General features: G+C 44.1%; 46 protein-coding genes, 2 tRNA genes and 1 rRNA gene (1 of these 49 running past the window's edge). 31 read left to right on the plus strand and 18 right to left on the minus strand.

The genetic code is table 11. The annotated features are described in order from the left end of the window. Positions 1-223 precede the first annotated feature (223 nt). The 4 genes from rrf (at position 224) to IE130_RS12365 (ending at position 3,343) form a co-directional block, all read left to right on the plus strand. Positions 224-338: ribosomal RNA gene (gene rrf, locus IE130_RS12350) — 5S ribosomal RNA — on the plus strand. Between the two features lie 319 nt (positions 339-657). Next, positions 658-1,587 (plus strand): hypothetical protein, encoded by a 930-nt coding sequence (locus IE130_RS12355; protein WP_201574570.1) that lies wholly within the window; start codon positions 658-660, stop codon positions 1,585-1,587. 162 nt (positions 1,588-1,749) lie between these two features. Then, on the plus strand, positions 1,750-2,304 hold the full coding sequence (locus tag IE130_RS12360) for a hypothetical protein (RefSeq protein ID WP_189586395.1): 555 nt from the start codon (positions 1,750-1,752) through the stop codon (positions 2,302-2,304). 118 nt (positions 2,305-2,422) lie between these two features. After that, a complete protein-coding gene (locus IE130_RS12365) occupies positions 2,423-3,343 on the plus strand; it encodes an AbiTii domain-containing protein (RefSeq protein WP_189586400.1) in 921 nt (306 codons plus the stop codon). A 111-nt stretch (positions 3,344-3,454) separates the two neighbouring features. Here IE130_RS12365 and IE130_RS12370 read toward each other — a convergent pair whose 3' ends face one another. Beyond that, positions 3,455-3,724, minus strand: coding sequence for a DUF1289 domain-containing protein (locus IE130_RS12370; RefSeq protein ID WP_308430275.1), 270 nt, complete (start codon positions 3,722-3,724; stop codon positions 3,455-3,457). A 23-nt stretch (positions 3,725-3,747) separates the two neighbouring features. On the opposite strand from IE130_RS12370, the gene IE130_RS12375 reads away from it, so the two are divergent. The 3 genes from IE130_RS12375 (at position 3,748) to IE130_RS12385 (ending at position 5,417) form a co-directional block, all read left to right on the plus strand. Next, entirely contained in the window at positions 3,748-4,161 is a 414-nt protein-coding gene (locus tag IE130_RS12375) for an OsmC family protein (RefSeq protein WP_189586403.1), read from the plus strand. Position 4,162: 1 nt separating this feature from the next. Continuing rightward, positions 4,163-4,627, plus strand: a complete 465-nt coding sequence (locus IE130_RS12380) for a flavodoxin family protein (RefSeq protein WP_189586406.1) — start codon at positions 4,163-4,165, stop codon at positions 4,625-4,627. A gap of 100 nt (positions 4,628-4,727) precedes the next feature. Next, positions 4,728-5,417 carry a DUF938 domain-containing protein gene (locus IE130_RS12385; protein ID WP_189586409.1) on the plus strand — a complete coding sequence of 230 codons (690 nt, stop codon included), beginning with the start codon at positions 4,728-4,730 and terminating at the stop codon, positions 5,415-5,417. Between the two features lie 115 nt (positions 5,418-5,532). Here the strand turns inward: IE130_RS12385 and IE130_RS12390 are convergent, their stop codons facing one another. Beyond that, on the minus strand, positions 5,533-6,324 hold the full coding sequence (locus IE130_RS12390) for a dienelactone hydrolase family protein (RefSeq protein WP_189586412.1): 792 nt from the start codon (positions 6,322-6,324) through the stop codon (positions 5,533-5,535). Between the two features lie 557 nt (positions 6,325-6,881). Between IE130_RS12390 and IE130_RS12395 the strand changes: the two genes are divergently transcribed. Then, positions 6,882-8,969 (plus strand): catalase, encoded by a 2,088-nt coding sequence (locus IE130_RS12395; protein ID WP_189586415.1) that lies wholly within the window; start codon positions 6,882-6,884, stop codon positions 8,967-8,969. A gap of 317 nt (positions 8,970-9,286) precedes the next feature. Beyond that, positions 9,287-10,072 carry an MBL fold metallo-hydrolase gene (locus tag IE130_RS12400; protein ID WP_189586418.1) on the plus strand — a complete coding sequence of 262 codons (786 nt, stop codon included), beginning with the start codon at positions 9,287-9,289 and terminating at the stop codon, positions 10,070-10,072. A gap of 176 nt (positions 10,073-10,248) precedes the next feature. Here IE130_RS12400 and IE130_RS12405 read toward each other — a convergent pair. From IE130_RS12405 to leuS, 7 genes are all read right to left on the minus strand, one after another. Further along, positions 10,249-10,324: transfer RNA gene (locus IE130_RS12405), tRNA-Lys, on the minus strand. 160 nt (positions 10,325-10,484) lie between these two features. Beyond that, positions 10,485-10,560, minus strand: a tRNA-Lys gene (locus IE130_RS12410). Positions 10,561-10,744: 184 nt separating this feature from the next. Beyond that, the gene (locus IE130_RS12415; RefSeq protein ID WP_373299693.1) at positions 10,745-12,694 is read right to left on the minus strand and encodes a MacB family efflux pump subunit; all 1,950 of its coding nucleotides are present in this window, start codon (positions 12,692-12,694) and stop codon (positions 10,745-10,747) included. A gap of 222 nt (positions 12,695-12,916) precedes the next feature. Further along, complete coding sequence (locus IE130_RS12420) at positions 12,917-14,245, minus strand: efflux RND transporter periplasmic adaptor subunit (protein ID WP_189586421.1); 1,329 nt, start codon at positions 14,243-14,245, stop codon at positions 12,917-12,919. A gap of 364 nt (positions 14,246-14,609) precedes the next feature. Continuing rightward, positions 14,610-15,689: a DNA polymerase III subunit delta gene (gene holA / locus IE130_RS12425; protein WP_189586424.1), complete on the minus strand. Its 1,080-nt coding sequence runs from the start codon at positions 15,687-15,689 to the stop codon at positions 14,610-14,612. Between the two features lie 58 nt (positions 15,690-15,747). Continuing rightward, complete coding sequence (locus tag IE130_RS12430; protein ID WP_025653082.1) at positions 15,748-16,410, minus strand: LPS-assembly lipoprotein LptE; 663 nt, start codon at positions 16,408-16,410, stop codon at positions 15,748-15,750. A 122-nt stretch (positions 16,411-16,532) separates the two neighbouring features. After that, on the minus strand, positions 16,533-19,238 hold the full coding sequence (gene leuS, locus IE130_RS12435) for a leucine--tRNA ligase (protein WP_189586427.1): 2,706 nt from the start codon (positions 19,236-19,238) through the stop codon (positions 16,533-16,535). A gap of 211 nt (positions 19,239-19,449) precedes the next feature. Here leuS and IE130_RS12440 point away from each other — a divergent pair, with 211 nt between their 5' ends. Continuing rightward, positions 19,450-19,827: a Spx/MgsR family RNA polymerase-binding regulatory protein gene (locus IE130_RS12440; protein WP_189586430.1), complete on the plus strand. Its 378-nt coding sequence runs from the start codon at positions 19,450-19,452 to the stop codon at positions 19,825-19,827. Between the two features lie 85 nt (positions 19,828-19,912). Beyond that, positions 19,913-20,272: a hypothetical protein gene (locus IE130_RS12445; RefSeq protein ID WP_189586433.1), complete on the plus strand. Its 360-nt coding sequence runs from the start codon at positions 19,913-19,915 to the stop codon at positions 20,270-20,272. A gap of 105 nt (positions 20,273-20,377) precedes the next feature. Here the strand turns inward: IE130_RS12445 and argB are convergent, their stop codons facing one another. The 5 genes from argB to IE130_RS12470 form a co-directional block, all read right to left on the minus strand. After that, on the minus strand, positions 20,378-21,289 hold the full coding sequence (argB, locus tag IE130_RS12450; protein WP_189586436.1) for an acetylglutamate kinase: 912 nt from the start codon (positions 21,287-21,289) through the stop codon (positions 20,378-20,380). A 499-nt stretch (positions 21,290-21,788) separates the two neighbouring features. Beyond that, on the minus strand, positions 21,789-23,693 hold the full coding sequence (locus IE130_RS12455; RefSeq protein WP_189586439.1) for a phosphohexomutase domain-containing protein: 1,905 nt from the start codon (positions 23,691-23,693) through the stop codon (positions 21,789-21,791). Positions 23,694-23,795: 102 nt separating this feature from the next. Continuing rightward, positions 23,796-24,260 carry a dUTP diphosphatase gene (gene dut / locus IE130_RS12460; RefSeq protein WP_010198884.1) on the minus strand — a complete coding sequence of 155 codons (465 nt, stop codon included), beginning with the start codon at positions 24,258-24,260 and terminating at the stop codon, positions 23,796-23,798. A 145-nt stretch (positions 24,261-24,405) separates the two neighbouring features. After that, positions 24,406-25,809 carry a magnesium transporter gene (mgtE, locus tag IE130_RS12465; RefSeq protein ID WP_264997273.1) on the minus strand — a complete coding sequence of 468 codons (1,404 nt, stop codon included), beginning with the start codon at positions 25,807-25,809 and terminating at the stop codon, positions 24,406-24,408. 141 nt (positions 25,810-25,950) lie between these two features. Beyond that, entirely contained in the window at positions 25,951-27,984 is a 2,034-nt protein-coding gene (locus IE130_RS12470; protein ID WP_010198889.1) for a UvrD-helicase domain-containing protein, read from the minus strand. Between the two features lie 800 nt (positions 27,985-28,784). On the opposite strand from IE130_RS12470, the gene ndhC reads away from it, so the two are divergent. From ndhC to IE130_RS12540, 14 genes are all read left to right on the plus strand, one after another. Further along, positions 28,785-29,408, plus strand: a complete 624-nt coding sequence (gene ndhC / locus IE130_RS12475) for an NADH-quinone oxidoreductase subunit A (RefSeq protein ID WP_010198891.1) — start codon at positions 28,785-28,787, stop codon at positions 29,406-29,408. Between the two features lie 175 nt (positions 29,409-29,583). Next, a complete protein-coding gene (locus IE130_RS12480) occupies positions 29,584-30,252 on the plus strand; it encodes a NuoB/complex I 20 kDa subunit family protein (protein ID WP_010198893.1) in 669 nt (222 codons plus the stop codon). Between the two features lie 106 nt (positions 30,253-30,358). Beyond that, positions 30,359-32,134 carry an NADH-quinone oxidoreductase subunit C/D gene (gene nuoC / locus IE130_RS12485; RefSeq protein WP_189586443.1) on the plus strand — a complete coding sequence of 592 codons (1,776 nt, stop codon included), beginning with the start codon at positions 30,359-30,361 and terminating at the stop codon, positions 32,132-32,134. Positions 32,135-32,336: 202 nt separating this feature from the next. Next, positions 32,337-32,846, plus strand: coding sequence for an NADH-quinone oxidoreductase subunit NuoE (gene nuoE / locus IE130_RS12490; protein ID WP_189586446.1), 510 nt, complete (start codon positions 32,337-32,339; stop codon positions 32,844-32,846). After that, complete coding sequence (gene nuoF, locus IE130_RS12495) at positions 32,843-34,267, plus strand: NADH-quinone oxidoreductase subunit NuoF (protein WP_189586449.1); 1,425 nt, start codon at positions 32,843-32,845, stop codon at positions 34,265-34,267. The genes nuoE and nuoF overlap by 4 nt, the downstream gene beginning before the upstream one ends. 10 nt (positions 34,268-34,277) lie before the next feature. Continuing rightward, the gene (gene nuoG / locus IE130_RS12500; RefSeq protein ID WP_189586452.1) at positions 34,278-37,394 is read left to right on the plus strand and encodes an NADH-quinone oxidoreductase subunit NuoG; all 3,117 of its coding nucleotides are present in this window, start codon (positions 34,278-34,280) and stop codon (positions 37,392-37,394) included. A gap of 52 nt (positions 37,395-37,446) precedes the next feature. Next, complete coding sequence (gene nuoH / locus IE130_RS12505; protein WP_189586605.1) at positions 37,447-38,439, plus strand: NADH-quinone oxidoreductase subunit NuoH; 993 nt, start codon at positions 37,447-37,449, stop codon at positions 38,437-38,439. A 55-nt stretch (positions 38,440-38,494) separates the two neighbouring features. Then, positions 38,495-39,043: an NADH-quinone oxidoreductase subunit NuoI gene (gene nuoI, locus IE130_RS12510; protein WP_189586455.1), complete on the plus strand. Its 549-nt coding sequence runs from the start codon at positions 38,495-38,497 to the stop codon at positions 39,041-39,043. Next, a complete protein-coding gene (gene nuoJ, locus IE130_RS12515) occupies positions 39,040-39,771 on the plus strand; it encodes an NADH-quinone oxidoreductase subunit J (RefSeq protein WP_189586458.1) in 732 nt (243 codons plus the stop codon). The genes nuoI and nuoJ overlap by 4 nt, the downstream gene beginning before the upstream one ends. A gap of 98 nt (positions 39,772-39,869) precedes the next feature. Next, positions 39,870-40,178, plus strand: coding sequence for an NADH-quinone oxidoreductase subunit NuoK (gene nuoK / locus IE130_RS12520; protein WP_025653102.1), 309 nt, complete (start codon positions 39,870-39,872; stop codon positions 40,176-40,178). A gap of 4 nt (positions 40,179-40,182) precedes the next feature. Continuing rightward, positions 40,183-42,057 (plus strand): NADH-quinone oxidoreductase subunit L, encoded by a 1,875-nt coding sequence (gene nuoL, locus IE130_RS12525; RefSeq protein ID WP_189586462.1) that lies wholly within the window; start codon positions 40,183-40,185, stop codon positions 42,055-42,057. Between the two features lies 1 nt (position 42,058). After that, entirely contained in the window at positions 42,059-43,687 is a 1,629-nt protein-coding gene (gene nuoM / locus IE130_RS12530; RefSeq protein WP_010198913.1) for an NADH-quinone oxidoreductase subunit M, read from the plus strand. 3 nt (positions 43,688-43,690) lie between these two features. Then, positions 43,691-45,169: an NADH-quinone oxidoreductase subunit N gene (locus IE130_RS12535; RefSeq protein WP_010198916.1), complete on the plus strand. Its 1,479-nt coding sequence runs from the start codon at positions 43,691-43,693 to the stop codon at positions 45,167-45,169. A 165-nt stretch (positions 45,170-45,334) separates the two neighbouring features. Next, on the plus strand, positions 45,335-46,168 hold the full coding sequence (locus IE130_RS12540) for a ferredoxin--NADP reductase (protein WP_373299694.1): 834 nt from the start codon (positions 45,335-45,337) through the stop codon (positions 46,166-46,168). 260 nt (positions 46,169-46,428) lie between these two features. On the opposite strand, the gene IE130_RS12545 is transcribed toward IE130_RS12540, so the two are convergent. Next, entirely contained in the window at positions 46,429-47,208 is a 780-nt protein-coding gene (locus IE130_RS12545; protein WP_010198924.1) for a hypothetical protein, read from the minus strand. Between the two features lie 588 nt (positions 47,209-47,796). On the opposite strand from IE130_RS12545, the gene IE130_RS12550 reads away from it, so the two are divergent. Then, on the plus strand, positions 47,797-48,684 hold the full coding sequence (locus IE130_RS12550) for an energy transducer TonB (RefSeq protein WP_010198926.1): 888 nt from the start codon (positions 47,797-47,799) through the stop codon (positions 48,682-48,684). A gap of 90 nt (positions 48,685-48,774) precedes the next feature. Then, positions 48,775-49,650 carry a mechanosensitive ion channel family protein gene (locus IE130_RS12555; protein ID WP_010198929.1) on the plus strand — a complete coding sequence of 292 codons (876 nt, stop codon included), beginning with the start codon at positions 48,775-48,777 and terminating at the stop codon, positions 49,648-49,650. Between the two features lie 34 nt (positions 49,651-49,684). Here IE130_RS12555 and ybeY read toward each other — a convergent pair whose 3' ends face one another. After that, positions 49,685-50,281: an rRNA maturation RNase YbeY gene (gene ybeY, locus IE130_RS12560; protein WP_227676217.1), complete on the minus strand. Its 597-nt coding sequence runs from the start codon at positions 50,279-50,281 to the stop codon at positions 49,685-49,687. 174 nt (positions 50,282-50,455) lie between these two features. After that, positions 50,456-51,544, minus strand: coding sequence for a PhoH family protein (locus IE130_RS12565; RefSeq protein ID WP_189586611.1), 1,089 nt, complete (start codon positions 51,542-51,544; stop codon positions 50,456-50,458). Between the two features lie 594 nt (positions 51,545-52,138). Here IE130_RS12565 and IE130_RS12570 point away from each other — a divergent pair. The 3 genes from IE130_RS12570 to IE130_RS12580 all read left to right on the plus strand — a co-directional run bounded on the left by IE130_RS12570 (position 52,139) and on the right by IE130_RS12580 (position 56,067). Beyond that, entirely contained in the window at positions 52,139-53,437 is a 1,299-nt protein-coding gene (locus IE130_RS12570; RefSeq protein ID WP_189586613.1) for an FAD-dependent monooxygenase, read from the plus strand. A gap of 73 nt (positions 53,438-53,510) precedes the next feature. Continuing rightward, a complete protein-coding gene (locus IE130_RS12575) occupies positions 53,511-54,779 on the plus strand; it encodes an FAD-dependent monooxygenase (RefSeq protein WP_189586469.1) in 1,269 nt (422 codons plus the stop codon). A gap of 70 nt (positions 54,780-54,849) precedes the next feature. After that, entirely contained in the window at positions 54,850-56,067 is a 1,218-nt protein-coding gene (locus IE130_RS12580; RefSeq protein WP_189586472.1) for a hypothetical protein, read from the plus strand. A gap of 43 nt (positions 56,068-56,110) precedes the next feature. Here IE130_RS12580 and IE130_RS12585 read toward each other — a convergent pair whose 3' ends face one another. Continuing rightward, positions 56,111-57,022 (minus strand): LysO family transporter, encoded by a 912-nt coding sequence (locus IE130_RS12585; RefSeq protein ID WP_189586476.1) that lies wholly within the window; start codon positions 57,020-57,022, stop codon positions 56,111-56,113. A gap of 271 nt (positions 57,023-57,293) precedes the next feature. Here IE130_RS12585 and IE130_RS12590 point away from each other — a divergent pair, with 271 nt between their 5' ends. Continuing rightward, a protein-coding gene (locus IE130_RS12590; RefSeq protein ID WP_189586479.1) for an alpha/beta fold hydrolase crosses the window boundary here: on the plus strand, positions 57,294-57,671 show its 5' portion. It continues 2,445 nt past the right edge of the window; the window shows 378 of its 2,823 coding nt (coding positions 1-378); the start codon lies at positions 57,294-57,296; the stop codon falls past the right edge of the window.

The raw sequence follows: 57,671 nt of genomic DNA on the forward strand, positions 1-57,671 counted from the left end.
GTAGCTAACCTGTACTAATTGCTCGTTTGGCTTGACCATACAACACCCAAGTGGTTTGTATGAAAGCTCTAATTAATCTATCTTGTATAGCCTAGGCTATAGAATAAAGAAAGAATATTTCGATATCACCTTTAACCTTGATTCAGTTAGGTTACAAGTTGGTCGACTAAAAAGTAAAATTTGAAGTCATAATACAACATCAGACTCATATCTAACCCCCTTTGCTGACGACAATAGCGCGATGGCCCCACCTGATCCCTTCCCGAACTCAGAAGTGAAACATCGTAGCGCCAATGGTAGTGTGGATTCGTCCATGTGAGAGTAGGTCATCGTCAGCTCTCTATTCTAAAAGCTAAACCCCCTTAACTTAATTGTTAAGGGGGTTTAGCTTTGTTCGCTTCTTTATTTCTAGTATAGTCATTTCCTAAGCTAGCTCTATCCAATTACTTCCTCTAATTGGGGCTTTTATTTTGCTTTAACTTAACTTTTTGAGCATATCTAAATTTTTAGAAAATTATATTCATAATCTCATTACGTTATCTACATATATAAAACAGTATATAATGTGAATTTTATTGTTATATTACTATTTTTAGATCATAGTATAAAATTTTCAAGATAATAAATTTCTAGAACAACACAAAAGTAGAAAAATATATGGCAATTGAATCACCGTTATTTCAAAGTGCAATGGAACTTTTTGGCCACTCAATATCTCATTATAATGGCAAGAAAGAGCTTGATCGGAAGCTTTTAATATTACATTTGGCTAATGCTGTGGAGCTAATTTTGAAGGATTTAGTTCTAGATTCGGGAGAGTCCATCTATAAAAATGCTAAAGAGACAATTACAATACAGGGATGCTTAAATACACTTAAGGAAAAAAATATATCATTACCATTTTTGAACAAGATAGAACTTCTTATTGATGAGCGCAACGCATTGCAGCATCGTTTCGGTTCTCCTAATGAGCTTACAAGTATTTTTTACATGAATATAGCTCAAGAGTTCTTTAAATCTGTATTAAAGCAGCACTATGGTCAGGATTACGAAGAAATTATTTCTCAATTCACAGATGAGACTGATTTGGTCGCTTTTAAATTAAGTGCACCAGAAAACGATCAAGAATTAGATAAGCTTCAAGAACTTGCAAAAATTCACCCTTTAGGTGCTTTGCTATCTGCGTGGTCATACTTTGAGAAAAACATAGATCAATTTTCTAAAGAAATTGGATTAGATTATCGTCAACGTCCATTCATTATGGAACTTCACTCAAATCGGTTGGAGCGTTTTGGAATAGAAATGCCTGACGAACTTCGTCTTAAAGTTGATAAAATTCGAAAAGTAAGAAACATGGCAGCGCATGGTCGAGCTGAACCTACAAGAGAGGACGTTAAATCTACTATTGAAACAATAGAAGAGTTTGAATTTTTTTTAGCAGGTCTAGATCAAGTAATAATAAAAGATATAGTCAGTTGTGAAAAAGAAAGACAAGAATCCCTCAGGCGTGAAATGATTAAATCTAGAGAGAATGATGAAGGATCTTTAAGAGTAGCTTTAAGCGATAGTTCACGTTTAAATGATTAATAGCATAGCCTTAATATTAACAAATGTTTTTAGTCTAATTGCAACAGCTATACAACCTTTATGTTAGCTGCTGCTTTCGAACAATAATACAAAAATTGCTCCATATTCGGTATAACTGAAATAGGCGCTAGGTTTATAAGACGTTATGGAGTTTTATAGTTTATGGGAAATATTTCATTTTTGACAGGAACTCACGTGATAACAACTCGTTCCATTGATGAAGCTATTTATCAACTGGAAAATACATCAGTTCTTTTTTTAAACTCATGGAATCAAGTACCAAAGGATCTGGGAAAAGCAGCAAGAACTAGTGGCGAAGCTATGGTTTATTTGGATCATATTGTGAATGAAATAATGAGATCTAGAGATCACCTAAAATCAAGTTCAATTTATGAAGGTTCGCTACTTAAAAATTTGTTAGATGTGCATAAGGGAATAGCTTTATCACCAGTTACTCGTATAGAGCAAGCTAATATAAAGGCTATTGGTCCTGGAAACGGCATTCTACCAAATCAAGGTTCTCCAATAACTATGGAAAAATTACTTAATAAAATTAAGCATAGAAGGCATGATTATGCTAATTTTAGAGTTGGGCAAAATAATGAGCATATTTTCATTATTACTGTTGATAAATCAAATCATCGACCTGATTCAATAGTTGAGTTTATTGTCCATGACTTTTGTGCTCATTGTACTAGTATTAGTGCAATTATCTAATAAGTCTAATTATTTTTTTAAAAGAATATAGGTAGCTATTTTTTCTCACTACTAGTCTTAGCAGATAACTTTTGCCAATCGATAAGTCACTATTTTAAGAATAAATAAAGAGAGATCAATGAAACTAGTAGATGAAATTATTGAAATATTAAGCTCTGATAATGGCATTCTGAGTAATGCTCTAATCAAGACGAAGGTTCTTCTTCATAAAATGGGGCACAAAGAACTAGTAATGTGGGTAAATAAAGAGCTTAATGGATATACTGAAAAAGATGAGCTTCCCAATTACCGTATCATCTCAGCTCAAGTGCGTGTTTATGCAACAAATGGAGTTTATGTAGTAAACTCACACCCAGTTCCTATGAAACATCTAAACAAAGAGTTTAAGCATTCGTTAGAAGAAGCTAAAATAGCTTATTCATTGGCTATCATTGAGAAAATGGTGACTGATAGCGATGATGTCATGTTTCATAAACCACTACCAATGGAGCTTAACGGAATACTTGGTGAAGGTTTAGCCAGTTCATACATAGTTCAAAGAGCATGGTCTGAAATACCAGTAGCTAGTGTTTCAAATATTTTAATGCAGGTAAGGTCACGTCTATTAGATTTCGTTCTTGAGTTGAATTCTGAATTCTCTGAAATAGAATCTGACAAAGAATTGAAGGAAGCAGTTGGAAGGTTTGACGCTTCAAACCTTTTTAACAATGCGATATTTGGAGACAATGTAACAATATTATTAGGCTCAGAAAATAATCAAAAAGTAACGAATAGCATTATAAAAAATGATTTTGAAGCTTTATCTAAAATTTTACAGGAAAATGGAGTTGATCGAAGTGATGTCGCATTACTTAAAGATGCCATTAGTGATGACCAGAGTTTTTCTATAGTTGAAAAGGATAAATTTGGTCCTTCAGTCAAATCTTGGATTGAGTCAATGTTATCTAAAGCGATTAATACAAGTTGGCAAATCGAGTTAGGTGTAGCAGGGAGTTTGCTTGCTACAGCTTTAAATAGCTACTACGGATTAATCACATAACAAAGCTTCAATAAAATAATTGACGCTGTGCTAAAAATGGATATTATTGCTTACATCGACCCCTCAAAACAACTCATTAATCTCAACTTCTTCCTCAAAATCAAACTCTAATTACTCACCTTTGTGCTGTTTCATCTTTTTGATACGAAGCTTACGTCCTGCGATCAGCCTTAGCACCTCGCGTTGCTGCTCTGTCGTCATATGATGCCATTGTTGGCGCTCGGCTCGACTACGCAGGCAACCAAAGCAATAGCATTTTTTGCTGATAATGCAGGTACTAGTAATATCAAGCAATTTAATTAGTCTTAAATATGTTATTTTAAATGGTGCATCTAATTTTATAGTCGAAAAACAATATTCTATTGAAAACCAGTAGTGCAATAATAACTACCAAAGAGAAACCCATGACAACCTCAAAAGTAACTTACCAAGGCGACCTTCGTACTACCGCTATTCACTTGCAATCAAATAATGAGATTATCACTGATGCGCCTACTGACAATCATGGCAAGGGTGAGGCGTTTTCACCAACCGATTTGTTAGCGACCAGCTTAGCCAGTTGTATTTTAACGATTATCGGTATTAAAGCTGAAGCGATGGATATCGATATCTCAGGTACGACCGCAGAAGTCACCAAAGTCATGGCTACCAAACCAAGGCGGGTAAGTGAAATACATGTCGTGGTCAATTTTTCAAAAGCATTGCATGAGAGTACCTTAAAGAGATTTTATAAAACCGCATTGACCTGCCCAGTAGGCAATAGCTTGGATCCTGCCATTACTCAAAATCTAGTATTTAACAATGGCACAGAAGCCTAATATGTCTACTAAGACGTTACTCATCGTCGCTCATGCGCCATCGCCCAATACTCAGAAATTGGCGCAGGCAGCTTATGACGGTGCCAATCATCCTGATATAGATATCAACGTCATTTTGAAATCACCGCAGGATACGCAGCCTGAGGATGTGTTGACTGCTGATGCGTTACTGTTAGGTACGACCGAAAATCTAGCGTATATGGCAGGGCTGACCAAGGACTTTTTTGATCGTTGCTATTATCCAGTGTTAGAAGAGAATCAGGGCATGCCATTTGCGGTATATATACGCGCAGGTCATGATGGTACAGGCACCAAGCTTGCGCTCAAAACGATTACAACGGGGCTACGTTGGTCATGGATTCAAGAGGCGCTGATACTACAAGGTGATTGGCAAGATAGCTTTGCTGAGCAAGTAGAAGAGCTTGCTATGACATTGGCCGCTGGGGTAGAGGCAGGGATTTACTAGTAGTCAGTTGTTTGGTAGTCACTAGGTTAGTCTTAGGCAGTGCTTATTAATCTACTGCTATCAATACTGAGAGCACAATAGGCGGTTTGGGAGGATAGTGATGCATGACGATAATCTGGATAGCGATAATCCAAATAGTAAAGCAGATATTTCTGCATTGCCGTTTTCTCAAGCGTGTGAGAATAATAAACAGCCTATTCTAGAAGTACTCCAAACAGAGCTACAAGGCTTTAGTCATGTATTAGAAGTTGGCTCTGGGACGGGTCAGCATAGTGTCTACTTTGCGCCTCATTTGTCACATTTAAAATGGCAAACTAGTGATGTCACTGGTAATCATCGCCATATAATCGCTTGGCACAATGCGTATCCTACGCCCAATTTATATTCGCCATTAGCGTTTGATTTGGCGCATGACTCAGTACCTGTTAGTAGTCATTTAGATAACAGTCATTTAAATAGCAGTGATATAGACAAACCTTATGATGTGATATTTACGGCCAATACGCTGCATATTATTAGCTGGGCTTTGGTTGAGAGGTTATTTGCATTGGCTGGTGACGCACTACCTGTGGACGGTAAGCTGATTGTATATGGCCCTTTTAATGAGCATGGCAAATATACCAGTGAGGGCAATCAGCGATTTGATAGGATGTTGAGAGCAGGTAATCCTGATAGTGGTATTCGCGATAAAGAAGACATAGTCAGTTTAGCAAATGCTCATCATCTACAACTTTCTAAAACTTATGCAATGCCTGCTAATAATCAGCTATTGGTATTTCGAAAGAATTAAATACTTAAGACTGTATAAAAAAAGACACCTCAATGAATCGTTATCAGATCTTAATTGAGGTGTCTTTTTGTTTGGGTTTGCTTATATTATTACTTATTCAACTTGTGCTGCTAGGTTATTTATATTCTTCTGCTAAAAAATCCAAGTAGCGTTTCCAAGAGCGCTCATCGGCGCGGGCATCATATCTATCGCTGCCAAATACGCTAAAGGCATGTGGCGCGCCGCTGTAGGTAACCATTTCGTGAGGTATCTTAGCCGCTTCTAATGTCTTGCCCAAAGTCGCAAAGCTTTCTAGCGAGACAGATTGGTCAGCAGAGCCGTGGAATACTAGGATTTCTCCAGTCGTATTATCATAACTTTGACCCGTTGGGATATCAAAGGCACCGTGGAAGGGGACAAATGCTTTTTGCTCAAAGCCTGAACGTGCTAGTTCTAACGCGACCGTACCGCCGAAACAATATCCCATAGTCGTGCCTTTACGCACATCATTGCCTTGTAGTTGTCCTGCCGTTAATGCCCCTGCCAATATGCGACGCATTTTATTACGATCATCATATAGCTCCCCAGTTAGACGTTTATTTTCTTCGATAGAGGTAGGGCGAACGCCTTGTCCAAACATGTCTGCCGCTAGTACGTTGTAACCTTCAGACGCTAACATATCAGCACGTTTGCGCTCATAATCTGTCAATCCATCCCAATCATGAATGAGCAAAATAAAAGGGGCGTTGGGCTTATCGGCTTTGGCGTAATAGCCTTCGTATGCTTGATCATCAACTGTATAAGTAACGTTTTTGGTCGTGATAGCGGCAGCCGTTTGACTAAAAGTTAATGCCATTAGACCCATTGAAGCGCCTGCTAGCAACGAGTGATAAGGTTTATTAGATGGAAATTTTAAAGTTGGTAGCATAATGGATTGCCTTATAGTTATATAAAATAGTCGCATCGTCAAATCCATATAAACCCGTTACATCGTCATCCTCGCTAACCATACTAATGTATAACTTGCGCTCGGTTTTCTTGTATCGAAATTATTTGAATTCAACGGTATAAAAAAGATAAATATAAAGCTAAAACCATGCCAATTTATTTATCGATAGTCTCTAGTACTTCATAAAAGCATACCTTAAAGAATAACTACATTACAAGATTCTATTGTTAACGTTGATGCTCTTTTAACGCCTTCTAAAATACTGGTTCATAGCGACTGTAAACCTTAACCAAACATCAACAAGGTTTACTATATACGCAACTATATTTGACTTAATTTTTGGGTAGTATAAGTCCTAAGCCTATTATTCCTTTATGAATTTTAGTGCTTTATAAATTTAGCGCTAGGCAATGCTGAAGACACAGACAAATAATTGACAGATGAAGTCATCATTATCTCAAAGGATATCAAACCTGTGTAGGCACTCTTTTAGTGGTTTAAAAAGAGCACTCTCAATCTATTAGCTAGGACTTTTTATGAATAATAATATCGATCATATTGACCCCGCCAAAGACATGAATACTGAACGTGGCAATGGTGGTGAAACCCATCAACGCGCAGGCGATGACACCAAAGTATTGACCACGCAACAAGGTGTGGCTATCGCTGACAACCAAAACTCTCTAAAAGCAGGCTCACGTGGGCCGACGCTATTAGAGGATTTTGTGCTACGTGAAAAAATCAATCATTTCGACCACGAGCGCATCCCTGAGCGCATCGTCCATGCTCGTGGTAGTGCAGCACACGGTTATTTTGAGCTGACAGAGTCACTAGAAGAATATACAACTGCCAAAGTGTTGACCGAAACGGGTAAGCAAACACCATTGTTTACGCGTTTCTCAACGGTAGCGGGTAATAAAGGCTCAAAAGATACGCCACGTGATGTTCGTGGTTTTGCTGTGAAAATATATACAGAAGAAGGCAACTGGGACATCGTTGGTAATAACATGCCAATCTTCTTTATTCAAGACGCGATGAAGTTTCCAGATTTGATTCATGCGGTAAAACCAGAACCAGATCGCGGTTTCCCGCAAGCGGCGTCTGCTCATGATACGTTTTGGGATTTTGTCTCGTTAAGTCCTGAAACGATGCACAATCTAATTTGGCTGATGAGTGATCGCGGTTTGCCGCGTAGCTTACGCATGATGGAAGGCTTTGGTATTCACAGCTATCGCTTAATCAATAAAGAAGGTAAGAGCACTTTTGTACGTTTCCATTGGAAGCCAGTATTGGGCGTACAGTCAACCACATGGGATGAGGCAGTGAAAATCTCAGGTGCTGATCCTGATTATCATCGTCGCGACTTGTTTGAGTCAATCAACAATGGTGACTATCCTGAGTGGGAGTTTGGCGTACAGTTGTTTACCCAAGAAGAAGCTAACGAATTCCCATTCGACCATTTAGATGCAACCAAACTGATTCCAGAAGAGTTGGTGCCAGTAAAAGTCGTGGGTAAGATGGTATTGAACCGCTATCCTGATAATTTCTTTGCAGAGACTGAGCAAGTAGCATTCTGCCCATCGCATCTGCCACCTGGTGTTGATTTTAGTAATGACCCATTATTGCAAGGTCGTCTGTTCAGTTATTTAGACACGCAGCTATCACGTCTAGGATCACCAAACTTTGCCCAGATTCCTATTAATGCACCAAAATGTCCGTTTGCTAACAATCAGCAAGATGGTCATATGCAGATGCAAGTACCTAAGACGCGTGTACTCTATGAGCCACAGAGCCTAGATCCAACTCGTCCGCGTGAAAGCGCTAAACGTGGCTTTAATTCATTCCATGAGCAGTTAGATGATGGTGTAAAAGGTCGCGTACGTGATGAGAGCTTCGCTGATCATTACAGCCAGCCACGTATGTTCTATCGTAGTCAGACGGCTATTGAGCAAGCGCATATTGCTTCTGCTTATGCATTTGAGCTGGGCAAAGTAGATACAGCACATGTACGTACTCGTATGCTGAGTCATTTGATTCATATCGATGAAGATTTGGCCAACCGTGTAGCAACGGCGCTGGGTATGGAACTGCCAGAACCTGCTGACGCGGCTGCACCTGTACAGGATATGGCGACTTCTAAAGCACTACAAACCATTGGTCTGACGCCTGACAGTCTAAAAGGTCGTATGATCGGTATCTTGGTCGCAGAAGGCTCTAATAGTAGCGAAATTAAAAAGTTCGAAGATGCTGCTAAAGCGCAAGGCGCTAGCGTCAAAATCGTCGCCCCTAATAAAGAAGTTGTGTTGGATGATGGTACACGTATCCAAGCTGATGAGCGCCTCGCTGGTGGTCCGTCAGTGATGTTTGATGCCGTGGTTAGTATCATTATGCCAGAGCAGGCTAAGAAGCTAGCAAAAGACAGTGCAGCGCTAGATTGGTTCAATGATGCTTATGCTCATTGCAAAGCCATTGCTTATTGCGGTGCGACCGATGAATTTATCTTAAGTAAGCTGCCCATTGAAAAAGATGAATTTGTGACGCCATTGGCTGAATTAGATACCTTTATTACCAATGCCAAGTCTCGTCTATGGGAACGTGAGCCAAAGGTACGTGACCTTGCATAATCAATAGGTAGGGAATCTAGACTACGATTTATCTTAAATACTAAATGTTTTCTTAAACCCAGCCTAAGCGCTGGGTTTTTGCTTTTTGATAGTAAAGTGAGAGTGACCATGGATAAAACTATGCATGCAGTTGTTAATCGTTATTTATTAATCGTTATTAGCTGCATTGTCTCTGTATACTGCATTGCTTTTGTATATAGTCACGAGCGTTCACTCAAAGTCGTTTTTTTTGGACTGACGGACGTTATACTAAAGATTGTCTATAAAATTGAATAAAAGCCTCGCAATAATAACGATTAATGAGGTAGGGAATACCAATGAGTTTATGTGAAATCGTACGTTTAGAAGGCTATATCCAGAGTACCTACCTTGCGGTATATCCGGATAAAATCATGCTGCTAGACGGTGGCTGCCGTACTGATGTGACGATGGTGCTTGATTATATTAAAACGACGCTAAAGCGACCGATCACTGATCTAAAAGTAGTGGTGGTCACACACATGCACCCTGATCATGCAGGCGGGGCAAATAAATTTCGACAAGAGACTGGCTGTCTTATTGTCTCAGCGGATAAAAAAAAGCAATGGTATAGCGGTATTGGTGGGCGGGCTATGCACTTCGTAGATATAAATCTAGGATATTATGTGGCCAAACGTCAAGGGCGACCATTTAAAAACCTGTATTATTCTGCAAGCTTGAAACCAGATATCACGGTAAAAGATGGTGAGCTTGTGCCAAAGTTTGATGAATGGCAAGTTTTAGAAACGCCGGGACATACGGATCGTGATTTGTCTTTATTTCACCTGCCTAGCCGCCAAGTATACACAGCTGATTTGATCATCAAGCTACGCCATAAATTCGTTGCACCCTTTCCTGTCTATGACCCTAAAACATACATCCAGTCTTTACACAAGATAAGAGATTTGAAACCCTCAATGGTGATGATGGCGCATGGCCGAGAGCTGGCTATGGACACAGCAGATTTTGATCATTTTATTGCCCAAGCACCTAAGCATCCACGTACGATTAAGGATACGATCAAGCATAAATTGCTATGGAGAAAAGGAGGTAACTTTAGACTCTTTAAGCGTAGGCGTGATTGATATAGTCAGAGCACTTTTAAACCGCTACGGTGTTATCCGTCCTAGATGTACTCAGTGTACTATCTGCGGTCGGTTGCCTTGTAGCGATTCTAAAATTCCTTGACTATAGCTATCAACGCTCATAAAAAGACAGTCGAAAAAAAGCCCAGTCACAAAATGACTGGGCTCTCTAAATATGGTGGGCTGTCCGCGACTCGAACGCGGGACCAATTGATTAAAAGTCAACTGCTCTACCAACTGAGCTAACAACCCTGAAGAGTGTATAAAAAGCATTTGCTTTTTAACTCTGCAAAAGAAAATCCTATGTAACGAACTTTCTAAAAACTAAACATCTTAACGATGTCTTTTAAACTTATCTTTATTGGTCTACTACCGGATAGGGCAGAACGATTAATAAAGATCAAACTAAATATGGTGGGCTGTCCGCGACTCGAACGCGGGACCAATTGATTAAAAGTCAACTGCTCTACCAACTGAGCTAACAACCCTAACGTTTAAAGTGTTTGTATCCCTAAACGTGAGAGCACATTATATATATAATTAAGACAATTACAACCCCGTATTAGGAAAAAAGTGTAAATCTCTCGTAAAACTGCATATTTCTTTGATTTTTTATCATCATTTCGATATTTCGTACTGAATATTTGGCCAAAATGCTCAGGTGTCTAGGTATTAATCCCGAGACAGTGCCTCTACAGGATCCAATTTGGCTGCATTGCGCGCGGGCAAGAAACCGAAAATAACACCAATCAGCGTCGAGCAGACAAAAGCGGCAATGATAGAGGTCGGTGAGTAAATGACTTTAAAGTTATCACCGCCAACACGATTGATCAGTTCACCAATAGCAAATGCTAAGCCAATGCCTAGCAAACCACCTAAAATACAAACCAAGATAGCTTCAATCAAAAACTGCTGCATGATGTCGTTTTGACGTGCCCCTACAGCCATACGTACACCAATCTCATTGGTGCGCTCGGTGACAGACACCAGCATGATGTTCATGACCCCAATACCGCCAACTATCAGTGAAATGACAGCAACAGATGATATCAATAGCGTTAAAGCGCCAGTTGTCGATTCGATTGTTTGACGAATAGAGTCTGAGTTGCGAATCTGAAAATCTTCTTCGCCATGACGATTTTGTATCAAGTCGGAGATCGCAGACTCGGCCACACTTGAAGAGATATCGTCACTTATGAGAGCCACAAACCTATCGATATTCGTACTGCCTCTAATCCGTGACATAACGGTGGTATAGGGCATATATATAGTTGGTGTGGTTAAATCTGCACCAAAGCCACCATCGTTTTCTTCCAGCACACCAATGACTCTACCAGGTACACTACCGATGAGTATCACCTCGCCAATAGGGTTATCAAGGTTTGGGAAAAAGGTTTGCTTGGCATTGCTATCAATAATGACATCTTGGCTACGCAAGCTGATGCTTTGTTCATCAAACCCTTGACCCAATGCCAATGTCTCACCAGTGACCTCTAAGTAGTCTTGACCGACTCCATTGACGGTAGATTCCTCTTGTACGCTGCGATAACGAACGCTAGAGTTGGCGTTCACCTGAGGGCTAACGCTGATAATATAAGGCTGATTTCCCACCGCTTGTGCATCTTCAGGCGTCAGATTGTCATCGTTGTAACGGCGTCTAGGGTCGCCTCTAGGATAGCCGTCGCTGACGGTGATGGTGTTTGTACCGAGCGAGCTGATATTAGCCAAAATCTGCTGCTGAGAGCCTTGACCTAAGCCTACAATAGACACGACAGCGGCAATACCAATAATGATACCTAACATGGTCAACAAGGTACGCATTTTATGCGCGCGCATGGCAAGCAAAGACATTTTAAACGCTTCAAGCAGTCGATCAACAAAGCTACCAAATGCGCTTTTACGATGCCCACTGAGGATAGAGGAAGGCTTTTTGTCTGTGTGCTTGTAATGCTCAGTTTGATAGTCGGCAATGATATAGCCATCTTTTAACTCAACAATACGCTCAGCTTGCGCCGCCAAGTTGGGATCATGAGTCACCATAATAATGGTATGACCTTGTGCTTTGAGGTCATGCAAGATCTTCATGACATCTTCACCAGACTTGCTATCAAGCGCGCCAGTCGGCTCATCTGCCAAGATGACATCACCACCATTCATGAGCGCACGAGCGACTGAGACTCTTTGTTGTTGTCCGCCTGACAGCTGATTGGGCCGACTATTGACCTTATCTCCAAGTCCTAAATCAGTTAAGAGCTGTTTGGCACGGTCAATTCGAGTTTCTGTGTCCATGCCAGCATATACGGCAGGAACCGCTACATTGTCTTTGGCACTAATGTCACCAAGCAGATGATAACGCTGAAAAATAAAACCAAAGTGTTCACGGCGTAGCTCAGCGAGCTCGTCAGCATCAAGCTTGCGTGCTGACTTACCATATATTTTATAATCGCCAGCCGTCGCCTGATCGAGGCAGCCCAAGATATTCATCAAAGTCGACTTGCCAGAGCCAGACTGCCCAATGATTGCCACCATTTCGCCTTGATTGATAGTCAAATCGATATCATGCAACACCCGAATCGTTTGCTCACCAGCAGCAAACTCGCGAATAATGCCAGATAGTTGCATGATGGGCTGGCCAGATGCCGATGAAGTACTATGCTCTGGATTTGCTGTAGTGGCAGAGCTATCGGCAGGCATGTATTGCTCTAAGTCTTGAGCCGTATCATCTTTAGGCAACGGTTTAGAAGCTGGAGGTATAGTCATAGCAGTGTCTTCAATCAAGTGTGGTGAGCGTCGTTATGAAAGGGCTGCCGCGCTCAAGCCCCCAGTCGTTATATATAAAGAAAGTTACATTCTTGGCGGACCACCAGATTTACGACTGCTTCCTGAGTTCTCACCACTGTCTTCACTAATGATGACTTCTTCCCCTTCTTTTAGACCACTTAATATTTGTGCGCTTACTCGGTTGTCGATACCGACTGTTACGGCTCGGTCTTCTACGCTGCCGTCATCTTTTAGCACGCGTACAAACTTGTTTGCTTTGACTTGTCCAGCCGTTTTGTTTTTAGCAGGACTTTCTTGTATGACAGCTGATGGTACCAATAAAGCATTTTTGGCTTGGTCGATAACAATATAGATCTGAGCGGTCATATCTATGCGAAAACGCCGATCAGTATTAGGCACTTCGATGTAGCCGACATAGTAGATAGCAGCATCTGTTGAGCTGGTATCACTAATCGTTTCGGGAGCAGGTTCAATGGCTTTTAATATGGCATCAAATTTTTGATCAGGATTGCCGATGACATTGAAATAAACCGGCATGTTTGCTTTGACATTAATGACATCAGCTTCAGAGATTTGTGCGTTGATTCTGACGGTAGACAAATCTGCCAAGGTCACGATAGTCGGTGCTGTTTGATTGGCATTGACAGTCGTGCCTTGCTCAGTGGTCACCGATACGACCGTACCTGATATTGGCGCGCGAATCGTCGTATAGCTAAGATCTTCTTTAGCCGTACTAACATTGGTTCGTGATTTGCGTAACGCGGCTCGTTGACTATTGACGTTGGCTGCGGCAGTGGCAATGGCCGCTCTCGCCGTATCGATAGCTGCTCGAGCATTCGCAACAGCAGCATTCGCGGTTTCCACGCTTGTCGCCTGAGTATCATATTCTTGCTGTGATATAGCATCAATAGCAACAAGACCCTGCAAACGTGAAAAGTCTGATTGCGCTTGTCTCAATTCTGATTGACGACTGGTAAGATCGGCTTGTGCGCTTTTTAGACCTGCTTGACGGCTTAGTACCTCAGCTTCGGCGCTTTCGATAGCAGCGACACTTTGCTCAAGGGTAGCTTGCTCGTTGCTTAGATTATTATTCTGAGTGACTTGATCAATTTGTGCGATTAAATCGCCTTGTTGTACTTGATCGCCTACTTCAACATATAAACGAGTGACTTCGCCAGACACCTGTGCACCAACGTCGACCGTATTAAGCGCTTTAACCTTGCCTGAGGCCATGACGTTGTTTTCAATATCGCCCATTTCAACGGTTGCCGTTAGATAATTCGGAATCTCTTCTTTAGGTTTAAAGGTGTTATAAGCTAAGGCGATGAGTATCAGAACTACTAAGGCGATGATGCCCCATTTGATAGCAGGTTTTCTTTTCATTTTGGGCATAGGGCAATCCAATCACAGTAATAGCAAGTGTAAGTATAGTAGAGGCTTCATGTAAAAAATGAAATGGGAATTAGTTTACGAAAGGTTAAGGTGTTTTGGATAGGAAAAATATGGACGCATCATAGCCAGCAATGGATGCTTATATAATGTTGTATCGACGGTGTTTTTAAAGGGGCATAGAGCTGATGATGAAGAGTGGGATTGCAGAATGGACGATAGTGACTGTAAAACTGTAAAACTGTAAAACTGTAAAACTGTAAAACTGTAAAACTGTAAAACTGTAAAACTGTAAAACTGTAAAACTGTAAAACTGTAAAACTGTAAAACTGTAAAACTGTAAAACCTGGTTGAAATATAATAAAAATTATCGCATGGTAAACAAGCGCTTACCTGACAACTCAAGCGCGGCCTGCAATAACAACTCCCATGCTGGCTGACGAACGAGCCCCTTAATCGCTTGATCACAACGATACAGCAGCGCAGGCCATTCAGCCGTTTGAGATTTTGCTTGGCGGCGGCAGGCTTGTTGATATAATCCTTGCTTGCTACGCCAAATACCCAGTGCTTGCGGATCTTGGCCGTCCATTAATTGTATGATTTGGCGCATGTCTTTGCTGATTGCCCACAGTACTAAGGTCGTCGGCTCATCAGTGGCTTTCAGCTGAAAAATGATTTTTGCCACTTGTGCGCTATTGCCTGCCAGCATCGCATCGGACAGATCAAAGACACTGAATTGGGCGTCGCTGACCAAGGCGGCTTGAAGATCCTTGATATCTAGTGCTACGTTTGGCGCTCTCGTTGTAGACTGATTACTGCCTTCGTGAGTTGCGTCATGACTACTAGCATCCAACTGCGGTGCAAATAAATAAGACAGCCGCCATAAGGTTTGATAGGCGCTTAACAGGTGATGCTCAGTGTGCGACATGAGCAGTTGCCATGCTTCTTGCGACAGTCTGAGTCCAAACTGCTGGGCTTGAATCTGCAACAGCTGCTGGCGTTGCTGTTCATTGTATAAATTGCAGTCAATGATGTGACCGTATTGCGCAAATGGCGCAAACCACTTGCTGCTTTGCGCGCGTTTGTCTTGCTTGGGCGTTAACCATAATAAGCTATGACTGTGCGCCCCTGTTTGTGCCTCGACAGCAAAGCGCTCAAGCTCAGCGATAACGGCTTTATCAGGTTTATGATTACCGGTTACGATCAAGGCGCTGGCATCATCAAATAAAGACTGGCTACCAAGCTCTGAGAGTACTTCTTGCCAGCTCTTAATCGACACCAGCTCTATACGTTTAATCGCGTAATTCTGCGCACGCCAATGCGGACGCAAGGCATCGATCAGCCACTGACTCAATAACGGCTCATCTCCATGTGCCAGCCACAAACCAGCTACGGCCACGGATGACTGTAGTAGTTTGGGATAGGCTTGTATAAAAGACTCTTGCATAGACTAATGAGGACACAGGTTTATGAGAATGGATGGACAGAATACCTTACGCTAACCATTAAGGGGTTGGTGTGCTTGGAACGATAACAGCCGTAGACGCTGAGCCTGTTTGTGCCGTTTTATTGGCATTGGCAGGGGTGACTCTAGGCAATGCAATGGCAACATATTGATCAGTGATACGGCGTGCCAAACTGTCATAGAGCCAGTCACGAATTTGATCGCCTTGTTGGTCATCGGTACTGACCGATGCCTCATTATACTGGTAACTGCGCTCGACTTGGATAGGGTTGGTTAGTGTCACCACTTTGCCATTTTGTAGGGTTTGGTAGCTGACATCTGCTGACAATACCAAGCGGATTTCTGTTAAAACACCGACCAATTCATAACGCTTAAAGCGCATATTTTTGACGCTAATCGCAGCAATGGGTTCCGCCGTCGCGTTTTTATTGTTATTGGTAATATCGACCAAGGTCATATTATCGATAACATCGACGCCCAAGGCTTCTAGGCGTCGTGACAACGGTAACTTTAGTGGAAAGGAGGTGCGATTGTCTTCGATGATGATGGCTGTTTTGGCCACATCAAATAGCATCGGTGTGCCATAACCTCTTAGCTGAAAGCCGCAGCCACTAAGAGCCGCTGTGGCTCCCAGTACAGAAAGCAGTGGCAAGCTTGCGAGTAATGCTGTCGCTAGCTTCTGTGCATTAGACTTTTTTGCCATATTGCATTGTCCACTTGGCTTGCTTAATTTCGTTTGAGATGACTGCACAGCTCGCTGCTTACAAGACATAATCGCTATCCTTATGTTGATAAAAAGGCTTAAAACACTACGTTTAAAAAAGTTTAGCCTGCCACCACGATATTGACCAGTTTATTCGGCACGACGATTTCTTTTTTGATGTCACCCGTTAGGAATTTCGCCACGCTTTCTATCGCACGCGCTTGCGCCTTTAGCTGTTCAGGGTCGCTGTTCGGCGCGACATCCATCTTACCGCGCATTTTGCCGTTGACCTGTACCACCATCGTGATCATGTCTTGTACTAAGGCACTTTCATCGACGGCTGGGTAGCTCAGGGTAAGGGTATCCAGCCCTAACTGCTCAAGTAAGTGCTCGCCCGCGTGTGGCGCGTAGACTGATAGCATAATAAGCAGATCAATCAACGCTTCATGCTGCACTTGTAGGTCTTGCTCACTATTTGCTTTAAAGCCAGTCAGCTCGTTGGCCAGCTCCATCAAACTTGATACGGGCGTGTTTAGCGCCAGACGATCACCCAAGTCACTATCGATCTTGGCAATGGTCTCATGAGTTTTACGGCGTAAATTTTTCGCTTCTTTGCTTAAGGCATCAGTTTTCAAGGCGACATTATTGAGTGTCTCAAGGCTTAGGTTTGCTTCAGTGAGCGCTTGCATATGCTCAGTAGCAATACGCCATACTTTTTTAACAAAATTATAAGGGCCTTTTAGCGCGTCATCTGACCATTCTAGCGTCTGATCGGCAGGCGCGGTAAATAGGGTATAGAGACGAACGGTATCAGCGCCGTATTTATCAATAGTGATCTGTGGATCAACACCGTTGTTTTTGGACTTAGACATTTTTTCGATTTTGCCAATGGTTACTGGCTGTCCATCAGCTTTTAAAATCGCTTTAATCGGTTGACCACGCTCGTTGTAGTCGATATCGATGTCTTCTGCGAAGTAATACGTCGTGCTGCCATCGGCATTAAGACGGTAAAAAGTACCGGCAAGCACCATACCTTGGGTCATAAGATTGGCAAATGGTTCATCGCCTGACACCAGTGACTCATCGCGCATAAGCTTATGGAAGAAGCGTGCATAAAGCAGATGCATGACGGCGTGCTCTACACCGCCAACATATTGATCGACAGGTAGCCATTTATTGGCGGCAGACTTGTTGACCATGTTCTGTGCATCATTCGGACTGGCAAAACGCGCATAGTACCAGCTTGACTCTACAAAGGTATCAAAGGTGTCAGTCTCACGTTCAGCAGGGTTGCCACATTTAGGACAAGTGGTATTGACAAACTCTGGGATGTTTTTGAGTGGATTACCGCGACCATCAGGAACGACGTCAGTCGGCAAGACAACGGGCAAATCTTGCTCTTCAACAGGTACGGTACCGCAATGCTCACAGTTGACCATTGGAATAGGGCAGCCCCAATAACGCTGGCGAGAAACACCCCAATCACGGAGACGGTATTGGATTTTTTTCTTAGCCAGTTCTTGTGGCTCAAGTTTGGCTAACATAGCCTCAAACGCTTGCTCAAAGTCTAAGCCATCAAATTCACCTGAATTGACCAAAATATTGCGCTCAGTATAGGCAAGATTAATCTCAGCATCGTTCGCCTTTGCGTCTGCTTCTAACTCATCAAAATACCCAGCAGGGATATCGATAACTTGTTTAATTGGTAGCTTGTACTTAACGGCAAATTCATAATCGCGCTCGTCATGTGCCGGTACTGCCATAACTGCGCCAGAGCCGTAGCTCATGAGCACATAGTTGGCGACCCATACGGGTACTTCTTCGCCGGTCAGCGGATGCGTCACGGTAAGACCGGTATCCATACCGATTTTTTCAGCTTTGGCTAGATCGGCTTCTGCCACTGAGCCTTTTTTACACAGCGCATTAAACTGGGCAATCGCCTCATCATGCTCAGCGGCGTACTGTGCCAATGGGTGCTCAGCAGCAACCGCCACATAAGTGACGCCCATCAAGGTGTCAGGACGCGTCGTGAATACATCTAGGGTATTGGTTTCGCCAGCAAGCTCATAAGGGAAATGCACTTCCATACCTGCGCTACGACCAATCCAATTGCGCTGCATAGTCAATACTTCTGATGGCCAGTGACCTTCTAATTGATCCAAATCATCAAGCAATTCGTCAGCATAATCAGTGATATTAAAGTAATACATCGGAATGTCGCGCTTTTCGACCGCCGCGCCACTACGCCAACCTTTACCGTCAATGACTTGCTCATTGGCTAAAACCGTATTATCAATCGGATCCCAATTGACCGTCGCCAGCTTCTTATAGACCAAGCCTTTTTTGTATAACTGTAAAAACAACCACTGCTCCCACTGATAATACTCAGGGCTACAAGTGGCAAATTCACGTGACCAATCGATAGACAAACCTAGCAATTTTAGCTGCGCGCGCATGCTGTCGATATTGGCAAACGTCCATTTAGCAGGTGGCGTCTGATTGGCAATCGCAGCGTTTTCAGCGGGCAGGCCAAAGCCGTCCCAGCCCATTGGCTGCATGACTTCATAGCCCTTAAGGCGATAGTAACGGCTCAGCACATCTGAGATAGTATAGTTGCGCACGTGACCCATGTGCAGCTTGCCGCTTGGGTAAGGGAACATCGACAGCATATAACGACTTGGCTTGTCGCTTGGCTCATTGCTGACTTCAAAGCGCTTATCCGTTGCCCATTTGGCTTGTTGTGCGGCTTCAATTAGCTGCGGCTGATAGTAGGTGCTGTCATTGGTATGATTAGTATTAGAAGGTTCTGCTGTCACGGCGTTGCTCATAGTCGGCTCGAAATTGATTAATACGAATAAATTGGGTGAAATTTCACAATGCCATAGCATAGCGTAATTTGGCAAAAATTGCGACGATATGATGGTGCGCTTGCTCGATATGTTTGATGTTTTAAAAACTAACGATGGCTAAGTTTCCGCTCTCATGCTCGGTAGTGTTAGGTATAATAAAGACAATAATGATAATTGACTTGGAGCTTATATGACCATCACTATTTACGGTATCAAATCTTGTAGCACGATGAAAAAAGCTTTTACTAAAATTGATGAGCTGAATGTAGGTTATGATTTTCATGATTATAAAAAACAAGGCATCGATAGAGAGAGCATCCAGCGTTGGGTAGATGAGTTGGGCATCGATAAAGTACTCAACAAGCGCGGCACCACATGGCGCAAACTAACCGATGAGCAAAAGCAGTCAGCTGATGCCAATATAGATAACGCGATTGATTTGTTAGTAACAAATACCAGTATGATTAAACGTCCAATTGTAGAAGGTCAGATCGACGATAAAAATCAAGCTCAGCAAATACTGCTATGCGGCTTTGATGCCACTGAATTTGAGGCAAATTTTCAATAAAAAGCTATCACTTTGGCAAATTATAAACTATGCTACTTATTAGTAGAATTAAGTTTGTTCGTTTGTAATAGTCAAGGATAAGATTATGAAAAATTTATTGTTAATGGCAGCGTTGGCGGTGAGCCCTTTAATGGTGACGAGTGTGCAAGCAGCTGACTCGTCTACCAAAATTACCTTTGCAGATAATAGCTATTGCGGCAGTTTTACCGGTAATATTAAAAATGGTAAAGTGTTTCGCTTGTGGCTCATGCCAGATCAAAATCTGGTCATTCGCAATGTGGGTGACGATCGTATCAATGTTGCTTATGTCACAGGGCCAAATGGTCGCCTCGATGGTGACCGTTACGAAGATGAGACTTCCTATTTTACCGAGCGTAAAGGCAATCACCATATGAAAGTATACGGCAATAGTAGTCATAGCGCCGTAGAGTTCTGCGCTTATTGAACTTGTTTGACTATGATTTCATACCATCCAATCAATAAAGCCCGAACTTAGCATTGTCTAGGTTCGGGCTTTGTTTCTTATACATCTGATTTGGGCGGCTGGTTATTAGATCACCGTAGAATCTATCTCACGACTAATCAGCGTGCCGACACCTTCGTTGGTGAAAATCTCTAACAGCGTCGCATGAGGCACCCGACCATCAACGATAACCGCACTTTTTACGCCACTGCGCACCGCATTTAGCGCACATTGAATTTTCGGAATCATACCACCTGAGATAGTACCGTCTTCAATCAAGCTGTCCACTTTCTTTGGCGTTAGTCCGGTGACGACCTCACCGTCACGACCCAATACCCCTTTGATATTGGTCAACAACATGAGCTTTTCTGCTTGCAAAAATTCAGCAACTTTACCCGCGACCAAATCGGCATTGATATTATAGGTATTGCCTTCGCTGTCGACCCCAAGTGGCGCAATCACAGGAATGAAATCAGAAGCAATTAGCATATTAATCACGTCTTTATTGACGCTGACCACATCACCGACGAACCCTAAATCGATGGGCACAGCGATACCATCTGCGCCAATTTTTTCCATCATTAGTTTTTTGGCTAAGATTAAGTTGGCATCTTTACCCGTCAGACCAATCGCGCGGCCACCGTGTTTATTGATTAAGCTGACGATAGATTTATTGACGCTACCGCCCAATACCATCTCGACGATATCCATGGTACTTTTGTCAGTCACTCGCATACCATCGATACGGTTGGACTGGCGACCGAGCTCTTTTAGTAGATTGTCTACCTGTGGGCCACCGCCATGTACGACGACAGGGTGTATACCAACGGTTTTTAGCAAGACGATATCACGAGCAAATGAGCTCTCAAGCTCAGGGTCGGTCATGGCGTTACCACCGTATTTAACCACAATGAGCTTATCCACAAAGCGCTGGATATAAGGCAGTGCTGTGGTTAATACTTCAGCGGTATTTTTGGCTTCATCCAAATTAAGCGTCATGACAAGCTCCTAAAATTTAGTTCTAAAAGAGATGGGTTTAAAAAGTTGGTTTATTACGGCTGACTATCGTTAGACAGACTTATCTTAGGGCATGTTGAACATTCACAAATAGGCACTGCTGATTGCGAAAACTGTTCTAGACAAGGCGTAAAACGACGGTAATGCTCATGCCTTAACTAGGTTTACAACGAAGCATAGGGCAGTTTTCGCATCAGCTCTAATATCAACAGAGGAAGACAGGTCTATTTTTTGCTATTTCATGGTTAAAAATAGACGCTTAGAATGACTAAACTTACTGTTTTAACGTCGAACTGTCTAAAAAATAGTCTCTGTCAGTGCCATGGTCGAATGTTCAATACGCCCTAATTATTCTCAGATATGCTTGTCTTTATAATGATAAAAAACAATTTATACAAGGATTGGTAGCGAGATTTTATGTCAGCGGCTAGGCAATGATGATAATGAAACAAGTTAATTCAATCAACGCCAGCTCAAAGAGCTATTCAGAGAGAAGTGCTGCAATCTGCTCTGCTAAGTTTTTATCAAATGGGCGACATAGCGCGACGAAGCGGGCTTGTATGTCTTTCAAATCTGTAAGGCTGTCACCAGCAAAGCGCACGGTCAAATGATGACTGGTGTTTGATTGGCGTAACACACCAAAACCATGGGCGAAATCTAAGCGCACGCCGTCAATACAGGTCAGCTGCGTGCCGCTCGGTAATAACTGCTTTGCTTGTGCTAACGTTGTGTGCTTGACGCTCGATGATACACAAGTGCATTGTGATGAGACATAAGCCGCAGTCAGTGCACTGTCGAGGTCGTCAGAAGGTGCGGCAACCAAACACTGCAAATAACAACAAAATTCTGCCAATTGCTGCACGATTGGGCACTGCAAAGGCGCTCTACTGGGTAAAGGTAAATAATGATCTGCTGTACTGACCAACATCGGTAATTGATGGGTAATATCAGTCAAGCGAATAGGGCGTGACTGCTCAATCGGCTCACCCCATAAACCAACAGCAGCCGATGATTTGTCACGATGCGTCGCTGTATAGGCCAACCAATGTAGTAGGCGCAAGCCCGCATACATCGCATCATCATGAGCAGTAAAATAACCATCGTTAAAAATAAAGTGCCCAGACAGTTCGCCTGCGAATAAGATTTGACTGTCATCGGCCTGTAGCTGTTGACGCATTAAACTACTGCCAGTTTTACTCAGGATTGGAGTCGCCCCCAAATCGCTTAAGAGAATAGGCAGATGGTGTGAGCATTTAATATCGAACAGCACTTGCGGGGACGCGGTATGAGTTTGCCATGTCTCTGGACGCTCGCTAATGGCGACTGAGGCGAGTAAATACAGCAAATGATCGGGCATGACTATTTTACCACTGTTATCGACGATCATCAGTCTATCGCCATCACCGTCGAATGCTAGACCAATATCAGCAGTATTAACGATGACATTTTGTTGCAACTCTGCCAATCGATTCGGCTCAGTAGGGTCAGGATTACCCATGGGGAAGTTACCATCAGGGGTGTCATTGATTATGATGACGCGCTGGCAGAAAGTGGTAAATAAGGGCAGGGCAATCCTGCTGGTGGCCCCATGCATACAATCAATAACGATGGTGAGATCAAGCTTTTTAAAGGTTCGTTTGTTACTAGCCGATAGGTTTTGCTCAGGATAAATACTGACAAATACCTCGGCAATGGCATCAATATAAGGCGTTGCCACAGTGTCAGTCGGCAAGCCAATGACCGATAGCATTGAAGTTGCCTGTTTGTCATTACTTTGGCTAGCACTTGGAAGCTTAAGGCTGTCACTATTACTATCGATCTGATTGTGGTGTTGGTTGCTATCAAACGCTATCAAATCTTGATAAAGCATCTGAATATCTTTAGCACTAGGAGAAGTATTACCGACCAGCCATTTGAGACCTAAGATGCCTTTTGCAGAATGACTGGCGGTGACCATGATGCCATGTCCAGCGTATTGCTCGGTCCAAAATGCCATCATCGGTGTCGTAATTAACCCTAAGTTAATCACTTGGAGGCCTTGCTTTTGTAGGATCGATGCCAACGACTGAGCCATACTGTCACTACCACAGCGCACATCATAGCCGATGATGACCGTGGTTTCTTTCGGCTTATGATGCGGTTTAACGTTGCTGTTAGCAATGGGGCTATTAGTAATGGGGCTACTAGTAATGGGGCTACTAGAAATGGGGCTACTAGAAATGGGGCTATTAGAAATAGGTTTGCTACGTTGTTTCGCATTATGGTTTTTATAAAGTCGAACAAATGCAGCGCCCAAAGCCTGTATAAAATCCGGAGTAAAGTACTGCTCGTCGCCGCGAATATCGTAAGCACGAAATAAGGATTGCTGCGTCGCAAAAAACGGCATGGCTTTACTCTCCTTATCGTCGTGGTTGATATTGTCGTGATACATGCAAAATGGCTAGCCAGTGATTATCTATACGGTGATTATCTATACAGATTAATCGTCTTAGTGACGACCCGAATGTCCAAACCCGCCAGCACCGCGTACGCTTTCATCACTGAATTCTGCGACAACTTCAAACTCAGGACGGACAACAGGCACCACGATATATTGCGCCATACGTTCTGCTGGATTGAGCACAAAGTCGTCTCCACTACGATTCCAAATACTAACCATCAGCTCACCTTGATAGTCCGCATCAATCAATCCAACCAAATTACCCAAGACGATACCGTGCTTATGCCCAAGCCCTGAGCGCGGCAAAATCATACCGGCATAGTTGGGGTCTTGAATATACACAGCGAGACCAGTACCGATCAAATGCGTTGCGCCTGCTTTAATGGTCAAAGGCTCGTCAATGCAAGCACGTAAGTCGATACCTGCACTGCCATCGGTGGCGCGAGTAGGCAAAGAAAACGCTTTATCTTCAACGATTTTAGGATTTAACACTTTTACTTGTACAGCTTGCATAACGCACTCACTTAACGATTTGATGGTTTTTAAATTATGATTTTGAACAAAAGTTATTCAAGATTTCTATGTAACAAGATCTCTATGTAAATAGCAGTTCTATATGTTGACTGGGTAATTATTGATTCAGTCACTTAATATTCAATTAAAGTATCAGCACACTCGCCAAGCCCAAGAATGACATAAAGCCGACGATATCGGTTACTGTGGTCAAAATAACGGAAGCAGATAGCGCAGGGTCGATATTCATCCGCTTTAGCATCAGCGGTATACTAATACCTGAAACGTTAGCGGCGGTCATGTTAATCGCAATCGCAAAGCCAATCACGGCGCTGATTTTGATATCATCAAACCATAATTGGGCAATAAATGCCATGATTATCGCCCAAATGATACCGTTTATCGCACCAACCCACAGTTCTTTGTTTAGGAGCCAGACACGGTTAGAACCACCAATTTGACCCATTGCCATACCACGGATGACAACTGTAAGTGTCTGCGAGCCAGCGATACCGCCCATACTGGCGACTACTGGCATGAGGATTGCCAGTGCCACGACTTGTGCCAATACTTCCTCAAACTGTCCAATCACCGCTGCCGCCAAAAGCGCGGTACACAAGTTGATGCCCAGCCAGACACTACGGCTTTTGGCACTGGTTAGGATGGGTGCAAACAACTCTTCATCTTGACTGACACCAGCGAGGTTTTTCATGGTGCTATCGACATCATCTTGGATAATTTCCATGATATCTTCGCCATTTAACTGACCGACCAATTCGCCATAACTGTTAATCACAGGCGCGAAACGAATGTCTTCTGAACGAAAAATCGCAGCGGCATCTTGAATGTCTAAACGATCATTGATCGTAATGGCTGTATCAATCAGCGCTGACACCAACGTGTTTTGCTCATGCTTAATCAAATCGACCAGACTCAGCAGTCCAAGTAATTGCTGGCTTTGATCGACGACCAGTAGCTCTTGGCTTTGGTCATCAAGCAAGTCGTCGTTTTCGCGTAGCCAGTGCTGTACATCAGAAAGGTGGATGTCATCTCTTATCTGGATAATATCAGGATCCATGTAACTACCTACTTCCCAGTCGGCATAAGTATCCAGTTTATTAATTTGGACACGAGTCTCTTCATCCAGCGTGGCCATGACTGAGGTACGCACGCTCTCAGTAACGGTGTCCAAAATTTCTGAGATGTCTTGGGCGTCAAGGTCTTGGGTAAATAACGAGATTTCTTGAGAAGAGATATTCTCCATCAACGGCTGGCGCGTATCGTACTCTAGTTCTGCAAGCACTTCACCTTTGATGTTTTCTGGCACTTGCTCCCAGATTAGTAGACGGTTTTGAGTGGGAAAAGACTCTAGTAGGTTGGCAATTTCATATTCCGACTGCTTCTCTAAAAACTCAGTAATCGCCTCATAAGCTTTATCAGCAACCAAACCCTGCAAGTACAGCAGTTTATATTCGGCGCTATATTCCGCCGGATTATAATCTCCTGATAGCATAGAGGGGCGTTCCTGATTGGGCGTCTGGGTAGGCATAAGGGTTCCAATGTTTTTAGAAGATAGAAATGATATCGTCAAAGTATCTGTAAATGATTACAGCGTTAACTTTGTTTAATGTGCTAATTGATGACACGCCCGAATATTGCTTTGCAGCCATCAATGGTGCTAATGCTGAGGTTAGCGCTTACCCAGTAACGCTCGAATATTGGCCAAATATTCATCAGCGACGGCTTCTGGGTCTTTGGTCGCCTTTTTCTTTTTCGCCTTAGCTGGCCAATCAATATGATCCTCAGGCAGCTCATCCAAAAATCTTGATTCTGAGGTGACGCGCATTTGTCCGCCAGCACGGCGCTGGGTCGCGAGCGTCAGTGTCAGTTCACGGCGTGCACGGGTAATGCCTACGTACATCAGACGGCGCTCTTCTTCGACCGTCTCGCTCATGATAGAGTTGCGATGCGGCAGCATTTCTTCCTCAAGCCCCATGATGTAAACAAAATCAAATTCCAGACCTTTTGCCGCATGCAAGGTCATCAAGTTAACTTTATTAGTGTTTTCTTCTTCTTGCTGCTGCTCAAGCATATCGAGCAACACTAGCTTACGGATAATAGTATCAATCGTCCGATCTTCATCTTCTTCTGCGCGATTGATTAACGACTGAATACTGGTATAAAGCATGTCGATATTATCGATACGGTTCTTTTCTTGTTGCGGCGTTTTGGCATCGCTACGAACAAAGTCAATATAACCGGTCTCATCAATCATTTGGCGCACGATTGGCACGGGGTCAGGATGTTGATCCAACTCGCGGGTATAATGCTCGATGAATTCACCAAACTCTTTTATCGTGCCATAAGCCTTCGATGGCAATACGTGAGCAAGACCAGCGTGCGTGCAAGAGGCCAATAATGAGATGCTATGCTCTTGCGAAAACAAACCAAGCTTTTCGAGGGTCGCAGGTCCCATGCCGCGCTTGGGCGTATTGATAATCCGTAAAAACGCGCTGTCGTCTTCAGGGTTCAAAATCAGACGCAGATAGCCCATGATGTCTTTGATTTCACTACGCGCAAAGAAGGACTGACCGCCGGACAACTTATAAGGCACTTGCAGCTGACGCAATTGCGCTTCCAACATGCGCGCCTGAAAATTACTGCGGTAGAGGACAGCGTACTGTTCCCACTCATTGCCAAAGCGCAGTTTATGGGTGACGATCTCTTTTGCCACGCGCTCGGACTCGTCGTCATCATTACGACAGTTGATAATGCGGATTTTTTCGCCTTGACCTTTATCTGACCAGAGTTTCTTTTCGAATAAATGCTCGTTATTCATAATCACGGCGTTAGCAGAGGTCAAAATACGCGTGGTCGAACGATAATTTTGCTCAAGCATGACGATTTTTAGTTTCGGAAAGTCTTCTTTGAGCAGCGCCATATTTTCAGGCTTAGCACCACGCCATGCATAGATAGATTGGTCATCGTCACCCACGACGGTAAAGCGCCCTTGCGGTCCGACCAGATATTTAATCATTTCATACTGCGCAGTATTGGTGTCTTGATACTCATCGACCAATAGATAGCGAATGCGATTTTGCCATTTATCACGCAGTTCTCTGTTTTCACGCAATATTTTGGTGGGCAGTACAATCAAATCATCAAAATCGACCGCATTATAAGCGCGCAAATTACGCTCATAAAGCGCATACAAGGTCGCAAAAATCATATCTTCTGGATCGTCTAAGGTTTCCATCGCCTTGTCAGGCTCAACCAAGTCGTTTTTCCAATCAGAAATCATTTTAATGGCTTTACCAACCAGCTCGCGACTCTCAGCGCCGCTTAAGTTATCGCGCATCATCAGCTCCATCAACAAACGCTTACTATCGTCGCTGTCCATGATGGAGAAGTTGCCTTTTAGCGGCGTATGAATCAGCTCGTAGCGCAAAAACTGCAAGCCAAACTGGTGAAAAGTTGACACGGTCAGTCCGCGCATTTTTTCACTTGGTAGCAGCTTGCTCACCCGCGCTTTCATCTCACGTGCCGCTTTATTGGTAAAGGTCACCGCCGTGATGCGCTCAGCGGGCATGTTGCATTCTTCGATCAGGTAGGCAATCTTACGCGTAATCACCGACGTCTTACCGGAGCCGGCACCTGCGAGCACAAGTAATGGACCAGATACGTAGAGCATCGCTTCTTGTTGTTTGGGATTAAGTTGACTCATAACGTGACCTGTAAGACAAAAGCAAAAAAGAGGGTAGAGCTGATAGTATCGTGGCTAAACGAACGCGGCGTGTATGATTAAAGTCGATATCGTGGCGATATTTTTAATCAAATTAATCAGGCACTTAAAGTAATAGAGTGTGCTGTTTATTGAAAATGTGCCATTAAAATTGGCTGGGCTATTATAAAGCAAAAACCATAACTTTGGGTAAGGAGTTGGCTGATGACAATGGCATGATAAAGCATGCAATATTTAGCAGCAACGCTACTGATGACGGTTGGTAATAAAAAGTAAGGATTTGGTGTTAATATAAGGTAACGTCTATATCATAATTTATAGATAAAAAAATATGTTTTTTTCGCTTATAAAGTGACCGTCCAATGCAGTTAAAAACTAGCTTTTGAACCATGATATGCGTATAGTACGTAAATAATTTATGCCAGTTGTCACGTCACTATTGACCACGTGTAATGAGCTATTAAATCAATTAAATAAAACATCAAATATGATATTGATTTAATACGTTGATCTTACGTTGTTAGAAGATGCGTTAGGCGACCAGCTTTCTCCGCGCGCGTATCGGGATTCTACAGTTGGGCACGTCTGACACCGTCGTCAATAAGCTTGATAATTGGTTATTACCAGCACAGTACCTATAATCATCATCGAATTACTGATAAAAAGTGACTCGATGACAGTTACTTTGTGTTTTCGTCTGCGTTACGCCTGTCGCAAAATTGCCTTAATGGGTGTATCTGCGCTGCGCTTGACACTCGATTGGGTGAGGAGCACGTATTATCATGTCTGCTTTTAATTGGTCAGCAGTTGCGTTTATTTTAGCCGCTATCGGGCTAGTTGTTTTTATGCTGGTCGTTCCGCGCTTGCTTGGCGGTCGCTCTCAGGGCTCACAAAAAGAAGAAGTATTTGAAGCGGGTGTTGTCGGATCTGGCAACGCCCGTATTCGTTTGTCTGCCAAATTCTACTTGGTCGCCATCTTCTTCGTCATCTTTGACTTAGAGGCGTTGTACTTATACGCCTATGCGGTCTCCGTTCGTGAAACCGGCTGGGCTGGGTTTATTGCGGCGGCAACCTTCATCATTGATTTGTTAATCGGTCTGGTATACGCTTTAAGCTTAGGGGCGCTAAACTGGGCGCCTGCTGACAAACTGCGTAAAAAAGCACGTCTCTATGCTGCGCCTGCGCCCTTTAATTGGGCGGACATTACCAAGTTTGATGGTGTCGATGAGCTGATGGTCGACCCGACGGGTAAGATACCAGCGCAGTCTTCAGGACAGATTAACGTCTCTAACAATATTGAGACCAATCGCCGTCATTTACAGAACATCGATCATATTAATACCACGGGTAACGTTACTTCTGTGGACTTTGCGACGTCTGCACAGCCAGACAAAGCGGGGCGTTAATGCCAGCTGTTGATCTTAGCTTATAGCGTTCGTAAAAAAGATAAGCAGCCAGATATAAAAACGTTTGTTTATATTGATGATCGTTGATGATTAGCCACTTATTAATAATAGAAGTTATGGCGCTAGTGCTGGCAAGATGATTGCCCTGCTGCGCCTAATATAAAGGTTGTATGTTATGAAATACACATTAACAAAAGCCAACCCTGATGCAGATGTCTATCCTGCACAGACCAGTCAAACGGTCAACGATCCTATCGAAGACGAAGTCAATAAAAACGTCTTTATGGGTCGCCTAGAAGACCTCGTTCACTCGACTGCAAACTGGGGGCGCAAGCACTCACTGTGGCCATTTAACTTTGGCACCTCTTGCTGTTATGTCGAATATGCCACTACTCTGACGGCGGTTCATGATTTGTCACGCTTTGGAGCAGAAGTTATTCGCGCCTCACCGCGTCAGGCAGATGTAATGATCGTCGCTGGTACTTGTTTTGTCAAAATGGCACCCGTTATTCAGCGTCTTTATGAGCAAATGCTTGAGCCAAAATGGGTTATCTCGATGGGCGCTTGTGCCAACTCAGGCGGCATGTATGATATCTATTCGGTCGTGCAAGGCGTGGATAAAATCATTCCTGTCGATGTCTATGTACCGGGTTGCCCGCCGCGTCCAGAAGCGCTGATTCAAGGCTTGATGCTGCTACAAGAGTCTATTACCAAAGAGCGTCGTCCGCTGGGGATTCATGTCAATGAGCAGGGTATCTACAAGCCACAAATGACCCCTGAGCGTGACCGTAAGCAGGCGGATCGTATCGCGGTCAAAAACTTGCGTAGCCCAGACAGTATTTAGATTCTAGATAGCATTTAGATTCACAGTAACAACCTCAACGTTTTATACGCTCATCACAGTGTAGTTATGATGAATCAGTTATGATTAATGAAGGAATACATCATTCATGGTCACGGTAGTCGAAAACATAGATCCTAAGATTAAGCCTGTTCCAGCCGTTATCAAAGAGCTGGAGCATAAATACGCCGGTAAGTTTGTAGTACAGCATACTGTTGATGAGATTCCAACGGTTTGGGTAGCGCGTGCTGATTTGCTGGATATTCTCTTATTCCTACGTAAATTGCCTAAGCCTTACGTCATGCTATTTGACTTGTCAGCGATAGATGAGCGCTTGCGCCAACATCGCCAAGGCATGCCTGACAGTGATTTTACGGTGTTTTATCATTTAATGTCGTTTGAGCGTAACAGTGATGTCCGTATCAAGGTCGCGCTGAGCGAAGACGACGTCAATGTACCGAGCGCTACGCAGATTTGGCCAAATGCCAACTGGTACGAGCGTGAAGTTTGGGACATGTTCGGTATTGTCTTTACGGGACATCCGCATTTGACCCGTATTTTATTACCGAAATACTGGGAAGGTCACCCACTGCGCAAAGAGTATCATGCGCGAGCGACTGAATTTACCCCGTATTTCTTGAATACGGCTAAGCAGCAATACGAGCAAGAAAACCTGCGTTTCGTCCCAGAAGAATGGGGCATGAAGCGTTCAGGTCGTGATGAAGACTTTATGTTCTTAAACATCGGTCCTAACCATCCCTCTGCTCACGGTGCCTTCCGTTTAGTACTACAGCTGGATGGTGAAGAAGTCGTCGATTGTATCCCTGATATCGGCTATCACCATCGCGGCGCAGAAAAAATGGCGGAGCGTCAAACGTGGCACTCATACATTCCTTATACCGACCGTATTGATTATCTCGGCGGTGTGATGAACGAGCTACCGTACATTATGTCGGTCGAAAAGCTTGCTGGGATTACGATTCCACCGCGTGCTGAAACCATCCGCGTGATGATGAGCGAGTTTTTCCGTATTACCAATAACTTGCTATTCGTCGGTACTTTCATTCAGGATGCGGGTGGTATGACACCTGTATTCTATATGTTTACCGATCGCCAAAAAGCCTATGACGTCATCGAAGCGGTGACTGGCTATCGTATGCATCCGGCTTGGTTCCGTATTGGCGGTACTGCTGCTGATTTGCCACGTGGCTGGCAGCGTCTGGTTCGTGAGTTCCTAGATTGGATGCCAAAACGCTTGGACGAGTATGTCAAAGCGGCATTGCAAAACAGTGTGCTCAAAGGCCGTACTCAAGGTGTTGCACAATATAATGCCAAGCAAGCACTTGCTTGGGGCGTGACGGGCGCTGGTCTACGTGCCACTGGTGTGGATTTTGATCTACGCAAAGCACGTCCCTATATGGGCTATGAAAACTACGACTTTGAGATACCAGTTGGCTACAACGGCGATGCTTATGATCGCTGTATGGTAAAAGTTGAAGAGATGCGCCAGTCGTTACGCATCATCCGTCAGTGTATGGATAACATGCCACAAGGTCCATACAAGGCAGACCACCCATTAGCCGTGCCACCACCAAAAGACCGTACGCTAAACGATATTGAGACCTTAATTAATCACTTTATCTCCGTATCTTGGGGTCCTGTGATGCCAGCTGGCGAATGTACGACGATTGTAGAAGCGACTAAAGGTCTGAATAGTTATTACATTACCTCAGATAAGGCGACGATGAGCTATCGTACCCGTATTCGTACACCGACATTTGCGCATTTACAGCAAATGCCATCAGTCATTAATGGTTCGCTCGTATCTGATGCCATTATGTACTTGGCATCGATTGATATTGTGATGGCGGATTGTGATCGCTAGTGCTTTAATCTAAACATAGTGCTTTAATCTAAGAATAGTGCTTTGCTCAAAGAATTATAGTTTTGAAAAAAGATAAGTTAATCAATATATTACTGCCAAATGGCACACCAAAATGCTGTAATATTTCAGTGCAATGATAGTCAGTGTTTAGACCGTCAATGTAGTGTGATAAAGCGTGATGAGTGAGGAAAGATAGAAGATTATGAAAATTGTTTCCGACAAAATGCCAAAAGTAGATGTGGCAAGTATCCTCACTGCTGAGGAAATTGCTGCCATTCATGAGTTTATGCATCATTATCCGCAGGCGCGTGCCGCCTCGCTAGATGCGTTGAAAATTGTGCAAAAGCGCAACGGTTGGGTCGATGATGCGCAAGTGAATGCTATCGCTAATATCTTAGATATTCCGATGTCAGATATGGACGGCGTTGCCACGTTTTTCAACCGTATCTATCGTCAGCCTGTCGGTCGCCACGTGATTCTTATTTGTGATTCAGTGGCTTGTTATTTGACAGGTTATGAGGCGTTATCGGCTGAAATCAGATCGCAACTAAACATTGAGTATGGTCAGACGACCACTGATGGTCGCTTTACGCTATTACCGATTTGCTGCTTAGGTAACTGTGATAAAGGGCCTGCGGTGCTGATAGACGAAGATACTTATGGCCCTGTCCAGCCCTCCGAGGTCACGCAATTATTGGAGCTATACGCATGAGTTTAACGATTTCAGAGCAAATTGCTCGTCGCGGTCAAGGCCAAGCGCCAAGCCAGCTAAATGAACAGCGTGTTCCAATCTATGGTGATAAAGAGACAGCTACCAGCGAAACCAAGCCTTTGACTTGGCGTTTGGCGCATCATGATGCCGTGCTTGATTTATCCACTTATGAATCTCTAAAAGGCTTTACTGGTTTAAAAGAAGCCTTATCTAAATCACCCAAAGCAGTCGGTGATATGATTAAAGCTGCCAACGTCAGAGGTCGCGGTGGTGCGGGCTTCAACGCTGGTTTGAAGTGGACATTCATGTCGCCGCCAGACGGTTTACCGCGTTATCTTATCTGTAATGCGGATGAAATGGAGCCGGGCACCTTTAAAGACCGTCTACTGATGGAACGTCTGCCACTTCAGCTTATCGAAGGTATGCTTATCACTGCGCATGCTATCGGGGCGACTGACGGTTATATCTTTATCCGTGGTGAGTACATTTTAGCTGCTCAGCGCTTAGTTACTGCTATCGAAGAATGCTTGGCCAATAATTTAATGGGCGATAACATTCTTGGCTCAGACTTTAGCTTTAATCTGCATGTACATACTGGCGCTGGGCGCTATATATGTGGTGAAGAGACAGCATTGATTAACTGCTTGGAAGGTCGCCGTGCTAACCCGCGTACCAAACCACCTTTTCCGCAAATCTCTGGTGCATGGGGCAGACCAACGGTTGTCAATAATGTTGAGACTTTATGTAATATGCCAGCCATCCTAAATCATGGCGTCGAATGGTATCAGTCGTTGTCTGATGTTAAAGGCAAAAGTAAAACGCCAGGCACGAAACTGTTTGGTTGTTCAGGCTTGGTCAATGACCCCGGTTTGTGGGAGCTACCATTTGGTTATACCGCTCGTGAAATCATCGAAGATTTGGCTGGTGGTATGAAAGACGGCAAAAAGCTTAAAGCATGGTTGCCGGGCGGCGCATCGACTGACTTTTTGACCGCTGATCATTTAGATGTGGTCGTAGACTTTGACACCATTCAAGAAGCGGGTAGCCGTATGGGTACGGGGCTAATTATGGTCGTCGACGAAGCGCAAGATATGGTGCCACTATTACGTAATCTCGAGATTTTCTTTCAGCGCGAATCCTGCGGTTGGTGTACACCATGCCGTGATGGCCTACCGTGGGGCGTTAAACTGCTTACCGCTATCAATGATGGTGAAGGGCAAGTGGGCGATGTCGAAAAACTAGAAGGCCTTACGCGTGACTTATGGATTGGTAAAACATTCTGTGCGCATGCACCGGGCGCGATGGAACCACTGATGAGTGCGATTAAATATTTCCGTCCTGAATTTGATCAAAAAATCGCGCAGGCGGTTGGTGTCGATGTCATTGATGCGGCAGCCAATCAACAGCCAGAAGTGAAATAAGGAGAGCGGCATGGCAGTCATACATATTGATGGAACCACTGTCGAAGTAGATAGCGCAGATAACTTGCTACAAGCCTGCTTATCACTCGGCATTGATGTGCCGTATTTTTGTTATCATCCAGCCCTTGGCTCAGTGGGCTCGTGCCGTCAGTGCGCGGTCAAGCAATTCCAAAATAAAGAAGACATGGAAGCAGGTCGCGGTCGTCTCGTGATGTCATGTATGGTCGCTCCTGGCGATGACATGTACATCTCAGTCACTGACGACGAAGCCAAAGCATTTCGCAAGTCGATGGTTGAGCTACTGATGACTAACCATCCACATGATTGTCCAACTTGTGAAGAGGGCGGCCATTGCCATTTGCAAGACATGACTTATATGTCAGGTCATAGTCGTCGTCGTTATCGCTTTACCAAACGCACGCATCACAACCAAGAGCTTGGTCCATTCATCGCGCATGAGATGAACCGTTGTATCGCTTGCTATCGCTGTGTACGATTTTATAAAGACTACGCAGGCGGCGAAGATTTGGGCGTTTATGGCTCAAACAATCGCGTCTATTTTGGCCGTGATAAAGATGGTCAGTTCGAAAGCGAATTCTCAGGCAACTTAACGGAAGTATGCCCAACCGGTGTATTTACTGACAAAACACATTCAGAGCGTTATAACCGTAAATGGGACATGCAGTATGCGCCAAGCATCTGTCATGGCTGCTCGGCTGGCTGTAATATCTCACCAGGTGAGCGTTATGGTGAATTGCGCCGTATCGAAAACCGCTATAACGGTGAAGTAAACCGCTATTTCTTGTGTGACCGTGGTCGCTTTGGTTATGGCTATGTCAATCGTGAAGATCGTCCAACGCAAGCGCTTGAACGTATCAATGATAAGCATGTCAAAATCAATATTGACTACGCACTCGATGAAACCATTAAGCGTATCAAAGATAAAAAAGTCATCGGTATTGGCTCACCACGTGCCAGTTTAGAGACCAACTTTGCGCTAAAAAATCTCGTTGGCTTTGATAACTTCTCAACAGGTTTGAACCATCAGCAGCAAGCACTGGTCAATAAATGCATCGAAGTGCTCAGCACTGAAGGCATCTATAACCCAAGTATGACAGACATTGAAAGCCATGATGCGGTATTAGTATTGGGTGAAGATATCACGCAAACTTCATCACGTGTTGCGCTGTCAGTACGTCAAGCTGCAAAAAATGAAGGCCTGAAAATGGCAGCGGCGTTGCAAACGCAACCTTGGCTTGCTGAACCAGTCAAGCGTATTGCTCAAGATGCGTTAAGCCCAGTCTATGTCATCGATGTAACGCAAACTAAGCTAGAAGACATCAGTAAAGTAAGCGTAGTGGCGACCCCTGAAGACATCACTAAACTTGGCTTTAAAGTCGCTGATGAGATTGCTAGTTTCGCTGATGATTTAGCAGAAATAGCAGATCCACAAGCGGCTGAACAAGATGCCAATATTGATACCAGTACTGAGACTGACGGTATGCAAGCGTTAGCGAAGCAAATCGCTTATGACTTGATTCAAGCAGACAAGCCACTGGTCATCTCAGGTAGTAGTTTGTCTTCTACCGCATTGATAGAGGCAGCTGCACAGATTACTCAGGCATTAACGAAAAAACGCGCGGCAATCAAAGCGACTGAACAGCATCAAGTTGAAACGCATAACGCCAAAGTAAATGCGGCAACGCAACAAGCACAAACCGATCAGCCTGAAGAAGACCAAGAGCTATCAGCCAAACCAAATAAGCCTGAAACGGGTGTGAATACAGAAGTGCAGGACGATATAGAGCGTGAGCCTGCTGAAAAACTTGAGCTGAAAGAAGTAAACAATAAGTATCAGGCACAAGCAGGTATCTACTTAACGGTTACCGATGCTAATAGCATGGGTGTGTGCATGCTTGGCGGTCAATCAGTAGAAGAGTTGTTAGCGACTGATTTCGATGTGGTTATCGTCGCTGAAAATCAGCTGACTGACGCCATCGATGCCAATAAATTGACGCAGTTATTGTCTGATAAGACGGTCATTGCATTGGATCATCAGCTACTTGATTGGCATAAAGATGTCGATATCGTATTGCCAGCTGCTAGCTTTGCAGAAGCAGACGGCACATTGATATCTGCTGAAGGCCGTGCGCAGCGCTTCTTCCAAGTCTATGATAACGAATATTATCATCCGATGAGCAGTATCAAAGAAGGCTGGCGCTGGTTGCATGCAGTGCATAGCAGCATCGAAGGTCGTGATGTCGATTGGACGCAGCTAGATGATGTTATCAATGCCTTGATTGCCACGCATCCTAAGCTTGCTGGTATCAAAGGCGCTGCGCCTGATGCTGACTATCGTATGACGGGTCTTAAAATTGCTCGTCAGCCACGTCGTTACTCAGGTCGTACTGCTATGCGTGCGCCGATTTCAGTGCACGAGCCAATGCAGCCAAAAGATTTGGATACGGGCTTAACCTTCTCAATGGAAGGCTATAGCGGTAAAGAAACGCCAAGCTCGATGATTCCTTTTGCCAATGCGGCAGGCTGGAACTCACCGCAAGCGTGGAACAAATACCAAGACAAAGTCGGCGGTCATCTGAAAAATGGCGATCCAGGTGTACGCTTATTTGATCAGCTAGCACGTTTAGAAACACGTCAATATGTTGCGCCAGAAGCGATGTCTGCGACGACGACTGATATGCAGCAAGGCCAAGCCAAATTAGTGCCTATCTATAATATCTACGCCAGTTCAATGATGGCCTCACGTAGTCCAATCGTCGCAGAGCAACTGCCTGTTGCCGCATGGCGTATCGGTATGGATGATGCCAATGACTGGAATATTGCTGCTGGTGATTATTTGGCAATTGAGATTGATAAACAACAAATCACCTTGCCAGTACAAATAGTCGGTTATTTAGCAGAAGGTTGTATCGGTTACCCAGTCGGGCAGGTGAGTATCATTCACCCATCGATGCCAGCGTCGGTACGTAAAGTTGATGCGCCAGTGACCATGATGGGTAGTATGGCTGACGATAGGTCTTTGATAAATAATGATGCTGGAAACGGCATGAACGATAATAATGCCGCGCAAGTGAATACAGCGCCGACCATCACACAGGAGGTGTAATATGCAAGTTACCCGTATTATCCCTGATGTGCCAAGCTTTTTGGCGAGTAGCATGAGCTTTGATGCTTGGTCTATTCTTTTTTTGGTCAGCCAATCGCTGGTCATCTTTTTAGTAGTGGTCATCGTTGCCGCTATGATGATTGTCTATGAGCGCCGTATGTTGGCTTTGTGGCAAGACCGTTACGGTCCAAACCGAGTTGGGCCTTTTGGCTCATTGCAGCTGGTCGCAGATATGCTCAAAATCTTCTTTAAAGAAGATTGGACGCCAAATTTCACCGATAAGTTTATGTTTACCTTGGCACCTGCGGTCGCGATGTTTACCGCATTGGCCTCATTTGCCATTATTCCTATCTCACCAACACTTGGTGTGGCTGATTGGGATATCGGTATCCTGTTCTTCTTTGCCATGGCCGGTATTGCTGTCTATGCAGTGATGTTTGGTGGTTGGGCATCTGCTAACAAGTTCTCGTTATTGGGTGGCTTACGTTCAGCGGCGCAAACGATTAGTTATGAAGTCTTCTTAGGTTTGTCGTTGATGGGCGTCGTCGCTTTGACCGGTTCTTTTAATTTACGTGAGATTGTCGAGTCACAAATTGACGGCTGGTATATCATTCCGCAGTTTTTTGGATTTTTGACCTTTGTGGTCGCTGGTGTGGCCGTGACGCATAGGCATCCATTTGATCAACCAGAAGCAGAGCAAGAGCTTGCCGAGGGCTATCATGTCGAATATTCTGGCATGAAGTTCGGGATGTTCTTTATTGGGGAATATGTCAACGTCGTATTGATTTCGGCATTGATGACTTGTCTGTTCTTTGGTGGTTGGCTTGCCCCTTTTAATTTAGATATTCCATTTATTCCACCAGCTTTTTGGTTCATGATTAAGACGCTGTTTTTTATGACCATGTTTATTTTGGCTCGAGGCTCACTCATGCGTCCGCGCTATGATCAGGTGATGAACTTTGGCTGGAAAGTCTGCCTGCCAGTAACGTTGATTAATTTATTAGTTACTGCCGCAGTTATTTTGATCTTTTCGCCAACGTTGTAATCATTACTAGCCATCATTGATGAACTAGGGTAAAGCTGATAAGGATAATAATCCCATGTTTACTAGCATAAAAAAGATCGTCATTGGCCTGTTTACCATTGTCCGCAGCATGTGGATGGTCAATAGCCATGCGATTAGACCGCGTGACACCATTCTTTATCCTGAAGAGCCGGTACCTGTACCGCCACGCTTTCGTGGACGTATCATATTGTCTCGCGACCCTGATGGTGATGAGCGCTGCGTTGCTTGTAACTTATGCGCTGTGGCATGTCCGGTCGGCTGTATCTCATTACAGAAAGCGGAACGTGAAGACGGTCGTTGGTATCCGGAGTTTTTCCGAATTAACTTCTCGCGCTGTATCTTTTGCGGCCTATGTGAAGAAGCCTGTCCGACAACAGCGATTCAAATGACGCCCGACTTTGAGCTGGGTGAATATAAGCGCCAAGATTTGGTCTATGAAAAAGAGCATTTGCTCATTTCAGGACCAGGTAAGTATCCCGATTATAACTATTATCGTGTGACGGGTATGGCAGTCGCGGACAAACCAAAAGGCGCGGCACAAAACGAAGCTGCACCGATTGATCTAAGGAGCTTGCTGCCATGATGAATATCTTGAATAGTCCTGAATTGGCAGGATTTTATGCACTTGCTGCCGTGGCCATCTTTGCCAGTCTACGAGTAGTCACCCATGCCAATCCGGTACATGCAATTTTGTCGATGATTGTGTCTTTACTAGCAGTCGCTGGCATATTTTTCGTGCTTGGTGCGCCATTTGCTGGTGCGCTAGAGATTGTCGTATACGCTGGGGCAATTTTGGTGCTTTTCGTGTTTGTCATCATGATGCTCAACTTGGGCATGCGTAATGATGAGCGTGAAGAGCGCTGGCTCGATGCGGGCACTTGGGCCGTACCGACAGGATTGACCATTATTATCGCGGTTGTGCTCTATGCGATGATTGGTCTTAATCACGACGAAGCTGCTGTTATTGGCGGGGTCAGTGTTTCCTCTAAAGCGGTAGGTACTGCATTATTTAGCAAATATATTATGTTGGTAGAAATCGCTGCTCTACTATTACTAGCGGCGCTAGTGGCTGCTTATCACGTGGGTAAAGAGTCATCTGATGATGAAATTGTCGGTAATGACAGTCAAGACTTTAAGCCCAGTGTGGGCAGTATCCAGCAATACGACAACGAAAGCACTCATACAGAATATGATGCGGTAAAAATGGCTAAACCCTACGAATATAAAGATGTCGATCCGCATGACTACGTTGGTAAGAAGGTAAGTATGCAAGTGGGTATGAAGAAAGTCACGCGCAAGGAGTCAGACTGATGGTACTAGCAGCAAGCGTGGCACAAGATGTGTCGAACGTGCCGTTTGCCCACGAGGTGGCAGGCTTAGTACAGCCGGTTGCTGAGGCGCAGAATGTACTGGGTATGATACCCATGAGCCATGGATTGATTTTGGCGGGTATTTTATTCGCCATTGGTCTGTGCGGTGTCATGGTACGGCGTAACTTTTTATTTATGCTAATGAGCCTTGAGATCATGATGAATGCGGCAGCATTAGCATTTGTGGTTGCAGGCAGTCGCTGGGTCGATCCAGATGGACAAATTATGTTTATCTTTATTTTGACGTTGGCCGCCGCTGAAGCCTCTATTGGTCTGGCAATATTATTGCGTTTTTATCATCAGCGTGGGCATCTCGATGTCGATAGCGCCAATGAGATGAAAGGATGATGTCATGAGTTTATTACCATTAACCTTTATATTCCCGCTCGTTGGCTTTTTAATTTTAGCCTTTATGCGTGACAAATTATCAGAGCAAGTGGCCGCGATGGTTGGTGTTGGCAGTATGCTGCTATCAGCACTATGCACATTGGTGGTCAGTTATACCTTTTTAACCAGCAATCCAGCAGGTACGGTCATTGAGATTCCGCTATGGACATGGTTCCAAGTGGGAGACTTTGCACCAAACTTTGGCTTGAGCTTTGACGGTTTGGCATTGACGATGACGGGTGTTATTACCGGCATTGGTTTTTTAATCCATCTGTTTGCCGCTTGGTATATGAAAGGCGACACTGGCTTTGCCCGTTTCTTTAGCTATATGAACTTGTTCGTCGCCAGCATGCTATTGCTGGTATTGGCGGACAATTTATTTTTGCTTTATCTCGGTTGGGAAGGCGTCGGTATCTGTTCTTACCTTTTGATTGGTTTTTATTATCATGATAGAGCCAATGGTCGCGCAGCGATGAAAGCCTTTACGGTCACGCGTGTTGGTGATGTGTTCTTAGCGTTTGGTTTATTTTTATTGTTCCGTGAATTTGGTACGCTTAATATTCAAGAGATTATTACGCGCGCGCCAGAAGTCTTTGATATTAATAATCCAACGATGATGCTAACCACCATGATGTTGGTCGGCGGCGCGATGGGTAAATCAGCCCAGTTACCATTACATACTTGGCTTGCTGATGCAATGGCAGGTCCGACACCAGTATCAGCGCTGATTCATGCCGCGACAATGGTCACGGCAGGTGTTTATTTAATCGCCCGTTTGCACCCTCTGTTTGAGCTGACACCAGGTATTTTATTGTACTGGGTTGGCGGTGTAGGAGCATTGACGTTAGTCGTTGCTGGATTCTGTGCGCTGGCGCAAACTGATATTAAACGTATTCTTGCTTATTCGACCATGAGCCAAATTGGCTATATGTTCTTAGCGCTCGGCGTGGGTGCTTGGCAAGGTGCGATCTTCCATTTGATGACGCATGCTTTCTTTAAAGCCTTGTTATTCTTGTCATCAGGTGCGGTCATTCTTGCAGTGCACCATGAGCAAAACATCTTTAAGATGGGCGGCTTACGTAAAAAGATACCGTTGGTATTTTGGTGTTATATCATTGGTGGCGGTGCACTTGCAGCGATACCTTGGGTCACCGTTGGTTTTTATTCTAAAGAAGCGATTCTTTGGGAGACCTATGCAACCGGTCACATGGTCTTATTTTATATGGGTGTATTCGGTGCTTTCTTAACGGCACTTTATACGTTCCGTATGATTTGGATTGTGTTTTTTGGCGAAGAAAAAACGCCTGCGCACAAGTTGTCAGGAATATCTTATTGGTTGCCGCTGACTGTATTGCTGGTGTTATCAACTGCGGTTGGCGCATTGATTACGCCACCATTGCAAGGGGTGCTGCCAGAGAGCGTTGGTCATTTATTAGAAGTTGCTGGTCAAGCGCATGCCAAGCACACCGCAGAGTATATCGCGATGGGTGCAATGGCGGCAGGTTTGATATTGGCGGCACTATTATATGTCGTGGATAAAGGTCGTCTACTCACCAGCTTTAAGCGCTCACGTATTGGTGGGGCGCTATATCACTGGTGCTATCACGGTCTAGGCTTTGACGCGCTATACGATATAATTTTTGTAAAACCCTTTTTGTTCATCGGCCGCTTATTTAAAGCCGATCCTGTTGATAAAACGTGGCTTTTATTACCTAAGCTGGCTTCAGCAGGTAATAAGATATTGTCTGCGACGCAAACAGGGTCACTTCGAGGCTACGCTACAAGCTTTGGCTTGGGTATTGCTGTATTGCTGGTGCTGGTAATGATGACGGTGGTATAAGATGATAGAGTTACAACAAACGTGGATGCTACCAGCATTGATTGCGATTCCGTTTATTGCAGGATTGCTATGTTGGTTGGTAGAGCGAGTTAATAAACGTCTACCGCGCTGGATTGCTTTAATCGGTATGACGTTGACCTTTGTATTGTCACTGGTACTGTGGCAATACGGTGATTTTGGCGGTATGAGCAAACAGGTGATTGCACCAGATTCGGCTGTGCCTTGGGTCGCTGAATTTAGTGTGCCGTGGATACCGACTTTTGGTATTAGCTTTCATTTAGCCTTAGATGGCTTGTCGCTAATGATGGTGGCCTTAACCGGTCTACTGGGTATTGCAGCGGTTGCCTGTTCGTGGAATGAGATCCAACGTCGTGTTGGTTTCTTCCATCTGAACTTGCTATGGAGCTTGGGCGGTGTCATCGGTGTTTTCTTAGCCATTGATCTGTTTTTGTTCTTCTTCTTTTGGGAGATGATGCTGGTTCCTATCTATTTCTTGATCGCCATTTGGGGTCATGATGTGGTCGGTGGCAAGACCAAAGAATACGCGGCAACCAAGTTCTTCATCTATACACAAGCGTCTGGGCTTATCATGCTCATTGGCATATTGGTATTGGTCATTATCAGCTACGCGCAAAAAGGCGTGGTCAGCTTTAATTACAATGATTTGCTCGGTACGTCGCTCGGCGGTTGGGAATACCCCATCATGCTATGCTTCTTTATTGGCTTTGCGGTCAAGCTGCCGATTGTTCCTTTTCATGGCTGGCTACCTGACGCGCATGCGCAGGCACCAACGGCTGGTTCGGTTGATTTGGCAGGGGTACTGATTAAGACAGCTGCTTATGGTTTGATTCGTTTTGTCTTACCGTTATTCCCAGCAGCATCACAAGATTTTGCGCCGATTGCGATGACTTTAGGTACGATTGGCATCTTCTATGGTGCTTGGTTGGCCTTTATGCAAACCGATATGAAGCGTTTGCTGGCTTATACCAGTATCTCGCACATGGGTTTTGTGGTCTTGGCAATCTATGCTGGCAGCTTACTCAGCTTGCAAGGTTTGATGATTCAGATGTTAGCGCACGGCTTAAGTTCGGCAGCATTGTTCATCATGGCAGGGCAGTTATACGAGCGTCTACATACTCGTGATTTAACCTTGATGGGCGGCATGTGGGGACAATTCCGCTACTATGCACCCATACTGATGTTCTTCTGTGCCGCCTTATTGGGTATACCAGGTACAGGGAACTTCATCGGTGAGTTCATGATTCTATTAGGTGCATTTGCCCAGTATCCCGTGTTTGTGGTATTAGCCACTTTCAGCTTGGTATTGGCAGGATTGTACTCGCTGATCTTGATCCATCGTGCATTATTTGGTACCAATAATATTGAAGCATTGGCCATGCGCGAGACCAAGTCACACGGTTTGCCGAACCGCAAATTAAAAGATTTAGGCAAACGTGAGCTGTCGTTATTACTGATGTTGGCCGCTGGTTTGGTCTGGCTTGGACTGTATCCACAGCCGTTCCTTGATACCTCAAGCCACGCTATGCAATGGATCAATAATGCCTATATATATAGTCAAGTAACACAAGTAGATGCATCACAGCTGCTTGATGCAATGGAGGCACGTTAAGTCATGAATGAATTTACGATGAATGATTTGATGGGACTGATGCCTTATGCACCGATCATTGCCGTCGTCATTACGGTATTGCTGGTAATGATCGCCATCACCATTAAACGCTCACATATTGTGACGGGTACTATTACGGTCGTCGGCCTAAATATTGCGCTGTTTACTTTAATTGGGCAAATGGCAGGCATAATCACCAGTGGCTCGGAGTTACCAATCGCTGAACAGCTTTTTGTGATTGATAACTTCGCGCAGTTCAACATGGTGGTAATACTGATCTGTGCGCTGGCTTGTTGTACTTTATCTTACGCCTATTTGGCCGATTTTAAAGACAATAAAGACGAGTTGTATTTGCTGATGCTGCTATCGACCACGGGCGCGCTGCTCATGGTGTGTGCTCAGCATATGGCATCGTTCTTTATGAGCTTAGAGCTGCTCTCAGTACCATTGTACGGTCTGCTGTCTTATACTTACATGCGCAACCGCTCGCTGGAGTCAGGACTTAAATATCTGGTACTGTCAGCGACGGCATCGGCCACCTTGCTGATGGGCATGGCCTTTATCTATGCACAAGTTGGCTCATTGGCTTTCAAGCCGATTAGCATTATGCTGGTAGATGTATTTGAATCGCCACTATTAATACTTGGCGCGGCAATGATGATGTTCGGCATTGCCTTTAAACTGTCAGCAGCACCATTTCATATGTGGACACCCGATGTTTACGAAGGCGCACCTGCACCTATCGCGACTTTCTTAGCATCGGTATCCAAAGTTGCTATGATGGCGCTGGCGGTACGATTCTTGATCGATACCTCTTTATTGGCGTTACCGTCGGTACAAATGCTATTGATGGTCATGGCGACCTTATCTATTTTGGCAGGTAACTTGTTGGCGGTTCGTCAAACCAGCCTCAAACGTCTATTGGGTTATTCTTCAATTGCGCATATGGGTTATGTGCTGATCGTGATCGTCAGTATTGGTTCAGCCGCAGATAGTATCTCTAGCATGTATATGGCGGTTTATGCCTTTACCTCTATCGGTGCCTTTGGTGTCGTGACCTTGATGTCGAGCCCTTATCGCTTGGCTGGTGAAGCGGATGAGCTGACCCACTATCAAGGACTGTTTTGGCGTCGTCCAGTGTTGACTGCTGTCATGACGATTATGATGTTGTCATTGGCTGGCATTCCACTAACAGCAGGCTTTATCACGAAGTTATTTGCCATATTAGCTGCTGTACAAGGAGCCAATTGGTTCTTAGCAGCGATGATTATCTTAGGTAGTGCGATTGGCTTATTCTATTACTTACGTGTCTTACTTACACTGTTCAAACGTCCTAAGCAATTCATTGAGTTTGATGTTTCTGGGCAATGGGGCATTCGCACCGGTGGTATTATGGTGATTGCAGTGACTGCGATGATAGTCTTCTTTGGTATCTTGCCGAACACGCTGATTGAATGGGCAAGTCTGGCACGTATATGGTAATACCATTATAAATATAAGATAAGTCGCCGTATTTGTATGGTGCTGCTTATCTGCTGTTACGGTTAGAAAACCCAGATGCGCCAGCTTTATGATAAGCTTGGCGCATCTTTTTTTATTGTTTAAATTCTTATAAAAATAAATTTAATAAAGTATAAGTGACGAATGATTATGAGTGACAATATCCAAACCGTAACTGTTCTGAGTAAGACTACTTGGACACCAAATCTGTTTAGCTTTACGGTCAGCCGTCCTGCCAGCTTTAAATTTACGGCGGGTCAATTTGTACGTTTGGGTGTTAACCCGAGCCAATTACAGTATTATCAGCAGCAAGATGAGGCCTCTAGCGACGTATCTGATGCTGCATTAAATGAAGATATCTTTCGTGCTTATTCGATTATCTCCTCTCCCTTTGACGAGGTGTTAGAATTTTTCTCTATCGTCATTCCTGATGGTGCGTTTACTTCGCAGCTGCAACATTTACAAGTGGGCGATGAGCTATTGCTCAATACCATGCCGTTTGGTTTTTTAACCTTAGCGCGTTATCAAAAACCATTGCCCAAAGATTTATGGCTGCTCGCAACAGGTACTGGCCTCGCACCGTTTTTATCCATGCTACAAGACTTGCAAACGTGGCAGGATTACGAGCACATTGTATTAGCCTATAGCGCGCGGTCGATAGAAGAGCTGGCTTATGTGGATAAGATAGAAAGTCTACAAGAAGACTTTGGCACGTTAGTAGATAATCCAGCCAAATTAATCTTTATCCCCATTGTTACTCGTGAGCCAGTTGAGGGCGCACTGGCAGAGCGTTTACCAAAACTGTTATTAGACGGCACGCTACAAGAGCGAGCAGGTATAGCGTTAGACACTGATAGCACGCATGTCATGCTGTGCGGCAATCCAGACATGGTAGAGGATACCAAAGAGACGCTAAAGTCATTAGGGTTGGTGATGAATCGTCGCGGTGAGGGCAATATTGCGGTCGAAAACTACTGGTAGTCGTCTTATCTCTTTATGCTAATGAAAATTGGCTCGATAAAAACAAAAACGCTGACTCTTAAAAGACCATAGTCTCCAAGAGTCAGCGTTTTTTTGTGAGCTAAAAGTATAGTCAGTGAAAAGTAATATTGATACGTCACGCACTGCTGATATCAATTTTTCTTGCTTGCTTGCTTGCTGTGCCTGTGCAGACAGAGGCGACAAAAAATTGATATCAGCAATACCGTAACTTTTTTAGGATATTTTGACTATAGTGGTTTCTAAACTTGACTTGGTTCGGTGGCATCATCAATCGGGTTGATTGGACCTTGCATAAGTTCAGGCTCATCATCGTCGCCAATGATGTCCTCGTTGCTGCTTGCTGCCAATAGATCGCGATAATTGATTTGCGTTTTCAAAATCATTTGCTCTTCTTCAATTTCGCCATAATTCACTTGTACCTTATGCAAAGCACTCATTATTTTTTTGTTCTTTTTTAGCCAGCGATTGATATCAAGATAAATAACTTCATCTTTTGCGCGCGCGATATTGATATAAGACAAAATAAAACCTAAAGGATCTTTTTTTAGGATGCGATGGTAGAACCAAATGAACAGCTTGACGCCTTGACGTTTGATAAATGACTCACAGCGTAAGTTAAGCACATCGGTATAAGTTTGTTGCCCAAATACAAAGCGCTGTACATTACGATCAAGTTGCACATGAACCAAACTGAAATTACTGGCGATTTCTACATAAATACCGGCTACGTTGATGGTGCAGTATAAGCGAAACCAATCATCATGCATCTCAACACGCAGCTCTAAGATGGCTTTGACATTGTCGGTCACGAACTTTTGCAGAGCATCATTGACATAGCTCTGAGCGACTGGCAGAGACAGCTCATCTTCAAGTTTATCAGTCGTTCTATCGTATAGGTTCTTGATGGTTTGGGTTATGCGATCCCAACCATCGCTGAATGACTCGTCAAAACGATAGCCGATACTATCGAAAAAGTCATCAAAACTGTCTGAATTATTCACGTTATCAAAATCACTCAAACTTATTATCCTTATAAATATAGGGCAGCAACATCAAAGGCGACGCAAAGAATCGTTTATGAAGTATGGATGGTCAATGATGGTTTTTTAGTTGTCAGGCATGCTAATAGTAGTCAAAAAACACGACGCCATGGAACTTGCTTGGTTACAGCATTTCTTACTAAGCTCGCCGAGTGCTAGGTACTGCCTTAGCAAACACAAATGAAAAAGTCATGCTTGATAGGGTAATACCTAATAGTTGATAATGTTGTCATTAGAAACAGTATATAACAAAACAGAAGCATGCAAAATGAACACATGCGTTTTGTCGGTATTCATTTGATAAGCATACTTAATATCAATGAACCAATCACATAATCTTGTGGGGTTATTTTTGCTATGCGACTAGGGTGTGTTGATAACTTTATTACCGCAAAATGATGCATAGGTGGCATAAGGTTGGTCAGCCACGGTTATGCTAGCGACATAATTATATGTCATGTTATGATAGCGCCGACATGTGCCACAGATAACGCGCCTTAATTTTATTCAGCGTATTGTCTGCTGCCTTTATACTTATAAGCTCATATCCAGAAGCTGAGACCAATTGTGGCCTATATCAAAGACTCACAAAGCTACCACTTTTCAGCGCAAGCACCCAAGCGTGATATTAGTTTGCCTGTTGCTATTGCCATTGCGGTAGCCGTCCATGCGTTGATTATTTTTGGTATCAGCTTTTCTATGGGCAAAGATCCTGCAGCGATGATGCAAGACGTGGCTAAGGCGCTAGCCGATAATATGCAGCCGAATGAAGATGCCCACTTTATTGCCAACGCCTCTCAAGAGGGCGGTGGTACGGTACGTGAGCTTTTGAGGCAAGAGACCGATCAGAGCAGTCCATTGTCTGCTGAGCAAATGAGCGAAACCCAAGACGTGATCAGTTTGCAGCGTCAAGTTCGACAGCAACGCTATCAAGAGAGCTATCTGCGTACCACGCTAAGCTGGCGACAGGCTACGGTAGAGTCTGATAATGACAGTAAGCAAGTAAAAGATGATCTGATGGCGCAAGAAGAGCGACTGCGTAAGCAAATTGCCACCCTAGAGGCGCAACTGTCTCAGCGTCAGCAGCTCTATGCAACCAAGTCGAAAGTAGTGACGGTCGATAGTAATTCAACGACGCGTGGTGCAGCCGCTGACTATATCAATACTTTTCGTGAACATGTCGAGCGCGTTGGTAATCTACAATATCCTGCTCAAGCGCGTGCGCAAGGTATCACGGGTGAAGTGCGCCTCATGGTCATTATCAGTCATGATGGAAATATTAAAGCCATTCGCCTGCTTGAAAGCTCAGACTCTACGATATTGGACGAAGCTGCTAAGCAGTCAGTACGGCAAGCAGCGCCCTTTGGTAAGTTCACTAAAGACATGCATGATATAGTCGAGTTGCGTTTGATACGTACCTACCGTTATAGTGACAAAGTAGATGTGACTTATTAGGATAACAAGTTAAGATAACAAGAATCAGTTCGAATCCCTAATAGCAGACACCCAAATTCATAAAATACAGCGATAGAATAAAGAGTCATTATGGAATTTTTAGGTTTTACAATAGATGTGGCCACGCTAACCAGCACTGCAATAGAGTTAGTCATCAAAGTGGCTTTGGCAATACTTATATTCATCATCGGACGCTGGCTGGCCAAAAAGGCGGTCGCTTTCTCCAATCGTCTTATGATGCGTAGCCATCTAGATGAGACAGTCGCTGGATTTTTGAGCCGTCTGTTGTATGGTGTGTTACTGGTCGTGATTACCTTGGCTGCGCTAAGCAAAGTTGGCGTGCAAACCACCTCGGTTGTCGCTATCTTGGGTGGTGCCGCCGTTGCCATTGGTCTGTCACTAAAGGATCAGCTGTCGAACTTTGCCGCTGGTATTATGATTGTGACTTTTCGCCCGTTTGTACGCGGTGACTATGTCCAGATCAGCAGTTATACCGGCACGGTGACTGAGATTAGCTTGGTCAATACCCATTTAACGACCATTAACAATCACGATATCATCATTCCTAATAGCGATATCACCACGTCAGCCGTTGTCAACTATACGGCGCTACCCAATCGCCGCGTCGATATTACGGTTGGTATTGGCTACGATGCCGATATAAAAACGGCCAAAGAGGTGATGCTAAGCCTCGCAAGAAACAATGCATTGGCGTTTACTGATCCTGAGCCTATCGTGCGAGTGACCAATTTGGGTGATAATTCAGTGGATTTAACCCTGAACGTTTGGACGACCAATGCTGACTGGTGGTCGATGCAATGCGAGCTACTAGAGCAGTTCAAACATGCGCTCGATGACGAAAAAATTGAGATTCCATTCCCGCAGCGCAGTGTCCATGTTAAAGGCTTAGATCACATGATTAATCAGATGGGGCAAGCGCAGAAACTGCCATTGGCTAAAGACTAGTCCATAAAGCTCTAGTGAGTAAAAGCGCATATATTTAAATATAGGGATTTGGTAGGTTCAAGCCTGCCAAAATCTTAATCTCAAAGCTTTCCATCTCATCTTGCTCGGCCTGCCCAAGCTCATGATCAAACCCTAATAAGTGCAGTACACCATGTATCAATAGGTGACTAATATGCTGCGCGACGGTTTTGTCTTGCTCGGCGGCCTCATGTACCATGACTTCATGACAAATGATTAACTCACCAAGTGGCAGCGTTGGCATCAGCTCAATGATGGCAGCTGGCATATCGCTTGGGTAGGATAAAATGTTAGTCGCATAATCTTTGCCACGCGCTTCCAGATTCAACTCGCGTCCTTCTGTCTCATCCGTAATATATATATCGAGTGCTTTTGGCTTCTCTTGCCATTGCTCAGAGTCAATATCTGCAAAGTAGGTCAGAGTCATACCATTGTTAATACGTTCATCGATATAATTCAGCGTTGCCATTATGACTGGTAACAGATTATCTGCACTATAAAAGCGATCAATCAAATTATCATCAATACTGTCAATCGCGCTGATATTGAGATCTGCGCTGGTCAGATTAGTTGCAGCTGTTTCAGTCATACTATTATCATTAGCTTGGTTCATTTTTCTATCCTTTTAAAAAATAGCAGACCTTAATAAAAAACCGAACTACTGTCTTTAGTAATCCGGTTTTGATTATTTTGAAAGCTAATATTTTGAAACCTAATGTTTTAAAGCTCAACGTTTTAAAGCTTAACGTTTCATTACGGCTACAATTTATCAACCATAGCTTCTCGCCTATAACTTAGCAGCCGCGTTGCTGATCGCTTGTCTACGCTCTTGCTCAGCTAAGCGTTCTTGTTTGCGCTTTTCTTCTAGGATCAACTGCTCAGTGTCAAATACTTCATAAGCTTCAACGATTTGTTGTACCAATTGATGGCGTACCACATCTTTTGAATCGAATTTAGTGATATGAATCTCTTCGATACCGCTTAAAATTTCGAGTGCTTGGGTCAGCCCTGACTTGGTACCGCGTGGCAAATCGACCTGAGTAATGTCACCAGTGATGACCGCACGTGAGCCAAAGCCTAAGCGTGTCAAAAACATTTTCATCTGCTCAGGTGTGGTGTTCTGTGCTTCATCCAAAATAACAAAAGAATTGTTCAAGGTACGACCACGCATATAAGCAAGTGGTGCAACTTCAATGATTTGCTTTTCAATCATTTTACCGACTTTTTCAAAGCCAAGCATCTCGTATAACGCATCGTATAACGGGCGTAAGTAGGGATCGATTTTTTGTGACAAGTCACCCGGTAAAAAGCCTAGCTTTTCGCCTGCTTCTACCGCAGGGCGCACCAATAAAATACGCTCAATCTCATTACGCTCTATCATATCGACCGCACAGGCAACAGCAAGATACGTCTTACCCGTACCCGCAGGACCAATACCAAACGAGACATCAGAGCTTAAGACGTTTTTCACATAACTTTGTTGGTTGCCACCGCGCGGAATGATTTTACCTTTGCGCGTGCGCAAGCTGATCGGGGTAAACTCACTAGCGGTTTCTAAATTATTCTCATTTTCTTCAGCAGTAGCTTGCTCATTTGCCTCGTTATCTTGATCGCGCGCGATGCTTGACTGGATAATGAGGTGCAGCTCTTCTGCGCTAATATCTTTTGAGTTTTGAGCTTCATCGACCATTTTGTAAATGATGCGTTCGCCACGCTCAACGCCAGTGATATCACCACTCAGGCAAAAATCCCCTTGGCGTTGGCTGATTTTGATATCGAGGCGTTCTTGGATATATTTCATGTGGTTGTTGTATTCACCAAGCACGGTCTTGAGCTGTGCTGGGGTCAATGATTCGAACTTTATACGGCGGCTCATGGAATCAGTCAATCGATTATCCTTATATTGGTAGCCCGATGCTATTCTTATTTATTGATAGAAGCATGGGTGTAATAGATAAAATAGTCAGTAATACTTTTAGAGAGTAGAGACAACAACAATGACGGTAAAATTATTATGTAATTTATCGATAGTAACAAGTGAATGGCCTTCCTTTATTATGGTAGATAGATTTTAAAATTCAAGCCATAGATGGCATGGACAGCCTTGTTTTTGTATGGCGATTGCAACCGTTATGCCAATATTTTGCAAGCACTGCCGTTTAAGCTGAGTAACTTTGTGCCTTAAGTAAGCTGGCGCTGTTATTTTAGATATTCGATGCTTTTTGTACACGCTGTCTGTACCGTCAAGAGCACTGAATGATGGACAATTTGTGGTAATCTATCAGCCATATCATCACTATTTACATCGCTGTCTAAATAGTAAACTTAATACTGAGCTTCACCTCTCAATAGAACGATGGCGTTTTTATATAGAGTAATATAACTTCTATAATAATAAAGTTTTTGCTGATGACGGATAGCCAGCCAGCATACCAAACAGATCACAATAGGAATAATCATGATGCAAAATATGGATTCAAATTTATCGAATGCCAAAAACAAATTTGGCAATTCAAGGGCAGTCACTGACCAGAACGTTCTTATCGTTGGCGGTGGGCACGTGGGTTTGTCTTTTGCGTTGCTACTAGCGCATCATGGTATCGCCAGTACTTTGCTCGAAAAAATGGGCTATCCAACCATTAGTCCAAATGATGACAGTAATCGAAGCCATTATTTAGACAGCCGCAATACGGCACTATCACGGCGTACGGTACAGATTTACCAAGAGATTGGTCTATGGGATGAGCTGCAAAGTCATGCTTGTCGCATTGATGCAGTTCAAATCAGTGAACAAGGTAGTTTTGGACGCGCGCAGCTGAATAAAGACGAAGAAAAAGTAGAGTCATTTGGTCAAGTCATGGAGAATGCTTGGCTGGGACGTAAGCTATTGCTTGCCGCTCAGCAAGAGCCGCTCATTGCCTTAATTGATCATGCGAATGTCACGGCAGTTGCGCAGCAAAACGACATGGTGACGTTGAGCTTTAGCTACTATGGTAAAGAGGAGCATGTGCAGCAGTTGCAAGCTAGCGTATTGGTCGCTTGTGATGGTCGCGATTCTACGGTGCGTCAGCTATTGAATATCGGCACGACGACTTATGATTATCAGCAAACCGCTATCGTCGGCGTGGTAGAGACTGACAAACCACACGAGCATGTGGCGATTGAGCGTTTTAGCCCAGCAGGGCCACTGGCGGTATTGCCATTGACAGATCCAGACGGCGATGGCAATGATGAGTATCAAACAGGTTATAGACGCTCGGTGGTTTGGGTCTGCCCAACAGGTGAAGAAACCAAGTATCTAGAGGATGACGCACACTTTTTACAGACCTTACAGCAAGCTTTCGGTGAGCGTGCTGGCACGTTTGTCACAGCTGGTCGTCGCGGTGCTTATCCACTAACACGAGTATTGACAGACAAACAAGTCGATGGTCGCTGTGTGGTTATGGGCAATGCGGCGCATACGTTGCATCCTGTCGCCGGTCAGGGATTTAATCTCTGTATGCGTGATGCTCATGTGCTGGCGCAGATGATGAGTACGCAAGTGCTTAAAGGCGCAGACATTGGCGATACGCAATTATTAAAACGCTATGAGAAGGCACGTCAAACCGATCAAAAACGCGTCATTCGCTTTTGTGATGCCGTTGTACATGGCTTTACGCATCCTAACCCCGCCATTAAACTGGCACGGAATGTGGCTTTGGTTGCCTTTGATAAACTGCCCAATATTAAGCCACTAATCGCCAATTATGCGATGGGACTAAAGTCGTAGTTTGTCACATTACGTTATATCAACGGTCTATACCAATGTTCTATACGATGGCACTTAAATGTAGGAATAACTTATGAAAAATAATCATACGCTGATTATCGGTAGCGGTATTGTTGGGGCGACATTAGCGTTAAAATTGGCGCAAGCAAAAATGCCCGTGACGTTGATTGATGCACGCCCTGAACGTGATGAGTCAGAGTGGCAAGACATATTGAAGCAACGCGACGCTCGCGTTTATGCACTGAGCGTGGCCAGTATTAATTTACTCAGTGATGTCGGCGCGTGGCAAAAAATTGCTGCCTCTGAGCGTAAAGCGGACTACTCACAAATGCAGGTATGGCAACTGAACGGCATGGGCGAGCTATTATTTGGCGACAGTGGTGATAATCATTCTAATACTACGCTACCGCAAATGCTTGGCAGCATGGTCGAGCCTGCCGTCATTGAACATGCGTTATGGCAGCGTTTATCTGAGGATGATGTCCGTGACTATCTAACCGTTATCGCTGGACATAAAGTTATCAATATGGATTGGTTGGGTACGCAGCAAGGCTACCGTGTGACGTTAGACGATCATACTAATATCGATGCAATGCTGCTGGTCGGTGCTGATGGTCGCGGCTCATTTGTGCGTCAGCAAGCAGCGATTGGGCTAGATACACTTGATTATAATCAAACCGCTATTTGCTGTGCGATTCACACCGAAAAGCCGCATCAAGCAACCGCTCGTCAGGCGATGCTGCCCACAGGTACGCTGGCACTATTACCATTAGCGGATATTACTGATGAAGACAAAGCCAACCCGCAACACTGGCAGTCGATCGTATGGACATTGCCTCGCAATCAAGCATTGGCATTGATAGAGGAGGACGCGCGCGTCATTGCTGATAAATTGGCTGCTGCCAGTAACTATGAGCTAGGTGCTATCACTCAGATTGAGTCAATCGCCAGTTTTCCATTGACCGCGCAACAAGCGAAAAGCTACGTCGCGGACAACTTAGTCTTGATCGGTGATGCGGCGCATGGTGTCCATCCGCTGGCAGGTCAAGGGTTGAATTTAGGCATGCTCGATGTACAGACTCTAAGCGAGCAATTGTCACACGACTTTGCCCGTAGTGGTGGAACCAGTTGGGGCAGTAATCAAACGTTGCGTAGCTACGAGCGTTTGCGCCGTCCGCATAACAGTCTAATGATGCATAGCTTTTCCGCGCTTAACTGGCTATTCGCAGGGTCGCTTGCACAGATGCGTCCTATTCAACAAATCCGCAGCGAAGGTATGTATCGAGTTGGCAAAATTAAGCCATTGATGAGACTGTTTGCTAAGCAGGCGAGTGGGGTTTAGGGTTTTGACTTAGAGATATTGAGCACTTATCCATTATCTATCTTAAATGACTTATCCAAAGGCAAACCCCATGCTTATCCCCAAATACTGGGCGCAATACAAACAGCGCTTTGATTTATCAGAAACGGCTGATGACACGTCTGATACTTTTAATTCTAAACAAGCCACTATTAAACGTTATGGTTGGTCAGATGTCAGTCAAACAGAGGCGCTAAGCCATGCTAAATCAAGAGTCAATGAGGCGCATCATCGCTGGCTGACAGGTGAAGATATCTTACGCCGTGAGCGCAGGGAAGAGTATAACGCAAGTAATGGTATTCCCATTCGTGAAGAGATTATCTCCGAGCATGGTTTTTCGGAGAATGGCTTAATAGAAGGCAATTTAGAGAATAGATTGTCTGATACTCAGCTCATTGTGACGCGTAACAGTTACGGTGCGAAGGTTGCCAACGTCGATAACATCGCAATCATTGATGTCGATAATAAAGACTTATTAGGTCATTTATATCCCGAACATTACAGCCCTAATGGTTTTATGCCTGCTATACCCACTTATCAAAGTAAACCATCAAGCAAATTAAAAGTTTGGGTTTTTATCCTTGTGTTTATACTTATCGCCAGTGTCATCGCTTGGCTAGGATTGTCTTGGTTGTGGCTATTGGCAGTTATGTTTGGCGTGACTGCATATCTATGGCAACAGGCCAGCCAAAGAGACAAAGCACACGCACAAAAATATACCGATGATATCGCCTCATTACTGCCTTACATGATGGATGTAATCAAAAAACGTGTTGTCAATCATCCTACCGAACGCTTTCGTTTATATCAAACGCCAGCAGGATTTCGCATTATTGCCACACACGATACCATTTCGCCAAGTGATGAGTTGGTCGCGGAGTGGTTTGAGTATTTCCATGCGGATGCTAATTATGTACGTCTTTGTCAGGCGCAGCAGTGTTTTCGAGCGCGGCTCACTGCCAAGCCGTGGCGTATGGGTGAGGTTGAAAACAATAAGTTGGCTAAAGATATCCCTGCTAAAAACTTTTGGTTTGGCTCTGATAATACTGATGTGGAGAATAGCATTGAGCAACGTCAAGATGAGTTAAAAGCACGTAAACAGTGGATTGTTTACTATGATCGTTTTGCCCAAGGCTACCGTGCCTGTCGTTATATTGAGAGTTTTGCTGGCAAGGAAGCCAGTCATCAATTAGAGTCTGTAGCGATAAAGGCTTTTGTTGAGTGGCATGATAGGGCTTGTCGAGTGGATAAAGATATTGAAGTGGCTTGATAATGAAAGGACTCTCACCCTATTTGAATCAAAATTTTTGCTATCATCCCAACGCCGAAAATACCACCATCAACACAGGCGAGACAATATTAATAATAAAGCCAAAGCTAATTGCCAGTGGCACAACTTTTAGACCGCCAGACTGCTGAATAATGGGTAAGGTAAAGTCCAAGCTCGTCGCGCCGCCAAGTCCTACCGCTGCTGATGGGTATTTACGCATAAACACAGGGATAAATATCAGCGCAAAAAATTCACGTACCAAGTCGTTAAAGAGTGCCACACTGCCCCAAACCGCGCCATAAGCATCGGTCATGACGATTGCTGATAGCGAGTACCAACCAAATCCTGATGCCAATGCCAAGCCTTTCGTCCACGATACCTCACTGAACATCAGCGCAAAGAATAAACCACCAACCAATACCGCTAGCGTAAAGATGACACTCATCTCAACGCCGCGTTTATTCAGCAGCACTTCTTTTAAAGTAATACCCGAGCCTTTTAAGCCAATACCGACCAGCAAAATTAATATCATTAACATCACCGTCATGGTGTTTTCAGGCGGCATATAATTATCTGGTAGGAAATATCCAATCACCATACCAATCACCACACAAATCACCTGAGCGAGGCTGCCACGAATACTGACGCGATGTTCTTTAGACTTTACGCTGGGTTTTTTGGCGTGCCATGGTCGCAAATGATCGAACAACATCAGGGAAAATAAGCCCGTACCAATCGTCAATATCGACAATATAGTGACATATAGCGCAATCTCGCCTATCTGACTGCCAAGCCCTTCCACTTGCGACAGCTCAATACCAATCAGCGCTAAGATGATAAATACCAAATAAGACAAGCCTTTATCCGCAAGCTTGGTCATTTTAGGATTAGAAGGAATGGCAAAACCAATAAACATTGGCATTAATACCAGAACAAGGGTAATCAGGCTTTGCATGGTGGCAGGCTCGTAGCATTTTTAAAGGTGTTTTTGAGAAGGTATTTCTAAGAAGCTGAGGATTGTAGCATATCAAGCGATTAATACTGACATGAGCAACTAAGATTCCTTATGAAAACTGACTGTTTAACCATTAAATGTTGACTGATAAGATAAGCACCTTTGTAGCGAGATGGTAGGATAGGGTTTTATGCATGATAATCCGGCTAACAGCCATACTTAAGTATTTACCTAATCAACTTTTGTTGTTACATTAAAGGACTGAATATATTTGGCTCGCCTTATGTCGCTCTATCAGCTCAAATCTCAGTTTCAAGATCAATTGCGCCCAATTAGCGATGCATTGGTCGAGCAAAAGGTTACTGCTAACCAAGTGACGGTGTCAGCCATCTTATTGAGCCTTGGTACGGCTTATTTGATTGCCAAGCCCGCAACTGAGAAGCAGGAATTATGGCTTTTATTGCCTTCATCATTGTTTGTACGCATGGCGCTCAATGCTATCGATGGCATGATGGCGCGCGAGCACGGGCAAGCCTCTAAACTTGGTGAAGTGCTCAATGAAGTGGGTGATATCGTGGCTGATACGGCGCTTATCGCAAGTCTTGCTCCGCATGTTGCTAATGATAATTGGCAAGCGTCGGCAGTCAAT

The organism is Psychrobacter glaciei, assembly GCF_014652895.1.
GTDB classification, from domain to species: Bacteria; Pseudomonadota; Gammaproteobacteria; order Pseudomonadales; family Moraxellaceae; genus Psychrobacter; species Psychrobacter glaciei.

What these genes read in the sequence shown, in the direction of transcription:
- IE130_RS12470 (WP_010198889.1), bottom strand. Translation starts at nt 27,984, where the DNA reads ATGAGTCAACTTAATCCCAAACAACAAGAAGCGATGCTCTACGTATCT.
- nuoF (WP_189586449.1), top strand. Translation starts at nt 32,843, where the DNA reads ATGAGTTTAACGATTTCAGAGCAAATTGCTCGTCGCGGTCAAGGCCAA.
- IE130_RS12365 (WP_189586400.1), top strand. Translation starts at nt 2,423, where the DNA reads ATGAAACTAGTAGATGAAATTATTGAAATATTAAGCTCTGATAATGGC.
- IE130_RS12420 (WP_189586421.1), bottom strand. Translation starts at nt 14,245, where the DNA reads ATGCCCAAAATGAAAAGAAAACCTGCTATCAAATGGGGCATCATCGCC.
- IE130_RS12480 (WP_010198893.1), top strand. Translation starts at nt 29,584, where the DNA reads ATGAAATACACATTAACAAAAGCCAACCCTGATGCAGATGTCTATCCT.
- nuoL (WP_189586462.1), top strand. Translation starts at nt 40,183, where the DNA reads ATGAGTTTATTACCATTAACCTTTATATTCCCGCTCGTTGGCTTTTTA.
- IE130_RS12440 (WP_189586430.1), top strand. Translation starts at nt 19,450, where the DNA reads ATGACCATCACTATTTACGGTATCAAATCTTGTAGCACGATGAAAAAA.
- ybeY (WP_227676217.1), bottom strand. Translation starts at nt 50,281, where the DNA reads ATGAACCAAGCTAATGATAATAGTATGACTGAAACAGCTGCAACTAAT.
- nuoI (WP_189586455.1), top strand. Translation starts at nt 38,495, where the DNA reads ATGTTTACTAGCATAAAAAAGATCGTCATTGGCCTGTTTACCATTGTC.
- IE130_RS12390 (WP_189586412.1), bottom strand. Translation starts at nt 6,324, where the DNA reads ATGCTACCAACTTTAAAATTTCCATCTAATAAACCTTATCACTCGTTG.
- IE130_RS12570 (WP_189586613.1), top strand. Translation starts at nt 52,139, where the DNA reads ATGGATTCAAATTTATCGAATGCCAAAAACAAATTTGGCAATTCAAGG.
- nuoC (WP_189586443.1), top strand. Translation starts at nt 30,359, where the DNA reads ATGGTCACGGTAGTCGAAAACATAGATCCTAAGATTAAGCCTGTTCCA.
- IE130_RS12445 (WP_189586433.1), top strand. Translation starts at nt 19,913, where the DNA reads ATGAAAAATTTATTGTTAATGGCAGCGTTGGCGGTGAGCCCTTTAATG.
- holA (WP_189586424.1), bottom strand. Translation starts at nt 15,689, where the DNA reads ATGCAAGAGTCTTTTATACAAGCCTATCCCAAACTACTACAGTCATCC.
- leuS (WP_189586427.1), bottom strand. Translation starts at nt 19,238, where the DNA reads ATGAGCAACGCCGTGACAGCAGAACCTTCTAATACTAATCATACCAAT.
- nuoH (WP_189586605.1), top strand. Translation starts at nt 37,447, where the DNA reads ATGAGCTTTGATGCTTGGTCTATTCTTTTTTTGGTCAGCCAATCGCTG.
- IE130_RS12360 (WP_189586395.1), top strand. Translation starts at nt 1,750, where the DNA reads ATGGGAAATATTTCATTTTTGACAGGAACTCACGTGATAACAACTCGT.
- dut (WP_010198884.1), bottom strand. Translation starts at nt 24,260, where the DNA reads ATGCAAGCTGTACAAGTAAAAGTGTTAAATCCTAAAATCGTTGAAGAT.
- nuoE (WP_189586446.1), top strand. Translation starts at nt 32,337, where the DNA reads ATGAAAATTGTTTCCGACAAAATGCCAAAAGTAGATGTGGCAAGTATC.
- IE130_RS12535 (WP_010198916.1), top strand. Translation starts at nt 43,691, where the DNA reads ATGAATGAATTTACGATGAATGATTTGATGGGACTGATGCCTTATGCA.
- nuoM (WP_010198913.1), top strand. Translation starts at nt 42,059, where the DNA reads ATGATAGAGTTACAACAAACGTGGATGCTACCAGCATTGATTGCGATT.
- IE130_RS12375 (WP_189586403.1), top strand. Translation starts at nt 3,748, where the DNA reads ATGACAACCTCAAAAGTAACTTACCAAGGCGACCTTCGTACTACCGCT.
- IE130_RS12565 (WP_189586611.1), bottom strand. Translation starts at nt 51,544, where the DNA reads ATGAGCCGCCGTATAAAGTTCGAATCATTGACCCCAGCACAGCTCAAG.
- argB (WP_189586436.1), bottom strand. Translation starts at nt 21,289, where the DNA reads ATGACGCTTAATTTGGATGAAGCCAAAAATACCGCTGAAGTATTAACC.
- nuoJ (WP_189586458.1), top strand. Translation starts at nt 39,040, where the DNA reads ATGATGAATATCTTGAATAGTCCTGAATTGGCAGGATTTTATGCACTT.
- IE130_RS12385 (WP_189586409.1), top strand. Translation starts at nt 4,728, where the DNA reads ATGCATGACGATAATCTGGATAGCGATAATCCAAATAGTAAAGCAGAT.
- nuoG (WP_189586452.1), top strand. Translation starts at nt 34,278, where the DNA reads ATGGCAGTCATACATATTGATGGAACCACTGTCGAAGTAGATAGCGCA.
- IE130_RS12355 (WP_201574570.1), top strand. Translation starts at nt 658, where the DNA reads ATGGCAATTGAATCACCGTTATTTCAAAGTGCAATGGAACTTTTTGGC.
- IE130_RS12400 (WP_189586418.1), top strand. Translation starts at nt 9,287, where the DNA reads ATGAGTTTATGTGAAATCGTACGTTTAGAAGGCTATATCCAGAGTACC.
- IE130_RS12455 (WP_189586439.1), bottom strand. Translation starts at nt 23,693, where the DNA reads ATGCCGTTTTTTGCGACGCAGCAATCCTTATTTCGTGCTTACGATATT.
- IE130_RS12395 (WP_189586415.1), top strand. Translation starts at nt 6,882, where the DNA reads ATGAATAATAATATCGATCATATTGACCCCGCCAAAGACATGAATACT.
- IE130_RS12555 (WP_010198929.1), top strand. Translation starts at nt 48,775, where the DNA reads ATGGAATTTTTAGGTTTTACAATAGATGTGGCCACGCTAACCAGCACT.
- mgtE (WP_264997273.1), bottom strand. Translation starts at nt 25,809, where the DNA reads ATGCCTACCCAGACGCCCAATCAGGAACGCCCCTCTATGCTATCAGGA.
- IE130_RS12430 (WP_025653082.1), bottom strand. Translation starts at nt 16,410, where the DNA reads ATGGCAAAAAAGTCTAATGCACAGAAGCTAGCGACAGCATTACTCGCA.
- IE130_RS12585 (WP_189586476.1), bottom strand. Translation starts at nt 57,022, where the DNA reads ATGCAAAGCCTGATTACCCTTGTTCTGGTATTAATGCCAATGTTTATT.
- ndhC (WP_010198891.1), top strand. Translation starts at nt 28,785, where the DNA reads ATGTCTGCTTTTAATTGGTCAGCAGTTGCGTTTATTTTAGCCGCTATC.
- IE130_RS12580 (WP_189586472.1), top strand. Translation starts at nt 54,850, where the DNA reads ATGCTTATCCCCAAATACTGGGCGCAATACAAACAGCGCTTTGATTTA.
- IE130_RS12575 (WP_189586469.1), top strand. Translation starts at nt 53,511, where the DNA reads ATGAAAAATAATCATACGCTGATTATCGGTAGCGGTATTGTTGGGGCG.
- IE130_RS12380 (WP_189586406.1), top strand. Translation starts at nt 4,163, where the DNA reads ATGTCTACTAAGACGTTACTCATCGTCGCTCATGCGCCATCGCCCAAT.
- IE130_RS12415 (WP_373299693.1), bottom strand. Translation starts at nt 12,694, where the DNA reads ATGCAACTATCTGGCATTATTCGCGAGTTTGCTGCTGGTGAGCAAACG.